General features: G+C 61.2%; 58 protein-coding genes and 1 pseudogene (1 of these 59 running past the window's edge). 26 read left to right on the top strand and 33 right to left on the bottom strand.

All coding sequences use genetic code 11. The annotated features are described in order from the left end of the window. Positions 1-792, top strand: partial view of an MATE family efflux transporter gene (locus tag BG841_RS06990; RefSeq protein WP_070056997.1) — the 3' portion only. 648 nt of this gene lie to the left of the window's left edge; the window shows 792 of its 1,440 coding nt (coding positions 649-1,440); its start codon lies off the left edge, out of view; the stop codon is at positions 790-792. Positions 793-837: 45 nt separating this feature from the next. Here the strand turns inward: BG841_RS06990 and BG841_RS06985 are convergent, their stop codons facing one another. After that, complete coding sequence (locus BG841_RS06985) at positions 838-1,266, bottom strand: CBS domain-containing protein (RefSeq protein WP_070056996.1); 429 nt, start codon at positions 1,264-1,266, stop codon at positions 838-840. A gap of 321 nt (positions 1,267-1,587) precedes the next feature. Between BG841_RS06985 and BG841_RS17040 the strand changes: the two genes are divergently transcribed. The 3 genes and pseudogenes from BG841_RS17040 to BG841_RS06970 all read left to right on the top strand — a co-directional run bounded on the left by BG841_RS17040 (position 1,588) and on the right by BG841_RS06970 (position 4,027). Further along, entirely contained in the window at positions 1,588-1,749 is a 162-nt protein-coding gene (locus BG841_RS17040) for a hypothetical protein (protein ID WP_158007600.1), read from the top strand. Positions 1,750-1,937: 188 nt separating this feature from the next. Continuing rightward, positions 1,938-3,283, top strand: a pseudogene (locus BG841_RS06975) (alanine/glycine:cation symporter family protein). 90 nt (positions 3,284-3,373) lie between these two features. After that, positions 3,374-4,027, top strand: coding sequence for a peroxiredoxin (locus tag BG841_RS06970; RefSeq protein WP_070056994.1), 654 nt, complete (start codon positions 3,374-3,376; stop codon positions 4,025-4,027). A 90-nt stretch (positions 4,028-4,117) separates the two neighbouring features. Here BG841_RS06970 and BG841_RS06965 read toward each other — a convergent pair whose 3' ends face one another. The 5 genes from BG841_RS06965 to BG841_RS06945 all read right to left on the bottom strand — a co-directional run bounded on the left by BG841_RS06965 (position 4,118) and on the right by BG841_RS06945 (position 8,991). Next, positions 4,118-4,900, bottom strand: a complete 783-nt coding sequence (locus BG841_RS06965; protein ID WP_070056993.1) for a MetQ/NlpA family ABC transporter substrate-binding protein — start codon at positions 4,898-4,900, stop codon at positions 4,118-4,120. 39 nt (positions 4,901-4,939) lie between these two features. Beyond that, positions 4,940-5,617, bottom strand: a complete 678-nt coding sequence (locus BG841_RS06960) for a methionine ABC transporter permease (RefSeq protein ID WP_228141617.1) — start codon at positions 5,615-5,617, stop codon at positions 4,940-4,942. Next, the gene (locus BG841_RS06955; RefSeq protein ID WP_070056992.1) at positions 5,617-6,624 is read right to left on the bottom strand and encodes a methionine ABC transporter ATP-binding protein; all 1,008 of its coding nucleotides are present in this window, start codon (positions 6,622-6,624) and stop codon (positions 5,617-5,619) included. Before BG841_RS06955 ends, BG841_RS06960 begins: the two co-directional genes overlap by 1 nt. Positions 6,625-6,762: 138 nt before the next feature. Beyond that, positions 6,763-7,377 (bottom strand): hypothetical protein, encoded by a 615-nt coding sequence (locus BG841_RS06950; RefSeq protein ID WP_070058725.1) that lies wholly within the window; start codon positions 7,375-7,377, stop codon positions 6,763-6,765. A 126-nt stretch (positions 7,378-7,503) separates the two neighbouring features. Beyond that, on the bottom strand, positions 7,504-8,991 hold the full coding sequence (locus BG841_RS06945; RefSeq protein WP_070056991.1) for an amidase: 1,488 nt from the start codon (positions 8,989-8,991) through the stop codon (positions 7,504-7,506). Positions 8,992-9,196: 205 nt separating this feature from the next. On the opposite strand from BG841_RS06945, the gene BG841_RS06940 reads away from it, so the two are divergent. Together BG841_RS06940 and BG841_RS06935 are read left to right on the top strand one after the other, a co-directional pair. Further along, entirely contained in the window at positions 9,197-10,300 is a 1,104-nt protein-coding gene (locus BG841_RS06940; protein WP_070056990.1) for a hypothetical protein, read from the top strand. A 33-nt stretch (positions 10,301-10,333) separates the two neighbouring features. Then, positions 10,334-11,101 carry a sulfite exporter TauE/SafE family protein gene (locus BG841_RS06935; RefSeq protein ID WP_070056989.1) on the top strand — a complete coding sequence of 256 codons (768 nt, stop codon included), beginning with the start codon at positions 10,334-10,336 and terminating at the stop codon, positions 11,099-11,101. Here BG841_RS06935 and BG841_RS17350 read toward each other — a convergent pair. Together BG841_RS17350 and BG841_RS17345 are read right to left on the bottom strand one after the other, a co-directional pair. Further along, entirely contained in the window at positions 11,081-12,286 is a 1,206-nt protein-coding gene (locus BG841_RS17350) for a diguanylate cyclase (protein WP_265733893.1), read from the bottom strand. The genes BG841_RS06935 and BG841_RS17350 overlap by 21 nt on opposite strands. Next, positions 12,225-13,439 carry a cache domain-containing protein gene (locus BG841_RS17345; protein ID WP_228141616.1) on the bottom strand — a complete coding sequence of 405 codons (1,215 nt, stop codon included), beginning with the start codon at positions 13,437-13,439 and terminating at the stop codon, positions 12,225-12,227. The genes BG841_RS17350 and BG841_RS17345 overlap by 62 nt, the downstream gene beginning before the upstream one ends. A gap of 243 nt (positions 13,440-13,682) precedes the next feature. Here BG841_RS17345 and BG841_RS06925 point away from each other — a divergent pair, with 243 nt between their 5' ends. Next, positions 13,683-14,201, top strand: coding sequence for an Hcp family type VI secretion system effector (locus BG841_RS06925; RefSeq protein ID WP_070056988.1), 519 nt, complete (start codon positions 13,683-13,685; stop codon positions 14,199-14,201). 142 nt (positions 14,202-14,343) lie between these two features. Continuing rightward, on the top strand, positions 14,344-15,072 hold the full coding sequence (locus BG841_RS06920) for a hypothetical protein (RefSeq protein ID WP_070056987.1): 729 nt from the start codon (positions 14,344-14,346) through the stop codon (positions 15,070-15,072). Here the strand turns inward: BG841_RS06920 and BG841_RS06915 are convergent. The 4 genes from BG841_RS06915 to BG841_RS06900 all read right to left on the bottom strand — a co-directional run bounded on the left by BG841_RS06915 (position 15,026) and on the right by BG841_RS06900 (position 19,880). After that, entirely contained in the window at positions 15,026-15,430 is a 405-nt protein-coding gene (locus tag BG841_RS06915; RefSeq protein WP_070056986.1) for an NINE protein, read from the bottom strand. The genes BG841_RS06920 and BG841_RS06915 overlap by 47 nt on opposite strands. Before the next feature lie 76 nt (positions 15,431-15,506). Further along, a complete protein-coding gene (locus BG841_RS06910; protein WP_070056985.1) occupies positions 15,507-16,286 on the bottom strand; it encodes a class II glutamine amidotransferase in 780 nt (259 codons plus the stop codon). A 70-nt stretch (positions 16,287-16,356) separates the two neighbouring features. Continuing rightward, positions 16,357-16,953 carry a 5'-deoxynucleotidase gene (gene yfbR, locus BG841_RS06905; RefSeq protein WP_070056984.1) on the bottom strand — a complete coding sequence of 199 codons (597 nt, stop codon included), beginning with the start codon at positions 16,951-16,953 and terminating at the stop codon, positions 16,357-16,359. A 38-nt stretch (positions 16,954-16,991) separates the two neighbouring features. Then, a complete protein-coding gene (locus BG841_RS06900; protein WP_083260206.1) occupies positions 16,992-19,880 on the bottom strand; it encodes a DUF748 domain-containing protein in 2,889 nt (962 codons plus the stop codon). Positions 19,881-20,018: 138 nt separating this feature from the next. On the opposite strand from BG841_RS06900, the gene pdxH reads away from it, so the two are divergent. The 4 genes from pdxH to BG841_RS06885 are packed head-to-tail and all read left to right on the top strand — an operon-like array spanning position 20,019 to position 21,976. Further along, positions 20,019-20,612: a pyridoxamine 5'-phosphate oxidase gene (gene pdxH, locus BG841_RS06895; RefSeq protein WP_228141615.1), complete on the top strand. Its 594-nt coding sequence runs from the start codon at positions 20,019-20,021 to the stop codon at positions 20,610-20,612. Beyond that, positions 20,588-20,653 carry a pyridoxine 5'-phosphate oxidase C-terminal domain-containing protein gene (locus tag BG841_RS17340; RefSeq protein ID WP_228141716.1) on the top strand — a complete coding sequence of 22 codons (66 nt, stop codon included), beginning with the start codon at positions 20,588-20,590 and terminating at the stop codon, positions 20,651-20,653. The genes pdxH and BG841_RS17340 overlap by 25 nt, the downstream gene beginning before the upstream one ends. Positions 20,654-20,660: 7 nt before the next feature. After that, positions 20,661-21,389, top strand: a complete 729-nt coding sequence (locus BG841_RS06890; protein WP_228141715.1) for a 4'-phosphopantetheinyl transferase family protein — start codon at positions 20,661-20,663, stop codon at positions 21,387-21,389. Then, on the top strand, positions 21,386-21,976 hold the full coding sequence (locus BG841_RS06885) for a DNA-3-methyladenine glycosylase I (RefSeq protein WP_070056981.1): 591 nt from the start codon (positions 21,386-21,388) through the stop codon (positions 21,974-21,976). Before BG841_RS06890 ends, BG841_RS06885 begins: the two co-directional genes overlap by 4 nt. Positions 21,977-21,998: 22 nt before the next feature. Here BG841_RS06885 and BG841_RS06880 read toward each other — a convergent pair whose 3' ends face one another. From BG841_RS06880 to BG841_RS06860, 5 genes are all read right to left on the bottom strand, one after another. Further along, positions 21,999-23,450, bottom strand: a complete 1,452-nt coding sequence (locus tag BG841_RS06880) for an aspartate kinase (RefSeq protein WP_070056980.1) — start codon at positions 23,448-23,450, stop codon at positions 21,999-22,001. A gap of 10 nt (positions 23,451-23,460) precedes the next feature. Then, positions 23,461-24,732: a diaminobutyrate--2-oxoglutarate transaminase gene (gene ectB / locus BG841_RS06875; protein WP_070056979.1), complete on the bottom strand. Its 1,272-nt coding sequence runs from the start codon at positions 24,730-24,732 to the stop codon at positions 23,461-23,463. A gap of 134 nt (positions 24,733-24,866) precedes the next feature. Further along, a complete protein-coding gene (ectA, locus tag BG841_RS06870; protein WP_070056978.1) occupies positions 24,867-25,397 on the bottom strand; it encodes a diaminobutyrate acetyltransferase in 531 nt (176 codons plus the stop codon). A 408-nt stretch (positions 25,398-25,805) separates the two neighbouring features. Next, complete coding sequence (locus tag BG841_RS06865) at positions 25,806-26,786, bottom strand: radical SAM protein (protein ID WP_070056977.1); 981 nt, start codon at positions 26,784-26,786, stop codon at positions 25,806-25,808. Between the two features lie 2 nt (positions 26,787-26,788). After that, a complete protein-coding gene (locus BG841_RS06860) occupies positions 26,789-28,984 on the bottom strand; it encodes an FAD-dependent oxidoreductase (protein WP_070056976.1) in 2,196 nt (731 codons plus the stop codon). Positions 28,985-29,153: 169 nt separating this feature from the next. Here BG841_RS06860 and BG841_RS17335 point away from each other — a divergent pair, with 169 nt between their 5' ends. Genes BG841_RS17335 through BG841_RS06850 form a run of 3 tightly spaced genes read left to right on the top strand, consistent with a single transcriptional unit; the run spans position 29,154 to position 30,023 of the window. Then, complete coding sequence (locus BG841_RS17335; RefSeq protein WP_228141614.1) at positions 29,154-29,537, top strand: RNA polymerase sigma factor; 384 nt, start codon at positions 29,154-29,156, stop codon at positions 29,535-29,537. Beyond that, positions 29,527-29,775 (top strand): RNA polymerase sigma factor, encoded by a 249-nt coding sequence (locus BG841_RS17330; protein WP_228141613.1) that lies wholly within the window; start codon positions 29,527-29,529, stop codon positions 29,773-29,775. Before BG841_RS17335 ends, BG841_RS17330 begins: the two co-directional genes overlap by 11 nt. Continuing rightward, complete coding sequence (locus BG841_RS06850) at positions 29,769-30,023, top strand: zf-HC2 domain-containing protein (protein WP_070056975.1); 255 nt, start codon at positions 29,769-29,771, stop codon at positions 30,021-30,023. The genes BG841_RS17330 and BG841_RS06850 overlap by 7 nt, the downstream gene beginning before the upstream one ends. Before the next feature lie 58 nt (positions 30,024-30,081). On the opposite strand, the gene BG841_RS06845 is transcribed toward BG841_RS06850, so the two are convergent. The 3 genes from BG841_RS06845 to BG841_RS06835 all read right to left on the bottom strand — a co-directional run bounded on the left by BG841_RS06845 (position 30,082) and on the right by BG841_RS06835 (position 32,395). Then, positions 30,082-30,819: a DUF6969 family protein gene (locus BG841_RS06845; RefSeq protein WP_070056974.1), complete on the bottom strand. Its 738-nt coding sequence runs from the start codon at positions 30,817-30,819 to the stop codon at positions 30,082-30,084. A 1-nt stretch (position 30,820) separates the two neighbouring features. Next, positions 30,821-31,636, bottom strand: coding sequence for a c-type cytochrome (locus BG841_RS17145; RefSeq protein WP_070056973.1), 816 nt, complete (start codon positions 31,634-31,636; stop codon positions 30,821-30,823). A 135-nt stretch (positions 31,637-31,771) separates the two neighbouring features. Then, positions 31,772-32,395, bottom strand: coding sequence for a YbhB/YbcL family Raf kinase inhibitor-like protein (locus BG841_RS06835; RefSeq protein ID WP_070056972.1), 624 nt, complete (start codon positions 32,393-32,395; stop codon positions 31,772-31,774). A 106-nt stretch (positions 32,396-32,501) separates the two neighbouring features. Between BG841_RS06835 and BG841_RS06830 the strand changes: the two genes are divergently transcribed. The 5 genes from BG841_RS06830 to BG841_RS06810 all read left to right on the top strand — a co-directional run bounded on the left by BG841_RS06830 (position 32,502) and on the right by BG841_RS06810 (position 37,649). Beyond that, on the top strand, positions 32,502-33,281 hold the full coding sequence (locus BG841_RS06830) for a YiiX/YebB-like N1pC/P60 family cysteine hydrolase (protein WP_322853364.1): 780 nt from the start codon (positions 32,502-32,504) through the stop codon (positions 33,279-33,281). A gap of 178 nt (positions 33,282-33,459) precedes the next feature. After that, on the top strand, positions 33,460-34,770 hold the full coding sequence (locus BG841_RS06825) for an NAD(P)/FAD-dependent oxidoreductase (RefSeq protein ID WP_070056971.1): 1,311 nt from the start codon (positions 33,460-33,462) through the stop codon (positions 34,768-34,770). A 70-nt stretch (positions 34,771-34,840) separates the two neighbouring features. Further along, a complete protein-coding gene (locus BG841_RS06820; RefSeq protein WP_070056970.1) occupies positions 34,841-36,565 on the top strand; it encodes a potassium/proton antiporter in 1,725 nt (574 codons plus the stop codon). A gap of 81 nt (positions 36,566-36,646) precedes the next feature. Continuing rightward, positions 36,647-37,189 (top strand): L,D-transpeptidase family protein, encoded by a 543-nt coding sequence (locus BG841_RS06815; protein ID WP_070056969.1) that lies wholly within the window; start codon positions 36,647-36,649, stop codon positions 37,187-37,189. A gap of 181 nt (positions 37,190-37,370) precedes the next feature. Then, complete coding sequence (locus BG841_RS06810; protein ID WP_070056968.1) at positions 37,371-37,649, top strand: Lpp/OprI family alanine-zipper lipoprotein; 279 nt, start codon at positions 37,371-37,373, stop codon at positions 37,647-37,649. 43 nt (positions 37,650-37,692) lie between these two features. Here BG841_RS06810 and BG841_RS06805 read toward each other — a convergent pair whose 3' ends face one another. From BG841_RS06805 to BG841_RS06790, 4 genes are all read right to left on the bottom strand, one after another. After that, the gene (locus tag BG841_RS06805; protein ID WP_070056967.1) at positions 37,693-38,490 is read right to left on the bottom strand and encodes a slipin family protein; all 798 of its coding nucleotides are present in this window, start codon (positions 38,488-38,490) and stop codon (positions 37,693-37,695) included. Then, entirely contained in the window at positions 38,487-39,923 is a 1,437-nt protein-coding gene (locus tag BG841_RS06800; protein WP_083260203.1) for an NfeD family protein, read from the bottom strand. Before BG841_RS06800 ends, BG841_RS06805 begins: the two co-directional genes overlap by 4 nt. 79 nt (positions 39,924-40,002) lie before the next feature. Next, a complete protein-coding gene (locus BG841_RS06795) occupies positions 40,003-40,965 on the bottom strand; it encodes a L,D-transpeptidase family protein (protein ID WP_228141714.1) in 963 nt (320 codons plus the stop codon). A 225-nt stretch (positions 40,966-41,190) separates the two neighbouring features. Beyond that, positions 41,191-41,616 (bottom strand): MarR family transcriptional regulator, encoded by a 426-nt coding sequence (locus tag BG841_RS06790; RefSeq protein WP_070056966.1) that lies wholly within the window; start codon positions 41,614-41,616, stop codon positions 41,191-41,193. Positions 41,617-41,902: 286 nt separating this feature from the next. Between BG841_RS06790 and BG841_RS06785 the strand changes: the two genes are divergently transcribed. After that, positions 41,903-42,808, top strand: a complete 906-nt coding sequence (locus BG841_RS06785; protein ID WP_070056965.1) for a WYL domain-containing protein — start codon at positions 41,903-41,905, stop codon at positions 42,806-42,808. A 16-nt stretch (positions 42,809-42,824) separates the two neighbouring features. Then, a complete protein-coding gene (locus tag BG841_RS06780) occupies positions 42,825-44,558 on the top strand; it encodes an ExeM/NucH family extracellular endonuclease (protein WP_070056964.1) in 1,734 nt (577 codons plus the stop codon). Positions 44,559-44,567: 9 nt separating this feature from the next. Here BG841_RS06780 and queE read toward each other — a convergent pair whose 3' ends face one another. The 3 genes from queE to BG841_RS06765 all read right to left on the bottom strand — a co-directional run bounded on the left by queE (position 44,568) and on the right by BG841_RS06765 (position 46,215). Further along, positions 44,568-45,230, bottom strand: coding sequence for a 7-carboxy-7-deazaguanine synthase (queE, locus tag BG841_RS06775; RefSeq protein WP_070056963.1), 663 nt, complete (start codon positions 45,228-45,230; stop codon positions 44,568-44,570). Beyond that, positions 45,230-45,892, bottom strand: coding sequence for a 7-cyano-7-deazaguanine synthase QueC (gene queC, locus BG841_RS06770; protein WP_070056962.1), 663 nt, complete (start codon positions 45,890-45,892; stop codon positions 45,230-45,232). The genes queE and queC overlap by 1 nt, the downstream gene beginning before the upstream one ends. Positions 45,893-45,984: 92 nt before the next feature. After that, positions 45,985-46,215, bottom strand: a complete 231-nt coding sequence (locus tag BG841_RS06765; protein WP_070056961.1) for a hypothetical protein — start codon at positions 46,213-46,215, stop codon at positions 45,985-45,987. A 608-nt stretch (positions 46,216-46,823) separates the two neighbouring features. Here BG841_RS06765 and BG841_RS06760 point away from each other — a divergent pair. After that, positions 46,824-47,099: a hypothetical protein gene (locus BG841_RS06760; RefSeq protein ID WP_070056960.1), complete on the top strand. Its 276-nt coding sequence runs from the start codon at positions 46,824-46,826 to the stop codon at positions 47,097-47,099. Positions 47,100-47,169: 70 nt separating this feature from the next. Here BG841_RS06760 and BG841_RS16445 read toward each other — a convergent pair whose 3' ends face one another. Continuing rightward, positions 47,170-47,412 carry a hypothetical protein gene (locus BG841_RS16445; protein ID WP_074454303.1) on the bottom strand — a complete coding sequence of 81 codons (243 nt, stop codon included), beginning with the start codon at positions 47,410-47,412 and terminating at the stop codon, positions 47,170-47,172. Between the two features lie 154 nt (positions 47,413-47,566). On the opposite strand from BG841_RS16445, the gene BG841_RS06755 reads away from it, so the two are divergent. Continuing rightward, positions 47,567-47,911 carry a hypothetical protein gene (locus tag BG841_RS06755; RefSeq protein WP_070056959.1) on the top strand — a complete coding sequence of 115 codons (345 nt, stop codon included), beginning with the start codon at positions 47,567-47,569 and terminating at the stop codon, positions 47,909-47,911. 18 nt (positions 47,912-47,929) lie between these two features. Here BG841_RS06755 and BG841_RS06750 read toward each other — a convergent pair whose 3' ends face one another. After that, on the bottom strand, positions 47,930-49,216 hold the full coding sequence (locus tag BG841_RS06750) for a serine hydrolase domain-containing protein (protein WP_070056958.1): 1,287 nt from the start codon (positions 49,214-49,216) through the stop codon (positions 47,930-47,932). 134 nt (positions 49,217-49,350) lie between these two features. On the opposite strand from BG841_RS06750, the gene BG841_RS06745 reads away from it, so the two are divergent. Continuing rightward, the gene (locus BG841_RS06745) at positions 49,351-50,448 is read left to right on the top strand and encodes a phospholipase A (RefSeq protein WP_070056957.1); all 1,098 of its coding nucleotides are present in this window, start codon (positions 49,351-49,353) and stop codon (positions 50,446-50,448) included. Positions 50,449-50,456: 8 nt separating this feature from the next. Next, positions 50,457-50,927, top strand: a complete 471-nt coding sequence (gene ybaK, locus BG841_RS06740) for a Cys-tRNA(Pro) deacylase (RefSeq protein ID WP_070056956.1) — start codon at positions 50,457-50,459, stop codon at positions 50,925-50,927. 95 nt (positions 50,928-51,022) lie between these two features. Here ybaK and BG841_RS06735 read toward each other — a convergent pair whose 3' ends face one another. From BG841_RS06735 to BG841_RS06720, 4 genes are all read right to left on the bottom strand, one after another. Beyond that, a complete protein-coding gene (locus tag BG841_RS06735) occupies positions 51,023-53,266 on the bottom strand; it encodes an NADP-dependent isocitrate dehydrogenase (RefSeq protein ID WP_070056955.1) in 2,244 nt (747 codons plus the stop codon). A 263-nt stretch (positions 53,267-53,529) separates the two neighbouring features. Beyond that, the gene (locus BG841_RS06730) at positions 53,530-54,309 is read right to left on the bottom strand and encodes a 3-hydroxybutyrate dehydrogenase (protein ID WP_070056954.1); all 780 of its coding nucleotides are present in this window, start codon (positions 54,307-54,309) and stop codon (positions 53,530-53,532) included. A gap of 70 nt (positions 54,310-54,379) precedes the next feature. After that, positions 54,380-55,750: a TRAP transporter large permease gene (locus BG841_RS06725; protein ID WP_070056953.1), complete on the bottom strand. Its 1,371-nt coding sequence runs from the start codon at positions 55,748-55,750 to the stop codon at positions 54,380-54,382. A 17-nt stretch (positions 55,751-55,767) separates the two neighbouring features. Continuing rightward, the gene (locus BG841_RS06720) at positions 55,768-56,331 is read right to left on the bottom strand and encodes a TRAP transporter small permease subunit (protein WP_141737070.1); all 564 of its coding nucleotides are present in this window, start codon (positions 56,329-56,331) and stop codon (positions 55,768-55,770) included. Positions 56,332-56,387: the final 56 nt, after the last annotated feature.

The following is a 56,387-nucleotide window of genomic DNA, read 5'->3' as shown; positions in this document are numbered from 1 at the left end:
ATAGCGGCCATCGGCCTGCTGATCTATCTGAATCGCAGCAGAGCGTTCCGGCGCTTCAACCTGCTGGCGGGGTGGCTGAAACCCGACCTGCCAACCATCCGCTATATCCTCCGGCTGGGTATCCCCATTGGCTTTACCATTTTTGTGGAAGCCAGCATGTTTTCGGTGATTGCGCTATTCCTGGCGCCCCTGGGACCGGTGGTGGTGGCCGGGCATCAGATCGCCCTGAACGTGGTTTCGGTGGTGTTCATGCTGCCCCTGAGTCTGGGTATGGCACTCACGTTGCGGGTGAGTTTTCTGGTAGGCGCGCGGGCACCGGCGAGCGCCAGACTCCTGTCCCGCAGCGCGCTCATCCTGGCTGCGGCCATCGCCCTGTTGTTTGCCAGCTTGCTGTTTATCTTCAAGGCGCCCATTGCCGCGCTCTATACCAGCGATCCTGCGGTGCAGGCGGTCACCCTGTCACTGTTGATGTACGCCGCCGTGTTCCAGATAGCCGACGTCATCCAGATCACCTGCATCAGTGCGTTGCGGGGTTATAAAGACACCCGCTGGCCCATGGCGATTATGCTGTTTTCATTCTGGGGACTCGGTTTACCAATGGGGCACACACTCACCTTCACCGACCTGGTCGTGCCCGCGATGGGCGCGGCGGGATTCTGGGTCGGAATAACCGCCGGGCTTGTTTCTGCGGGGGTACTTCTCGGGGTGCGGCTGTTTTTTCTTTTTGCCCGTGCAGCAGCCCATGCCCCCCGGTGCGCGCAATCCGCGGATCACGGCCGGGACCGATCGTAACGGCCACACCGGGGCTTGACCTCCGGCGTGGCCCACTGCCCCTTGTTACTCAGTGGAGGCAAAGCGCGGCATATCGATACCGCAGCCAGACTTCGCCAGTTGGGCAAGAATGGCCGTGCGGGTAATAATGCCGATCAGCCGGTCGTTCTCCACCACGGGGTACACCTTGGGCCGGCCTGCCCCGAGTCGCTGCGCCAGATCAACCATCGCGGTGTCGCCGGATACCAAAAGTGGCGCATCGAACATGACATCATCCACCACGGGCTCCCCTTCACAGTGATAATTGCTGACCAACAAGGCGTGAATGCAATCCTGTTCGGATACAAACCCCACCACCCGGAGCTGATCATTCACCACCGGCAAACCGGTCACGTGATGAGTGAGCAGTATTTTGACCACCTTGGTTAAAGGCGTACCGCAACGTATCGGTTGAATATGGCTCCACATCACATCGGAGACGGTCAATGAACGCATGTTAAGCACCCCCAGTTTGCAGATCTCAATGCCAAAACCAGCACTGCAGTCGGTAGCACGGCACGATTTTCGCGTCAGCCTACTTATTAACCATAGGCAAAATCATGGCAAACAGAAAGCGAAACGGGGCCTTTGTCCGTGCCCCTACTTATTGTTGCCTGCTGGTTACTTACTGTACAGTCAGACGACCATCAGGAAGGCTGTTCACCAGCCTTTCAGGCGCGGCGTTTTGCGTCGCTTTTTTTCTTCAAGCTCAGACGTTTACCGGGTTTGCTCCGGCAACACCCGAGGTGAGGCGTACCAGCTTTTTTGGAGGTTTTTATGCGTTTGAGTAATCTGATCGTGCGCCTTCGGCGCAAGCGCCTTGCGGCCAGCGGCCAAACCCGCGAACGGAACCACCCGGTCCGGCCGGTCCTCAGTCTTGAAGCCGTCAGCCGTGCGGCCCAGAGCCGCAGTCTGAAAGGTGGCATGCGCGGCCGCTGACAACGCCGGGGTGGGCTCCCCACCCCTGACTGAATGGCCAGCCACCCGTCCCGGGCTGGCCATTACCGATGTGATCCTGCGCACATTCCCCGAACAAACTGTTTACAGACGGTGCTTTCCCATTAGACTGGCGATCTACGATCTGCAGCACACATCTGCAGCGATAATAATAAAAGCCGGAGAACGTTATGACCGCATTCGAGTCCTTTGTTAGCTATATTAACGGGTTGGTTTGGGGCCCCCCCATGCTGGTAATGATACTCGGCGTCGGACTGTTTCTCAGTCTTGGCCTGAAGCTCATGCCCATCCTCAACCTCCGGGCGGGTTTCAAACTCATGTGGGAAGGCCGCACCGGGCTTGCCAAGGACGGTGAAATCCCCCATTCCAGGCGCTGATGACCGCCCTGTCTGCCACCGTTGGCACCGGTAACATTGCCGGTGTGGCCACGGCCATTTTCCTCGGCGGGCCGGGAGCCTTGTTCTGGATGTGGCTGACCGCGCTGGTGGGGATGGCCACCAAATACGCCGAAGCCGTGCTGGCCGTGCGTTTCCGCGAAGTCGACGAACGCGGGGCCCACGTGGGTGGGCCGATGTACTACATTCGCAACGGGTTGGGTAAAAAATGGGCCTGGCTCGGCGTGCTGTTTGCCATTTTTGCCGCCATTGCCGGTTTTGGCATCGGCAACACGGTGCAGGCCAACTCGGTCGCGGACGTGCTCGAGGCCAATTTCGGTATGCCCGCCTGGTTGACCGGCGTCATTCTGATGGTTCTGGTCGGCATGGTACTGATCGGTGGTATTCGGCGCATCGGCCAGGTGGCCAGTGCGTTGGTACCCTTCATGGCGATCTCCTACGTGCTGGCCGGTCTGGTCGTGCTGGCCATCAATGCGACCGCCATTCCGGAAGCCATCCGGCTGATTTTCACCCACGCGTTCAGCCCAATAGCAGCCCAGGGCGGCTTTGCCGGTGCGGCGGTGTGGGCAGCCCTGCGGTTTGGGGTGGCTCGTGGTATCTTTTCCAACGAAGCGGGTCTGGGCTCCGCGCCGATCGCCCACGCGGCGGCGCAAACCAACAACCCGATCAAACAGGGCATGGTGGCCATGCTGGGCACCTTTATTGACACCATCATCATCTGCTCCATCACCGGCCTGGTGATCATCACCTCCGGTGCCTGGACCTCCGGCGAGTCCGGCGCTGCCCTGACCTCCATGGCGTTCGCCCAGGGCGCGCCGGGTATCGGCAATTATGTGGTTGCTATTTCGCTGGCCATCTTTGCCTTTACCACTATGCTGGGCTGGTCGTTCTACGGGGAGCGCAGCGTGGAGTTTTTGTTCGGGGTGAAAGCGATCGTGCCCTACCGGGTGCTGTGGGTGCTTGTCATTCCGCTGGGTGCGACGGTTAATCTGGGCCTGATCTGGTTGATCGCGGACACCCTGAATGCCATGATGGCGTTACCGAACCTGATTGCCCTGGCCTTGCTCAGCCCTGTGGTCTTCAAGCTGACCCGGGAGTATTTTGAGAAGCAACGCGCCTAGCCCGGTGATCCGGATCACAAACCTTGCTTCTTGTCATGATCGGTCTTATGACTAACAAGTGTGCCGAATCATGCGAAAGGAGAAAACGGTATGAGCTTACGACTAGGTGACATCGCCCCGGACTTTGAACAACAGTCCAGTGACGGCCCCATCCGCTTTCACGAGTGGTTGGGAGACAGCTGGGGCGTGTTGTTTTCCCATCCGGCGGATTTCACTCCGGTTTGCACCACCGAACTGGGGCTGACGGCGAAACTGAAAGACGCCTTCGCAGAGCGCGACGTCAAGGCCATCGCCCTGAGCGTCGATTCCGTCGATTCCCATCTGGAGTGGATCAAGGACATCAACGAAACCCAAAACTGCGTGGTGAACTTTCCGATCATCGCCGACCCGGACCGCAAGGTGTCGGAACTGTACGGCATGATCCACCCGAAAGCCGACGACACGCATACGGTGCGCTCCCTGTTCGTGATCGACCCCAACAAGGTCATTCGGCTGATGATCACTTACCCGGCAAGCACCGGCCGTAATTTCAATGAAATTCTGCGGGTGATTGACTCCCTGCAACTGACGGACAATCACAAGGTGGCCACCCCGGGTAACTGGGAACGAGGCGAAGACGTTGTCATTGTGCCCTCATTGCAGGATGAGGAAGAAATCAAACAGCGGTTCCCGAAAGGCTACGACAAAGTGCGTCATTACCTGCGGATGACACCCGATCCAAAAACCAACTGGGGCGGCGAATAACCCGCCCTGTTTCTCAATAAACAGAAAAGCCGGTGAGAGCTTGGCTCCCACCGGCTTTTTTTTGACTGCCCGACGGTCGTCGGCAGGCCGTTAGAACGCAGGCACCACCGCGCCGTTGTACTTTTCGTCAATAAACGCTTTGACTTCATCGGAGGTCAGCGCGTTGGCCAGCTTTTGCATGGCGGCAGAGTTCTTATTGTCTTCGCGGGACACCAGGATGTTCACATAAGGAGACTCGGCGCCTTCAATCACCAGCGCGTCTTCCGCGGGGTTCAGGCCGGCTTCCAGGGCGTAGTTGGTGTTGATCAACGCCACCGCTACCTGGTCCAGTACCCGGGGCAAGGTAGCCGCTTCCAGCTCGTAGAACTTCAGGTTTTTGGGGTTGTCGGCCACATCCCGCGGTGTTGCGGTAATCTTGCTGCCATCCTTCAGGGTGATCACACCGGCTTGCTGCAGCAGCAACAAGGCCCGTCCACCGTTGGTGGGGTCGTTGGGAATGGCCACGGTTGCCCCATCTTCCAGCTCATCCAGCGATTTGATTTTGCTGGAGTAGGCACCGAAAGGCTCGACATGAACACCGACCACGCTGACCAGACTGGTACCGCGCCCGGCGTTAAACTCGGTCAGATACGGCAGGTGCTGGAAAAAATTGGCGTCCATGCGTTTCTGCGACACCTGAACATTCGGCTGTACGTAATCCGTAAACACCTTGATCTGCAAATCCACACCGTCTTCTTTCAGTGCCGGTTTTACAAACTCCAGCAGTTCGGCGTGGGGCACCGCCGTGGCCGCAATGCTCAGTTTGTCCGCCGCGTGCACGGACGAAAACGCGGTTACCGCCGCAGCTGCCAATAGAAAATTCTTGATTTTCATAACCTGACCTCACTCGTTTAGTTACTTTTTAGTCGTTGTTTACCGTCGGCTGAAATACAACACCAGACGATCGCCCACCATCTGCAGCAGCTGCACAAAAACCACCAGCAGAGCCACGGTGATTACCATCACATCGGTCTGGAACCGTTGATAGCCGAACCGGATGGCCAAATCCCCCAGGCCACCACCGCCCACCACGCCGGACATGGCCGCATAGGAAACCAGGGTGATGGCGGTGACCGTAATCGCCGCAATGATGCCCGGCAAAGCCTCTGGTAACAAGGCACCGGTGATGATCTGGCGAATACCCGCCCCCATGGCCTGGGTGGCTTCGATAATGCCCCGGTCGACCTCCCGCAAGGACGTCTCCACCAGACGGGCAAAGAAAGGCGCCCCGCCGGCCACCAGCGGCGGGATGGCGCCGGCCACCCCCAACGAGGTGCCGATCAGCATGACGGTCACCGGAATCATCACAATCAACAGGATTATGAACGGCACCGAACGTAAAACGTTAACAATGAACGACACAATCCCATAGACCAGGGGCTGCTCCAGCAACTGCCGTTTGGCGGTGAGAAACAGTAATATCCCCAGCGGCAGGCCGATCAGCACGCTGAACAGCAACGACAACCCGACCATCACCAGGGTATCCCAGCTGGCCCAGCCAATTTCAAGCCAGTCGACGTTGCTCAACAAACCGTCCATCAAGGTTTCCATCAGCGTACCACCTCCACATCTACGTCCGCGGCCTGAAAAGCAGTCATGGCCAGTGCCAGATCGCCGCCGATCAGCGACAGGGTTAACTGACCATAGGGTGTATCCTTAATGTGGTCGATGCGCCCTGACAAGATACTGAAATCAACCCCCGACTCCCGCGCCACCTTGCCCAGCAGGGGCTTGAAGGTGGCCTCACCGCGAAAGGTCAACCGCAAGATGCGACCCTGGGCGTGTTGCATGTCCTGCTGCATTTCCTCCCGGTCGATGTTTTCGCTCTCAAACACAAAATCCCGGGTGGTGGGGTGTTGCGGGTGCAGGAACACATCGCTGACCGCACCCATTTCCACCACCCGGCCCGCATCCATCACCGCCACCCGGTCACACACCCGGCGGACCACGTCCATTTCATGGGTGATCAACACAATGGTCAGCCCCAGTTCCCGGTTGAGGTCCGCCAACAACCGCAAAACCGACTGGGTGGTTTGCGGGTCCAGCGCACTGGTGGCCTCGTCGCACAGCAGAATGGTCGGCCGACAGGCCAGTGCCCGGGCGATGCCCACCCGCTGTTTCTGGCCACCGGACAACTGGGACGGGTATTTGTCGGCGTGTTCACTCAGCCCCACCCGTGCCAGCAGCTCACTGACCCGCTCACGAATGTCCGCGCGGGAATAGATGCCGGCCAGTTTCATCGGAAAAGCGATGTTGTCCGCGACGGTTTTCGAGGACAGCAGGTTGAAATGCTGAAAAATCATGCCGACCTTGCGGCGAAAGTCCCGCAGCTGGGTGCTGGTGTAGTCGGTGATGTTTTCGTTGTCGATGATTATCCGACCACCAGTGGGGCGTTCAAGAAGGTTTATCAGGCGCACCAGGGTGGATTTGCCAGCCCCGGAATGCCCCACAATGCCGAACACCTCGCCACTGTTGATGGTCATACTGGTGGCGTGCAACGCAGGTATGGCACGCTTGTCTACTTGGTATGACTTCTGGACCTGATCAAATTCAATCACCGGGCAACCTTGTAAATGCGGGAATAAAGCCGGTGATTATAAACCAATCTGCCGCTAAACCCGAACGCGCGGTATGGTGGTATGCCCGTATACCGGCGCCCCGGGAAGACGCAGTCAAGGGGGCCAACTGGCCCCGGGTCAGTGCAGGGCCCGTAATTGCCGTGGGTAGAGGGCGGCACTGACCTCCGGTTCGTCCAGCAAGGCCGCCAACTGCCGGTCCACGTCGGTTTCCCGGCCTTCTTCCGGCATGGGCTCAAACAAGGTTTTCAGCCAGCCGGTCAACACCGGGGCTTCGCCGGGTTCGTAGTCGCTCGACAAGGCGCCAATGCGACGGAACCCGATGATTCGCTGGTGTCGCGGATCACGAATTTGCTCGAAACCACGCCAGTAGATCCGGTCCCGGGTGTGCAACTGGACAAACAGGGTGTCAATCGGATGATCGGAATCCGCGTCGCGGTCGGCAAGGTCGGCCAACTCTTCGGCCGGGCTGCTTGCGTCGTCGCCGTCTTTTTTGCGGATGGTGGTCCACGCCGGGTACAGCACCGCCACCGCCTCCGCTTCTACATGTTCGCGAGCTGCTCGTAATATTAACGCCCAGCGGGCCTTGTCCGCTTCGGTTTCCAATGAATTGATGGGCAAGTCGTAGCTTTGTTCACTGGACAGTACGATCGCCATCATCGGAGCATCAAGCTCCCCCATGGCTTCTGCCTGTGCTACGGATACCAGTTCTTCGATTGCCATCGGTTGGTTCATCATGTGCTCGCCTCCACGATGCCATCAGGAACAGACCGGAGTTTTGCCAACTCCTCGCTTTACAGCATAGCCTGTTCCAACTGCAAAGATAAACGTCTGTCTGCGTGCGCCGGTGCGGGTTGCCGTTCAGACACCCTGCTCCAGACGCCGGTACTGGGCCCACCAGGGGCGTGCCTGTTCCAGCTGTGCCGCCAGTTGCAACAACACCGATTCGCCTCCGTGGGCGGCACCAAACTGCACCCCGACCGGCAGCCCCCCCGGGGTCCAGTGCAGCGGCACCGACATGGCAGGCGTACCGGTCAGGTTGGCCAGCTGGGTAAAGGGTGTCCGGGCGAGGCTGGTCAAAGCGATTTCGTCCACCAGCCCGCTTTGATGCACCAGCCGCCCGGCCCGCAGCAGCAGCATCAGCCGCGCGGCCAGTCGCAGGTGCGCCGGACTATCAAGCTGGCCGATACGGGCGGGCATCTGGGCGGTGGTCGGGCTGAGATACAGATCGAAACGCTTAAAAAAGTCTCCCAGCGCGCGGCCGAAGTCGTTCCACTGTTGCCGCCGGCGGACATAGTCCGGTACCGGCATGGATCGCCCCAGCAGCGCCAGCAGGCGCGTATCCAGCTCGAAATCGCGACGCCTGGCGCCCAGCTCGCGCCTGGCCCGCGCCACCGCCACCGCCACTTCGCCGAAATACAGTCCCAGATAGCACCGCGCCAGACTCATTCCGTCAATCTCCGGCTGGGCGTACTCCACCTCGTGTCCCAGGTCTGCCAGCAGGCGGGCCGTCTGTTCAACGGCGGCGATGCATTCGGGGGCCACTGCGGTGCCGTAAGGCGATGCGGTAAACACGCCGATCTTCAGCGGTTGCGGCGCCCGCTGCAGATCGGCAGTGTACGACCGCGCAGGGGGCGCAATGGTAAACGGATCACCCGCCGCCGCACCGGCCAGCGCATCCAGCATGGCGGCGCTGTCACGCACCGTGCGGGTGACGACGTGATCGGTGGAGGCGCCGCTCCAGTTTTCGGCGGCCAGCGGTCCCGCCGGCACCCGCCCGCGGGACGGTTTGAGGCCGAACAGACCGGTGTAGGCGGCGGGGATCCGAATCGACCCGCCACCGTCGTTGGCACCGGCCATGGGCACAATGCCGGCGGCCACGGCTGCAGCCGCGCCGCCACTGGAGCCACCCGGCGTCAGGTCGGTGTGCCAGGGGTTACGGCTCGGCCCCCACAGGGTGGATTCGGTGACCGCTTTCAAGCCGAACTCCGGGGTGGCGGTGCGCCCCAAAAACACCAGCCCCGCCGCGCGGCTGCGCCGCACAAACTCGGAATCCTGAGACGCAACGTAAGCGGCCATGCTGCGGCTGCCATAGGTACAGCGCACGCCGGCCTGTTCCTGTGCCAGGTCTTTGAGCAGCAGCGGCACACCGGCAAAGGGGGTACCGGCGGGATACGGTTGCACCAGGGCTTGTTCAAATTGGGGATGGCAAATGGCGTTCAGGGTTGCATTCACACTGTCCGCCCGGGCAATGGCGGCCGCACACACGGCCTCTGCGGTGACTTCGTCCCGGCGAATCAACTCCGCCAGCCCCACGGCATCGTAACGCAGGTATTCGGATTGTTTCATGGCAACGTCCGTAACGTCTGGCAAAGTGCTCTAAGAATCGTCCTTGCCAAGGATATCGAAACCCTCCAAATAAGAAAGTCAGGCCATGGACGCTGCCAGTTGCCAGTTGCCAGTTGCCAGTTGCCAGTTGCCAGTTGCCAGTTGCCAGTTGCCACCGATAGGATGCGCGTAAGAGGTCACTAATCAAGGACAAGGGCTGTCGCTTATGAGTACATGGATCCGGAGCTACCTGCTGGCCGCTTTGCTGTTAACCCAGCCCACCGCAGCCGCGGACCCGCAAGACCCGGCTGACGACTGGCAAGCCGTCATCCGCGCCGCGCCCTACTGGGTCAGTCAGGGGGTATACAGCAACATCGTCACCGTGCGGCGCTGGGTGCTGTTCGAATCCGGGTATTGTAGCGACACCGACCGTCACGTCCTGTTTGACCGCCGCGGCCAGTTTCTGGGGTATATCAGCAACGGCCCCACTTCCGAGGCCACCCAACACCGCCTGAACGACACCCGTAAAGCCATGGCGGCCAGTGGGCGAGCCAGCACCTGGGTCCGGGGTACCGCCAGCACCACCGGTTACCCGTTCGCGCTGGCATGCAACCAGCCCCACGTCGATCTGGCCGACGCCATGGCCCGCTATCTCGGCACCCTCCCCACGGAACGTTTGTGGGGCACCTGGGATGACCTGAGCTTTGCCGGTGCCCACAGCCCCGGTTCGCTGCATGAGGCCCTGACCTATGTGTACCAGACCCGCGCGCACCAGCAACGACTTGATCTGCCGCCCGAGTTGCCCCGGTATCTGGCCGGCCAGTTGATGATTGAAAGCGGCGGTCAGACCCGGGCCCATTCCGCCGCCAATGCCCGCGGTATCCTGCAGCTGTCCAGCGCGGCGCTGAGCGACTGTGGCATCGCCCCCGCCAATTACTGGCACCGTCTCGCCCAGATCGACTGTGCCCTGAAGCTGACCAACCAGAACGCCCGCAACCTGCGCCCGGCCTTTGAGCAACGCTTTGGCCATTTGCCCGCCGCCAAGCGTGACCGGTTGTTCACGCTGCTGCTGATCCAGGCGTACCACGGCGGTGCCGGACGGGTGGCGTCCCTGTTGCAGGATGACACCTTATCGCAGCCCGCCGTATACTTTGCCCGGCACCACCGCCGCTACACCGCCGGAGACATCGCCTTCGGCATGGTGTTCCACAATCAGGGCCGTGACCGCCTGGGGCTGGCCTCGTTGTATTATGTCGCCGATGTGCAACTGGCCACCGAAACCCTGTGCCAGACGCCCCGCCTGCGCAACGACGCCTTTTGTACGCTCTGACAGCCGGCCCTGAGCTCTGAATCCGGAGGCAATTTGGAATCCATTTTGATACCCGAGGGGCTGACCGCAGCATCGGCCCTCTTTCTGCTGCTGGCCTCGGTGGTCACCTCGATGATCACCGCCAGCCTGGGCGCAGGCGGGGGCGTGCTGTTATTGTTGCTGATGGCGCTATGGCTGCCGCCGGCGGCGATCATTCCGGTGCACGGGCTGATTCAACTGGGCTCCAACGCCGGCCGCACGGCGCTCACCTGGCAGCACATAGACTGGCGGGTGGTGGCCTGGTTTGCCCCGGGTGTGCTCATTGGCGCAGTTCTGGGCGCCTTGCTGCTGATTGAACTGCCGCCCTATCTGTTGCAGCTGACCATCGCCGGCTTCGTGCTGTATCTTTGCTGGGGGCCTCCGCTGCCATCGGCCGCACTGGGCACAGGCGGCATTTTGCTGGCCTCCACCGTGACCAGCTTCCTCAGCCTGTTTGTCGGCGCAACCGGGCCGCTGGTGGCCGCATTCATCAAGCAAATCCACCGGGAGCGTTTCACCACAGTCGCCACCTTCGCTACCGCGATGACCCTCCAGCATGCCCCTAAGGCGTTGATCTTCGGTCTGACCGGGTTCGTGTTTCACGAGTGGCTGGTGTTTATCGCCGCCATGATCGGGTTTGGTTTCGCCGGCACCTGGCTGGGGCTGCACCTGCTGAAAAAAATCAGCAATCAGAACTTCCTGCGGATATTCAACCTACTACTAACGCTGCTGGCACTCCGCCTGTTGTGGCAAGCCAGCCAGTCAGCGGGTTGGTGGGGATAGGGGCAGCGGCACCACCACCACACAGTTGCGGCCCCGCGCCTTGGCGGCGTACAACCCTTCGTCGGCCCGCGCGATGGTCGCTTTGGGGCCGGAGTCGTCCCCGGACAACTCGGTCAGACCGATGCTGCAGGTCACCCCGTAGCGCTCACCGTCCTGCTCCACCCGCAAGGCGGCAACATCGGCGCGGACCTGTTCCGCCAGCTGCTGCGCCCGCTCCAGACCGCAGGCGGGCAATACCACCGCAAACTCGTCTCCCCCCAGCCTGGCGACCGCATCGGTCTGCCGGACCGAACCGGTGAGCACGGCCGCCAGCCGGCGCAACAGTTCATCGCCGAGTAAATGCCCACCGCGATCGTTGACCGGTTTGAAGCCGTCAAGGTCCACCATCATCAACACCGTCGGCGCGGCGGATTGGCCGCACTCGGCCAGCTGTTGCCCCAATACCGCCCAGAACGCGCGCCGGTTCAACAGCCCGGTGAGGCTGTCGTGGGACGCTTCCCAGGTCAGGCGCTGCTCGTTGCGGCGCCGATCCCGGTCGTCCCGGAGTACAAACACCAGCCGTTCGTAATCCCCTTCACTGGGCAGGCGCAACATGGTCAGCTCCGATTCCAGCTGGCGACCGTCCCCGGTGCCGATCACCACATCGAGGCTGTCCACCCGGTCCCGGTCGAGGAAGTCCTCGAGACTCCAGGGCTGGTCATCGGAGGTGATGGCAACCACGTCCGCCAGCCTCGTCTGCCCGAACTGCAGTTCGACATTCAGGTAGGCGCAGACAGCCCGGTTGGCGTAGCGGATCACGCCGGCCCGGTCGGTCAGCACCACACCTTCCTGCAGCACGCCGAGGATGCTTTCCGCCCGCTGTTGCTCGGCTTTCAGCTGGGCTTTGACTTCCAGTTCGTGGGTAATGTTCCGGGCAACGGTAATGGTACCGAGTGTTTTGTCCGGGGATTCGATGGGCGCGGTCATCACATCCACCCAGATCAACCGGCCATCCTGCTGATGGGGGACCCGCAACTGGGTGCGGAATATCCGGCCCCGGTTCTGACTGTCCGCCCACCCCCGGGCGACCGCCTCCCGATCGCCGCTGAACACATACTCCAGCAGGTAGCGGTGGGTCACCTCGTCATAGCGCAAGCCGAACATCTGTTCGAACGCCGGGTTCACAAACTCGATACGGCCCAACACATCCGCCTGCACGATGGCGATGGGTGCACTTTGCGACAGGGAACGGAAAAAACGCTTCCCGGTCGGCCAGCGACTCAAGCACCTCGGTACGCTCGCTCATCACCGTGTTGAACACCTCCGCGACCTGGCGGATTTCACGGCCACCGCCCACGGCCACCGGTCGGCTGCTCAGCCCCTGGTGCCGGTCGGTAATCTGCCGGGCAAGGTCGCCCATGGGCCGCATCAAGCGTTTGAAGTTCCAGTAGGCCAGAGGGGCCAGCACCGCGATGACCGCCAACAGAATCCACAGCAGCACCCCGGTCAGCCGATGGGCGGGGGCAAACGCTTCCTGCACCGGCCAGACCACGCGCACAAACCAGGGCGCCTGCTGCATTTGCCGGATGGTCTCCAGCGTTGGCTGACCTTCGGCACACTCGCGGAACCGGGTCACCTCGCGTCCACTCAGGGCATCAGCCAGACCCGCCGACTCCGCATCCACAGGCTGCATCACCCGGTCCGCCTCAAGACCGTGTGCCAGGGTCATGCCGGTGCGCGTGCCAATGGTGACATAGCCCCTTTGTCCCAGTCGGAGCCCGCTGATCTCGCCCATGAAATTGTCCTGATCCAGAAGGATGGCACCGCCGAGCACACCGATCGGCCGTTGCTGATCATCCAACAGGGGCGCGGTCATCATCACCACCGGTCGGTTGTCCGGATAGGCGGCATACGGCGCGGAAATTTGGGGCCCGGGCTGGCGCAGGGTGTCCTGAAAATAGGTACGGTGGGCCGCGCTGAAGCCGGCTACCGACACATCGAGGGGGCGCTCGCCGACGATGACGCCACGGGCATCAAACACGTACACACCGTCGAATAAATGCTGCAGGGCCAGCTGCCGGTCAATCAGCTGTTGTGCCCGAGCGGGCAAGGTAGGGGTCGCCAGGGAGAAGCTCCGGGCGATGTCGTTGAGCAGCGCCAACCGCTGCGACAGTTTGGCGTCCAGGTCCTCGGCAATGAACCCCGCCACGCGCTCGATCTGGGCGCGCGCCTGGGACTCGAGCGCTTGCCGGCTCACCAGACTGTTGATGGTGGCCACCGCCACAGCAGTGATCACGACGGCCACAATGACGAGGGCGACGGCGCGGTTAACCAGACTATCAAACCAATGGCGCAACATCAGGGCCGTAAACCTTCTCTGGTTCCTGTCATCGGGTAGGGGCAACTTCTGGCCCGGATCGCAAGTTTTCGCTCGCGCGTTTCAACGGTTTGCCCCACTGTACCGCTCTGTCAGCCGCTGAATAGGTGCAGTTGATTGATTTAACAAACATTTGACGTTCCGGCATGGCCTTTGCCTCACCCCTTGGGCCCGGGGAGCCAAGCCCCGAGGACACCGATACCCATACCCGTCACGGAGCAGACTATGCCAACCCCTTGTTATATAAGCATCGAAGGAAAAACCCAGGGTCAGATCACCGCAGGCGCCTTCACCTCCGACTCGGTCGGCAACATTTATGTGGAAGGCCATGAGGATGAAATTCTGGTGCAGGAATTCAGCCACGTGGTGACCGTACCAACGGACCCCCAGTCGGGGCAGCCATCCGGACAGCGTGTCCACAAACCGTTCAAGTTTACCTCAGCATTGAACAAAGCCACACCACTGATGTACAACGCGCTGGCATCCGGCGAAATGCTGCCCAAAGTTACGCTGAAATGGTACCGCACCTCGGTGGAAGGCAAGCAGGAGCATTTTTTCTCGACGATCCTCGAAGATGCCACCATCATCGACATCCACTGCACCATGCCCCACTGCCAGGACGCCGCCAACGCAGACTTCACCCAGTTGGTGACCGTCGCCCTGTCCTACCGCAAGGTGACCTGGGAGCACACAGTAGCGGGCACCTCTGGTGCCGATGACTGGCGTGCGCCCTTCGAAGCCTGAGCTACCCTGAGTGGGCTACCGGGCATTGCCGCCGCGGTCAGCCCACGCCCCTGCCTGACCGCAGATCTTCTGGCAAACCCGCATCGGCAGGGTTACCCTTACCAGCACCCATACACCGGCAAGAGACTCGCCCGCCATCACCATGACCCTACCCAACGAACACGCGCTCAGTCTGGGCGCTTTGATGTGTGAGGTTACCCGGGAGACGCTCTGGCAACCCGCCGCGGACTGGATCCACCGTCGCGCTGCGAACAGCCGGCTGCGCTGCCGGGTCGGTTCCGGCCAGGCAACCTACCACCGTTTCGACCCCCGCAACCACGAGCATCTGATTACCTACGGCGTGCGCATGATTGCCGACAAAAGCTGCGCCACCACGGCGGTGAGGTGGCTGTCCAGCCGGGAAATCCGTCAGCGGGGTTACTTTGACGGCGAACTGTCGTGGCGCAACCTGCTGGCACACACCTGCTGTCATGAGTTTGCCCACCTGTTGCAGCAAGTCGCCGGCCAGCGCTTGCGAGGGTCGGTGCACAACCGGTATTTTTACCAGATTCTGGACGAGTTGCACGCCAGCGGTGCGGCAGCCGCGGTGCGTGCCCGGCTCACCCGACGCGCCGCAGACACGGGGGTGGCGCTGACCGACACGGTGTTTCAACCGGTGGTGCGCGAAGCCCCGGCCGTACACTGGCAAGTGGGTGACCCGGTGACCTTTGGCCAGCCGCCCCGTCTGCATCGTGGTCACATCATCCGGGTGAACCGCAAAACCTGCACCGTCGCCGGCACCGGCGCTGGCCAAGGTGTGCGCTACCGGGTGCCCTTTGCCCTGCTCAGAACATGCGCGTCTCGGCGTTCTTCAGGGACACCTGATCATTAAGGGTCCAGAAATCGTACAGCACACCGAGCAGAAAGAAACCACCGGTCAGCAGATAAATAACCCCGGTGATCCATTTGCCCATGTACATGCGATGCACGCCGAAGATGCCCAGAAAGGTCAACAACACCCAGGCGATGTTGTAACTGAGGGCCCCGTATCGAAAGCGCAGATCGGCCTCACGGTCCATCCCCGGAATCAGGAACAAATCGATGATCCAGCCGATCAGGAACAAACCGAACGTAAAAAACCAGATGGTACCGGTGACCGGTTTGCCGTAATAAAACCGGTGCGCCCCCAGAAATCCGAAGATCCATAACAAATAACCCAGCAGCTTGCTGTGCGTACTGGTGATCGACATGGGCCACCTCCTGTAGCGATTCCAATCATTATCAAAACGTGAATCCGGGCCTCGTGGCAAGCCGCGCCGCCGCTGGTTACAGGCTGACCCGACCCCGCTGCACCACTTCACCGGCCGTCCACAGCCGCCACTCCCCGGGCTGATAAATATCCCAACGTTCGTCACTGGTGAGCGGTTCAGTGACCACCACGCTGACCACGTCGTTTGGCGTGGTTTCGGCGGCGAAATCCACGGTGAGGTCCGCGTCCTTCAGGCGCGCCGGTCCGAAGGGCGCGCGCCGGGTGATGCTCGCCATTTTGGTGGTGCAGAAGGTGAACAGCCAGTCGCCATTGCTCAACAGCAGATTAAACACCCCCTGGCGGGCATAACCTTCCGCCTGACGCACCAGTAACCCGATCAGGGTGTCCCGGCTGCTGTCCCGGTCACAATGCTGTCGTAACCGGTTGAGCATGTCACAGAACAGCGCTTCGCTGTCGGTATCCCCCACCGGTTCGTAATAACCGGGCGGTGCCGAAAAACCCTGCAACTGGCCATTGTGGGCGAAGGTCCAGTAGCGCCCCCACAGCTCCCGCATAAACGGATGGGTATTGGCCAGGGTCACCGCCCCCACATTGGCCTGGCGGATGTGGCAGATGGCCACTTCGCTTTTGATGGGGTGCGACTGCACCACTTCAGCAATGCGGGAGCTGGCACTGGCGCTGGGCTCATGAAACGCCCGCACCCCTTTGCCCTCATAGAAGGCAATCCCCCAGCCGTCGCCGTGGGGGCCGGTATCCCCCCCGCGGCGGGTGAGCCCGGTAAAACTGAAACACAAGTCGGTGGGGGTGTTGGCACTCATGGCCAGCAATTCACACATCGATCCTCAACCTCCGCAGCTGCAACAGCCATCCAGCATAGCGGATACCCGGCCATTGCGGAAAATCGGTTTATTCCAGCAGGTGATCCAGCGGGCGCTGGTAACTGGGTGCGAACACCTCCAGGAAGTAGAGGACTTCCGGCAACGCCTCCTGCTGCAGCCGGGTCAGGATCTGCCGCTCGGCGGGCACAAATTCCGTGTTGCCGGCGCGGATCTCCGCCTGGCACTTGAGCCAGGCGGACAACCGGTCGGCGGCTTTGATGAGTTCTTTCTCCTGAGGCGCCAGGGCGGCTTGTTGCACGTAGGGGGCAAACTCACCGCACAAGGTTTCGGGTAGCAGCGCCAGCAATTCGGCTTCCGCCTTGTGTTCGATATCCCCGAACGCCTCCCGCATGACCTTTGAGTGATACTTGACCGGGGTGGGCATGTCACCGGTAATCACTTCCGTGGCGTCGTGGTAGAGCGCGGCGGCGGCAACGCGGTCGGCATTGACGGTCCCGGCAAAGTGGCGGTTACGGATGATCGCCAGCGCGTGGGCCAGGGTGGCCACTTCCCAGGAATGGGTGGCGACGTTCTCTTCAATGGCGTTGCGCATCAGGCTCCAGCGCTTGATCCAGCGCAACCGGGCCACGTAGGCAAAAAAATGACTCACCGGGTGTCCGGCCATACAGGCTTCCTTCTGGTTGTGTTTTCGGATAATGGTGGTTAACGCACGTCCAGACTGAATTCGACCGCGACCCGGTCGGGGGCCGGCGCGCGGGCGTCCAGGGCCGGGTTTAACACAAACACCTGTTCGGCGGACACCCCATACTCGTTGATCAGAGTGCGCTGCAGCCAGTGGGCACGCTCCCGGGCAAGCTTGCCCATAGCTTCCGCGGGTAAGCTCATCTCTGCGGTCAAGGTCTTGACCAGCGCGCGTTCGCGCTCCCCGGTTGCGGCGGGTAAGCCCGCGGTGTCGCCGTTTACCTGCTCCAGCCGCTGCACCCGCTGGTCTGCCGGGATGCCGGCAATGCCCAGTTGCCGGTACAAACGCTGGCGTTTCAGCGCCAGCCCATCGGCCTCAGGCGACGCTGCGCCGCGAATGTTGAGCACCAGATCGTCACGGGTGTTCAGGGCGTCCGACAATACCGCCAGTTTGCGGGTCTCATCCGCCGACAAACGGTTTTCGCCGGCCACAAAACCCACGCTGTTCAACTCGTCGGCGGACAATCCGCCCAGCTCCACGATGGATCCCAGCATACTGAACGGCGAACTGGCGGCTTTGACCAGCAGATTCACAAAGGCCCGTGTCACCATACGACTTACGCGAAATTCGGGGTCATCGAGATTGCCCGCTACGGGCAGATCCACCTGGATCACCCCCGCCTGATTTCTCAGCAGCGCCAGGCCCAGCTTGATCGGCGCATTCACGGCCTGCTCACTGGCCACCGGGTGGCCGAGGGTGAACCGCTCCAGGGTCACCTGATTGCCGGCCTCCAGACGCTGGCCGGTAATCGTATAATCCATCCCCAGATCCAATTTGCCGCTGTCGATTGTATAGCCGAGGTAGCGACCGGCGTAGGGGCTGAATCCGGGCAGGGAAACATTCGTGAGGGCGAGCTCCAGCGTGCTTTCCCCGTCGCCGCCCAAAGTGCCCAGACGGCCATCCATCTGCAAGCGGCCGGCCTCTCCCACCCGACCGCTCATGGCCAGACTGCCCTGTTGGGGTTTGACGTTACTCAGTCCGGTAACGCTGCCGGTTAACTCGTGCACGCGGGTCGAAAACACCGGCGACAGGGTGGTGTCGGTGTAATTCAACGCACCGTTTTGCAGATTGATCTGGCCGATGCGAAACACCATGGGGTCTGCTGTCTCGGCCGGCGGGAGAGTGGCGGCCTGCGGGGATGCGGCCACCGCAGGGGTGGCCCGCGGAATCCGTGCGACGTTGTGTGCACCGTCGGACAACCGGACGACCTCGGCCCGGGGCCCCGTCAGGGTGACCGTGCCAATCTCCAGGCGGGCGGGCGCCAGATTGTATTCGATCGGCTCGAGCTGCAGGGACTGCCAGGCCAGCAGGGGGGTCTGCTCACCCTGGAGAGTCACTGCCAGATCGCTGATCTCGCTGCGGCCACTGAAGGTGCCGGTCAGTCCTTTGGGCTGGCCGTCCAGATCCAGGTTACCGTCCAGGGTCAGCAGCCCCCGGGTCACGCCCAAGCGCGCGCGCTGCTGCAGGTAGGGCTCAAACGGCGTCAGGGCGACCTGGCTCAGGGACAGTCCCGCTTCCAGGGTAAACGGCTGCGGGGTCAGTTGCCCCTGCATTTGCAGCTGACCGCCCGCGCCCAGGCCGGCCTCGATCCGATAGGTCACGGGTTCATCCAGGCGGTGGCCAAGTTGACCGGCGCTTGCGTTCAGATTCTCGAACAGCAGCGTCACCGGGGATGCCGGCTGCTCATCCCGCCAGCGAATCCGGCTGTTCGCAAGTTCCAGCGTGCCAATTGACCAGTCCAGACCATCACCGCCCGGGGGCGCACCAGGGTCATCCGTGCCCTTGGCCGGGGTCGGCGCTTCGCCCACCGGCGCGATCGGGGCCAGCAGGTTGATGCCGCCGTCGGTCTGCCTCACCAGGTTTGCGTCAAGCCCGTCCAGGGCGATCGATTCCACCTTGAGCTGACGTTCCTGCAGCCCGAAGGTGATCTGCTCTGCCGTCAGGGCCGAGATGGCCAGCACCGGCAGCGAGGCCCGGGCGTCGGGCTGCGCCACCTGCAGATCGGCCAGCGACAGCTGGCCGTTGCGGGTTACCAAGGACAGGCGGTCGCCAAGCAGCAGTTCGTAATCGGTACTGGCAGTGACTACCCCGGAGCTCAGGGTGTAGGGCAGGTAGGTCTGCGCAAAATGCGCGATGGTGGCATGGCTCACCCGGCTGACCTGCAACCGGCCGGCCGAGTACAGCGGCCAGAGTTGCAGGGACCCTTGCCACTGCAGGCTTTGCTCGCCCAGCTGCGCCGAGAGCGCATAATGGCTGTCGTTGCCCTCACCCCCCTGGGCAAATGTGGCGATGTTACTGACCGTCAGATTGATCGGCTGCAGCCGGAAACTGGCTTCTTCTGGCCGACTGAAATCCCGCAGCAGCATGTTACCGTCGCGGATCGCCAATTCATCCACATAAACCCGCGGCCGCCCGGCCGCCGTGTCGGTGGCTCCGTCCGTCCGCGCGGGGGGCGGATTATGAACCCTCCAGTCCCGGGCCAGATTCAGCCCCTGGTCTGCAAGCAGATCAAGGCGCACAAACGGCTGTTCCAGCTCAATAGTGCCCAGGCCCACCACCCCCCGCAGCAACTGCAGCAGGTCCAGATTGACGTACAGGCGGTCGAAGTGCAGGACCGGCTCCTCGTTGGCGTCCGTCGCCGCCAGCCCGGATACTTCCACCGACATGGCGTAGGGATTGAACGCCACCTGGTCAAGGGTGGCGTGCCAGCCCAGATGAGTCCGGATCCGCTCCGGCAAGGTCTGTTGCAGCCACCAGGGCACCAATAGAAAACCGGCCAGAGTATAGAGAAGCAACAACAGCAGCAGCCAGAACCATGGCCGCCGATATACCGGTTTCCTGGATGACACTTGCGCTCTCGTTGGTTCTACCACGCCTTGTTTCCTTCTTGATCCCGTCCGTTTGTTACAGTTCCAATGATCCGCTAATCCTGAAAGAATAGACAATTGTGCGCCGAAAAGATGTTTTTCCAGCAACAGGATACCCCCATGGATATACGTGACATGCGTCGCGATTTTGAGAGCAGTGGTCTGAATCGGTCCGATCTGGCAGACAACCCGGTGGTCCAGTTCGAACACTGGTATGAGCAGGCCCGCAACACCCAGTTGCCCGAACCCAATGCCATGTCGCTGGCCACCGCCGGCGGTGATGGCATGCCGGATCTGCGCACCGTGTTGCTGAAGTATTTCGACGATGCCGGCTTTGTGTTCTACACCAACTACGAAAGCCGCAAAGCCCGGGAGCTCGATGAAAATCCGCAAGCGGCGCTGCTGTTTCCCTGGGTGGCGTTGAGTCGTCAGGTGATCATTCAGGGACGGACCGAGAAAGTCAGCCGGCTTGATTCCTTGCGTTACTTTGCCTCACGGCCCCGGGGCAGCCAGATTGGTGCCTGGGTGTCCGAACAGAGCAAGGTCATCCGGTCCCGTGAGTTGCTGGAGCAGAAAATTGCTGCAGCCAAACGCAAATTCGGGAAGGGTGAGATTCCCCTCCCCGACTTCTGGGGGGGTATCGGGTGGTGCCCCATCGCATCGAGTTCTGGCAGGGGCGCCCCGACCGGGTGCACGACCGGTTTGAATACCTGAGGCAGGACGATGGCTGGACCATTCAGCGCCTGCAGCCCTGACCCTGTCATCTGGCTGGCCCACCCGGGTACACCGCCGCTGACTCTGCCGGCGCCCTGGCTGAGCGATGCCGAACAAGCCATCGCGGCCAGCGCCGGCCCGGCCCGCCAACGGGAGTTTTTGCACAGCCGCTGGCTGCTGCGCCAGGCCCTGGCCCAGGTGTCCGGACAGGCGGCGGTGCGCTGTCAGCCGGTGCCGGGACGCCCCACCGCGTCCTTGATGCCACCGGGCTGGCACCTGTCCCTCAGCCACTGCCGCCAACTCGCGGCCTGTGCGACCGGCATGCAGGAAGTGGGCGTCGACATCGAACCCTTATCCCGCCGCAGTCACTGGCAGGGTATTGTGCGCCGCTGGTTTACCCCCAGGGAACAGGACTGGCTGCTGGCAGCGCCCCCCGAACATGCCCACCAACAGTTCCTGACCGTGTGGACGCTGAAAGAAGCCTGGCTGAAAGCCACCGGGCGCGGCATTGCCAACAATCTGCAGACACTGGAAGTGGCCGCCGATCTGCAATTGCGCGGTGACGCCGCCAGTGCGGGCTGGCACGCCGCGGTGGGCACCGCAGCGGGCTTCATGATCGCCCTGGTGTACCGGGCCGAGGCGCCGCACACGCCCCGCTGCGCGTGGCTGGAACCACCAGCCGATACTTCTGCGGTGGAAGTCATGCCCACCAGTGCCGCCCGGGACGCGGCGGTGAGCTGGCTGATCACCACCAGCATTGCTACGGAGGCCAGATGACCGGCCAGGCCCGCTGCCACTGGTGTGGTACCGACCCACTCTACGTGGCCTATCACGATCAGGTGTGGGGGCGGCCCGAATACGACGACCGCACCCTGTTTGAAAAACTCTGTCTGGATGGTCAACAGGCCGGGCTCAGCTGGATCACCATTCTGAAAAAGCAACACAACTACCAGCAGGCCTACGACCAGTTTGACCCGGAACGCATCGCCGGCTACGGCGAAGAAAAAATTGCCGAACTGTTGCAAAACAGCGGCATCGTTCGCAATCGGCTGAAAATTGAGTCTATCATCCGCAATGCCCGGAGTTACCTGCAGCTGCAGCAACAGGGCCAGTCATTCAGCGATTTTATCTGGGCTTTTGTGGACGGTGAGCCGGTGCAGAATCGCTGGCAAACCCAGGCGGAGGTGCCGGTGTACACCCCCGCAGCGGAAGCGCTGTCACGGGCGCTGAAACAGAAGGGCTTCAATTTCGTAGGGCCAACCATCGTCTATGCCTTCATGCAGGCGGTCGGAATGGTCAACGACCATCTGTTGAGTTGCCCGGCGCACCAGCCGTGCGCCGCCGAGGCGGCCCGGGGCCGGTAACCCGGTTACCGGCCCGAAGGGCTTAGACCGCTTGCGCCGCCACAATCGCGTATTCGTGATTGTGGGGTTCGATCAACGCCTCGTGCAAGGCGCTTACCGCCTTGGCGTAGTCGCGCTCGGCCACCACAAACTGCATATCCACCTGCCGCATGCTCTGATGAATCGCCAACACGCTGATCTCGTCCTTCGCCAGCGCCTGCACGCTGCGGGCGAGAATGCCCGGCACCTGCATGTCGCTGCCTATCGCAGACACCAGGGCCACCTTGCGGGTGTTGACCTCGCCGTTGGGAAACGCTTCCTGCAGGGCGTTGACCACCCGTTTGACGTGCTTGAGGGTGCTGTCCACATAATGGGTGATGGTGTTGGCGTTGGTGTCCTTGGAGATAAAACGCACCTTGAACCGGCTAAGTACGTCCAGAATGCGCCGATCCGGGCCCGGCTCCCCCTGCATGTCCTGATCGAACACCTCAATGGCAAACACCCCGTTGTTGCCGGCGATTATTTCGACCTGAGGCTTTTCACTGACGTAATCCCGGGTGATCAGGGTGCCGGTGTGGTCCGGTTCAAAGGTATTCATCACCCGCAGCGGGATGCCATTTTGACGCAGGCCTTTGGCCGCCCGCGGGTGTATGGCCTCCATCCCCAGATTGGCCAGCTGGTCGGCGACATCGTAATTGGTCCGTCCCAGCGGCACGACTTTGTCCGCCCCCACCATGTTGGGGTCGGCGGAACTGAGATGATACTCCTTGTGGATCACCGCTTCGACGGCCTCGGTGATCACCGCCACACGACTGAAGGTCATCTCGCTGTAGCCACGATCAAACGTGCGCATCAGCCCCTCTTTACACTGGGCGTAGCCAGTCACGATGGGCAGCTCACGACTCAGGTCAACGGCGTCGAACGCCTTTTTGAGCTTCTCATCCAGGGGCAGCAGCTCACTGTCCCGCCAGCCGGTCAGATCCACAAACCGGGCGTTAATGCCTTCCTGCTGTAGCTTGAGCGCGGTATTGAAGGCACTGTGGGCCTCGCCGATCCCGGCGAGCATTTCCCGCACCGTCAGCAAATGCTCTTCCAGCTGAAACTGGCCGTAGGAACACAGCCGCTGCAAATCAAGGAGGCAACCGCGAACGCCTTCGATGCGATCGGTAATGAACTGATCCGCCTGCTGTTTAAGCATTTCGTCTTCAAACAGGGTGGCGTTGATGTCGGTCAGGAGCTGAATCAGTTTGGTGAGGTCGTCGCCCCAGGCCCAGTCAGACTCCGCATCCGCGAACAGGGCGTAAACGCCCGGCTCGCCGGTTTTCTTGTGCTCCAGCAACTCGTCGGTCACGCCGCCGTAGGCGGACACCACGAATATACGCCGGTACAGGTCTTCACTGCTGCGGCCACCCAGAATGATGTTGTCGCGGACCGCCTCGTACTGACTCATTGAGGTGCCGCCGATTTTCTCTACGGTGTGTAATAGGCTGGTCATGGTCGGTTCCTTATGAGGCCTTACTCAGACGGCCGTGCAACACTTCCTCGAAGGCTTCCGCCAGCAGCCCGGCACCCTTGCGCAGGTCGTCTTCGCTGGTGGTGAGCGGCATCAGGCACTTGATCACCTCTTCCTCCGGGCCGCTGGTCTCGATGATCAGCCCCTTATCAAAGGCAACGCGGGCGATGTCACCGGCCAACTCGGCCTTACGGCAACTGATACCGCGCATCAAGCCGCGGCCTTTGACGTAAAAGTCGTCGGCCCCGTATCGGTCACAGATCGCCTGCAGGGCGTCGCCCAGCACCCGGCTCTTGGCCTTGATCTCCTGCTCGAAGGCCGCATCTTTCCAGTAGGTCTTTAGAGCGGCCGCTGCGGTGATGAACGCCATGTTGTTGCCCCGGAAGGTACCGTTGTGCTCGCCCGGTCCCCAGATATCCAGCTCAGGCTTGAACAACACCAGCGCCATGGGCAGACCGTACCCGCTCAAGGACTTGGATACCGTCACAATGTCCGGTTTGATGCCCGCGTATTCAAAGCTGAAGAATTCACCGGTGCGGCCGTTGCCTGCCTGAATGTCATCCACAATCAGCAGCATGTCGTGCTTCGCACACAAGGCTTGCAGATTTTTCAGCCACTCGGCGCTGGCCGCATTCAGACCGCCCTCGCCTTGCACCGCCTCGACAATGACCGCCGCCGGCAGGTCCACCCCGGACGAATTGTCCGACAGCATTTTGTCCATCAGCTCCAGCGAGTTGACGCCGTCGCCCAGATAGCCGTCATACGGCATGAAGGTCACACTGCCCAGGGCCACCCCCGCGCCACCCCGGTGGTGCTTGTTACCGGTTGCGGCCACCGCACCCAGCGACACCCCGTGAAAGCCGTTGGTGAACGAGATGATGCCGTCCCGTCCCTTGACCTTGCGCGCCAGTTTCAACGCGGCTTCCACACAGTTGGTGCCGGTCGGTCCGGTGAACTGGATTTTGTAATCCAGACCCCGGGGATCAAGGATGTGGGTCTTGTAAGCCTCAATAAAATCGTGCTTGGCCGTGGTGAACAGGTCCAGCCCCTGGCTGATGCCGTCGCTCTCGATGTACGTGAGCAGGGCTTTTTTGAACACCTCGTTATTGTGGCCGTAGTTCAGGGAGCCCGCCCCGGCAAGAAAATCCAGATACTCTTTGCCGTCTTCGGTGTACAGGTGCGCGTTTTTGGCGCGGTTGAAAATGACCGGGAACGCTCGGGAATACACCCGGACTTGGGATTCAGTCGTTTTAAAAACTTCCATTGTCTTACCTCTTAGCATGTCAGGTTCGAGGGATACGCGGCGGATGACCGGTATGGGTCGCGATCAATCTGCCGCACTTGGTTTAAAGCCTTGTGACAACCCGTCCTCGCAAGGACTGTCGGCCTGCGAATAGCTTATGGGCCGGATGCAGCAGCCGGTCGGGTAAAGGGGCCGATGCGCAGCAGGTATTCGGAGTCGTGCTGGCCACCAAAATGCGCGTTTTTTTCAAAATGTTCCGCGTAGCTCAATTCGGCCCCCATGTCGGCGGCGAATGACCGGAACAACGCCCAGGACGCGTCGTTGTCCCGCGTAATGGTGGTTTCCAGGTGGGTCACACCGGCGCAATGCTTGCGGGCCACGATGGCCTTCAGCATGCGCTTGGCCAGACCTTGCCCACGCCCCCGGCGGTGCACCGCCACTTGCCAGATGAACAGGGTGTGCGGCTGTTGGGGAGGAATGTATCCGGAGATAAAGCCGACCAGGTCGCCGTTCATCTCCGCAGCCACGCCGGTGTCGGCGAAATGGCTGCACTGCAACAGATTGCAGTAGATGGAATTGGGGTCCAGCGGGGGGCATGCGGCCACCAGCTGATGCAACTGCAGACCATCATCCCGGTGCGGTTTACGCAGGGTGATGGCGGTGGTATTCGATCCTTCGGGTGCCATGTAATTATGTTTTCTTCGCTAGGATTCAGGGCTGAATTATATAGACCTCAAAGCATAACTCAAGACGACACCCACAGAGCCACCGCACTCACAGGCTTTTTATCGATCAATATCAACAAGATAAGCCGACTATAAATAAATTTTAACGAAAACCCCGAGCGCCATCCCTTAGACCCCAAACTTTAGCCTTCGAATCATTACCCTGCGCACGAATGCGCCCCGGGGCCGGTCTCCCATCCCGAAAACGGGTACGGGCCGTCGTGGTTCCCGATGCGGTGAGGCGGCGCTCCGGACCCTATAGACCGGCCTCCAGCAGGCCCTGCGCCAGGATGGCCAGCGGGTAAAGCCGCAGTACAGCCCCCCCTGAAACAGACCGGCTTCGGTGACGGCCACGGTCGATGCGCTTCGTTAGCCGGGGGCTGAGCAGCTGGCACCAAAGCGGTAACAGGCGAAACAGCGATGGTGACGCAGCATGATGCGCGGCGTCATGCTTTCGGTGAGCGTGCCGCCAAGATCATAGTCGGGGTCGTCGTCCACCAGGGTACAGGCGTAAACCCGCACCCGGTCGCCCTTTTTCACCAGCATGCGGGTGTAGGTGCACATGAAGTGGGCTCGACTCTCCGGCGTCGGGTATTGCTCCATACAGGTTTCGGTTATTTCCGGACTGCCATCGTCGGAGCCGGGCACCCCCAAATCGGGAAAGGCGGTGAACGCCAGATCCTCGGGGATGCCCCACTGACGGAAAATGGCCCGGTAGCCCGCCTCCACGCGGGCCGGCACTTCGCCGACGTCGGTCTGGCGGGCGATGGACACCCGGAATCCCTGCTCGTGCAGCCAGCGAATGCCTTCCAGAGCCTTGTTGAAACTGCCGGCCCCCCGGTCTTTGTCGTGGCGCGCCGCATCGGGAAAATCCAGGCTGACGCGGAAATGGATCGGGTGAGGGTTGCGCAGCAACGGCAGCAACTGATGCCTGCGCTTCAACAAGGGGTCGGTGGCGTTGGTGAGAACAAAACAGGGCCGCTGCCGGCTGGCGTAATCCAACAGGTGCACGAAATCGCGGATCACGAACGGCTCGCCACCGGTGAACGAAAACTGTTCCACGCCCATGTCCAGCGCTTCCTGGATGAACGGCTGGGCATCCTTGAGGGTCATCCCCGGAATGCGGCCATCCCCGGGGTGGGAGCCTTCCAGACAGAACGGACACGACAGGTTGCAGGCGGTACCGGTGTGAATCCATAATTCCCGCAACCGCCGGGCATCGATGTACCCCCGGGGCTGGCCGTCGCGGGTATGGGTCCAGCTATCGCTGGCGCGGGGTGCAATGATTTCGATCGCCGGTATCTTACGCGTCGGGCTGTCACCCGACAGGTCACCCGTAACAGTCGTCATAGTTACTCCAGATTCCAGGATGTTTTAGTCGCCGAGGTCGCTTTGGTATTGCCACGACGCCAGCGGTGCAGTTTTTCCAGCAGGGCCAGCACCCCCGCCGGGGCGTGGGCACGGCGCCATTCCCCGGCCAGGGATTTGGCCGCTTCGTTCCAGGTGGGGTACGGATGGATGGTGCCGAGGATCTTGTTCAACCCCAGGCCGTGCTTCATCGCCAGCGTAAACTCTGACAGAATTTCACCGGCCTGCGCACCGACCACCACGGCACCGAGAATCCGGTCTTTGCCCGGTGGTGTCAGCACTTTGATGAACCCGCAATCTTCGCTCTCGGCAATGGCCCGATCCAGATCGCCCAGCTCATAACGGGTGACGCTGTAGGCGATGTTGCGGGCTTGCGCTTCGGTTTCACTCAAGCCGACCCGCGCGACTTCCGGCGAGGTAAAGGTCACCCAGGGCATCACCCGATAATCCACCCGGAAGCGCTTGAACTGGCCAAACAAGCCGTTGACCGCCGCGTACCAGGCCTGATGGGAAGCCGCATGGGTGAATTGATAGGGGCCGGCCACGTCACCACAGGCAAACACGTTGGGGAAGCCGATGCTCAGATCCTCCTCGACCACCACGGTGCCGTTGCGGCCCGGCTCGATGGCCAGCGCTTCCAGATTCAGATGCTCGGTGTTACCGGCACGGCCGACCGCCACCAGCACCTCATCAAAGGGTATCCGCACCTGCTCGCCCTGATGGGTACAGTAAAGTACCTTGTCGCCGTTCTCGATATGAAACGAGTCGGCGCTGTGGTTCAGCCGTACATCAATGCCGTCGTCGCGGAACCGCTGCAGGATGAAATCCGCCACCTCGGGGTCCTCTTTCGCGAGGATCCGTCCGCTGCGCACCACCATCACCACCTGCGACCCGAGCCGCACAAACGCATGGGCCAGTTCGGAGCCGATCGGACCGCCCCCCAGCACCAGCAGCCGCCGGGGCTGGGTTTCCAGAGCCCACAGATTCTCCGAGGTCAGCGGCTGCATCGCCGCCAGACCGGGAATCGGTGGCATCACCGGGCGCCCGCCACTGGCAATGATGATGCTGCGGCCGGTGATGCGCTGGCGCTGGCCGTCGGGGTCACGCACTTCCACTTCCCAGGGGGAGATAAAGCGTGCCTCACCCTTGAGGCAATCCACCCCCAGGTTGCGATACCGCTCCACCGAATCGTGAGGCTCCACCTGGGCAATCACCCGTTTCACCCGCCCCATGATCCGGGCGAAGGAGCCCTTCACCGGCACCGACTCTAGACCGTACCGTTGCGCGTGACGCAGGGTGTCGGCCACCTTGGCGCTCTTTATCAGGGCCTTGGAGGGCACGCAGCCGGTATTCAGACAGTCCCCGCCCATCTGGTGTTTCTCGATCAGCACCACCTTGGCCTTCACGGCGGCGGCAATATAGGCCGAGACCAGCCCCGCCGAGCCGCCGCCGATCACCACCAGGTTGTAGTCAAAGGCCGCTGGTTTGGTGAAGTTGCGGTACAGCCGCCGCCGGCGGATGCCCCCCATAACCGCTTTGGCGATCAGCGGGAACAGCCCCAGCAGGGCAAACGCCAGCAGAACGTCTGCCGACACTATGTCAGCCAGCGACTGGATCTGCGCCAGTTGGGTGCCGGCGTTGACGTACACAAACGTGCCCGGCAGCATGGCCGCCCAGCTCACCAGCGCGTAGGTACGCAACCTCATCCCCGTCAACCCCATGGAGAGATTGATCAGGAAAAACGGAAACACGGGCACCAGTCGCAGGGTCGCCAGGTAAAAGGCACCGTCCCTGGCAATGCCGCGATCCATGCGCGCGATGGTGTCGGCGTAGCGTTTGCGCAACAGATCCCGAAGCAAAAAACGGGCCGCCAAAAAGGCCAGGGTGGCGCCGGCGGTGGACGCCAGCGACACCGTTAACAGACCCAGGGCGTTGCCGAAAAAGGCCCCGCCTGCCAGGGTCATCACTACCGCGCCCGGCAAGGACAGCGCGGTCACCAGCACGTAAATCAGCGCAAACCCGGCCACCGCCGTGGCGGTATTCTCGGCAATCCATTGCGCCAACTCCCGGTGGTGACGCTGCAGGTTATCCAGGGTCAACAGCTCATGTCCGTCGAAGCCGATGAACAGGGCCACCAATCCCGCGATCAGCGCCACCAACAACCACTTTTTTGTACTCATAATGCGTTCCAGGTCCGGTTAAGTCCCGCGTCCTCTGACTGATGGACACGGGGCTGGGTTCCTTGTTACACAGCGGCCGCCGTTTTTTTTCAGTAACCGCTCAGAAAGTCGGAACTTTCGTAAAAAAAACTGGACTCAATGCTACCCAATACTGCCGAGGATAGACGGTATGGACCCGGTAATGCATCAATCGGATGACATGGAACTCGTCAGCCTGCTCAAACTGGGCGACGCCCAGGCGTTTCAGCACACGGTTCGCCAGTACACCCCGGGGATGCTCGCCGTAGCCCGGTATTATCTGGATCCCAGCAGCGCCGAGGATGTGGTGCAGGACTGCTGGGTGAGTGTGGTCAGTGCCGTCAAAACCTTTGAAGGCCGCTCCAGCCTCAAAACCTGGCTGCATCGCATCGTGGCCAATCGGGCCAAAAACCAGCTCCGCAAAGCCCGGCGTGAGGTGCCAACCGATTTCGGTGACGCTCTGGATCCCGAGCTTGCAAACCGCTTTAAAGCCAACGGACGCTGGCGCACCCCCCCCCAGCCTGGTGGCCCATGATTCGGCCGAACGTCTGCTGGAAAACGGTGCTCTGCAGGATTGCCTCGACAAACACCTGTCCGCTTTGCCGGAAAACCAGCGCTCGGCGCTCATTCTGTACGAAGCGCACCAACACAAATCCAATGATGTCTGTAACATTCTGGCGGTCAGTGCCTCTAATCTGCGAGTACTGCTGCACCGTGGGCGGCAGAAGATTTTATTGATGGTGGAGAAATTTCAGGAGACCGGGGAATGTTAATGTGCCGAGATCTCGCCCGCAGCGCGAGCGACTACGTCGAAGGCCAGCTTGGCCGGGCCGACACTGTCGCCATCAAAATGCACCTGTTGATGTGCCGTCACTGTCGCCGGTTTGTGAGCAACTTGCGCGCCAGCATCGCCCTGTTGCGCCACCACAGCCACCTCAGCGCACAGGGGGTGGACCCGCACTATTTGCAGCGGCTGGACAGTGCCATCGAACGGGAGCTCCAGGCCCGGGAAGACCCCTAGGGTGCCGACCCTTCACCCCCCGCAGCTGCTTGCCCGGGCTCTCAGGCGCTCAGCGGGCTCACGACTCAGCCAGGCGCGACACTGACCCGCGACGCGCCAGCTCGGTCTCCAGACTCGCCTGCCAGGCGTCGGTATCCACCAGCAGCGAACCGGTGGTTTCCAGAGTACGATCCTCCAGCACTTCCGTCAGCGGCCGATCGGCGTGGGCCGCAATCACTGCCTCCCGGTGGCGAATCAGCGCCTCTATCTGCGGGCGGTAACAGCGCACCATCGCGGTCAACCACCGGTTTACCGGCCAGCTGGGGGAGGCGTGATCCACTTTAAATGCGTCCAGCAGGGCAATCACCGCGTCGGCGGCGAACCAGCTTTCGTCGGTAACCCAGCGGTTGACGGCAAACAACTCGACCGGAAATCCCCAGGCATCCATGGCAATCGCCACCAGATGGGCGACCCGGGCGTCCCCGGCGGGCCCGGCCAGTGGTGCAAGCCCGGCGGGTATGGCAGCGTCGCGCACAAACAGGTGAAAATGACCGTGCTCATCGTGATCGTCGCGGTGGGCGTGGTAATAATACTGCGAGTGAAACTCGCGGTCGTAGACATCGTCTTTGGGGTAGTGGTCCATCTGGTAAAACGGCCCCTGCCCCTTGAGCACCTCACCCACGATGTTCAGACCGGCCTTTGCCAGCACCCGGTAACACTCGCGCATCTCCGCAATGGCCTCGAGGCTGGCCCGCAGGCGACGCTCGGTCAGCGCCTCCGGGCCAACAACCGCGATTTCAGGCAGGGCATTCTTCATGTCACCGGGTTACCTCCTGCTGCACCTGTTCCATGTACGCGGTCAACGCCGCCAGCTCCATGCTGTCCCAGGCAAAGGGCTGCGCGGCCATCGGCTGTACCATGCACACCTGAATCATTTCATCCAGATGCACCTGCTCCATACCGAAAATGTCCCTGGCCATGGCCACCGTGTGAGGGTAAGCCTCGGCAAAGGTGGCCTTATAGCCGGCGCCCTCCATATGGCAGGTGGCGCACGCCAGCCCATTGCTGCTCAGACTGGTGTCGGCGAACAGTTGCTCGCCCCGTTGCAACAGGGCGTCCGGGTCACCGCTGTACGCCTGATAGTTGTCCGGACGGGTCACCCGCTTGGCCGCACAAGGGTTGGGCTGGGCGGCGCACTGGCCCTTGGCGGCACAGGGGTTGCAGCCTCCTTTGGTGGCACAGGGGTTGGTGGCACAAGGGTTCTTGCTGGCGCAAGGATTTTTGCTGGCACACGGATTTTTCAGCGCACAGGGATTGGGCTGGGCAGCGCACTGACCTTTGGCTGCACACGGGTTACCGCCCGCCGCGCAGGGGTTCTTGGTGGCGCACGGATTTTTCACCGCGCAGGGATGTTTCACTTTGGCCGGGCTGCAGGCAGCCTTGCATTGGGCTTTACACTGGGCGCTGGCACGACACTGGCCCTTGCAGGGCGAACACGGGTTACAGGGCGCAGCCAGCGCGCCCCCACTGCCCAGCAGCGCGGTCATCACGGCGGCAGACCACCAGCCGGTGTGATGATGCCGTTGCGTGTGGCCGGCCTTGATGGCCAGCCGTAAGGGATGGATAGTAGCCATGATCGTTCTCCACGGTTCGAGTTGTTGTGGTCGCCACAAAATACCTGGCGCTACCTTTCTCAGACACCCGAAACCACTATCCATTACACCTTGCGGCGCAAGTAATGAGCACCGCAGCCAATCCGGGCCCGCCGGTCAGCGCAAATCCGGGTTCAGCGTGTAGGTGCCGGTAACCCTGGCACTGGCCAGCACGTGACCTTGCATGGCTTTCCGCACGGCGGCGCCATCAAACTCACCGCTCAGTCCCAGACTGTCAACGTCCAAAGCGTACACTTCAAAATGGTAGTGGTGCATGAGTTCATCGTTCCAGGGTGGGCACGGGCCGTCATAACCGGCGTAGGTACCCGCCATATCCGGATTACCGGCGAGGAACTGAGTGAAATTGTTGATGCCGCGTACTCCCACCGGGCCGCCTTCCTGAGGCTTGCCCTTGGGGGTAACCCCGTCGCTGTCCTCACCTTCCGGGATGCGGCGCACACTGGCCGGAATGTCGATCAGCAGCCAGTGAAAAAAGTCGACCCGCGGGAGGGTTTTCGACACCACCCGTCCTTCTTTGTTGACATCGTCCGCAACGCTGGGCACATCGGGGTCAAACATCATGACCACAAAACTTTGGGTGCCAGCCGGTACCTGATCCCAGCTCACTTCGGGGTTTCTGTTGGGGCCGAAGCTCATACGATCGGCTTCGTTGTACACACCGAAAGCATACCGTTCGGGTACCGGCTGGCCGTCTTGAATGCCGCTAACGCTGATTTTCACGGGTCACTCCTCATAACCTATGCTGCTACAACACACTGGGGTGTAATAATGGGTTTGCTGTACAGTCTAGAGTAGCAGAATCACGAACTTTGAGGGTATGAACATTATGCGTAAGTGGTTGTCTCAGTGGCTGGCCTCGTTTCTGACCAAGCGCATTGCCACAACGTCCGCGCAGACGGTCAATTTCGATCTGCTGAAAGACACCCTGCAACCCGGCGATGTGCTGCTGGTCGAGGGTGATACCCGCGTCAGTGTGGCCATCAAGTACCTGACCCAGTCCACCTGGTCGCACGCCGCGCTCTACGTGGGCAACCGGATACCCGAGTTCTCCGGACAGGTCAGCGGCGAGCATATGCTGATCGAAGCGGATCTGGAGGAAGGCATCCGCGCCGTGCCGCTGAGTTTTTACCGCAACCTCCACACCCGCATCTGCCGCCCGGTCGGGCTCGACCGCGACGCCCTCGCCGAGGTCGTCCGATATGCGATCAACCGGCTCGGGCAACAATACGATATGCGCAACGTGTTTGATCTGCTGCGCTATCTGTTGCCCACCCCCCCGGTACCGACGCGCTTTCGCCGCCGCATGCTTGTGCTCGGCAGCGGCGACCCCACGCGCGCCATCTGTTCAACCCTGATCGCCCAGGCGTTCCAGCAGGTCCACTACCCGATACTGCCGGATATTGAGCTGCTGCCGTCTGACGACCCCAACTGTGTGGCGTGCAAAAAAGAGATCTATCACATCCGCGCGCACTTTCTGTTTGTGCCCCGGGATTTTGACGCCTCGCCCTATTTCCAGATCATCAAACCCACCCTGGAAGCCGGATTCGATTACCGCACCATTCCCTGGGCGCCCGCCAGCCAAAGACCTCCCCTGATTGCCGGCTGACCCCGGATTCGGTGCTCCCTTCCGAAGAACGACAATAAAGCGGTGCCGCCGCCGGGATTGCGTTGTCCCGATTCCCCCGGGGCGGTAGCATAGTGCGGCCGCAAAGGAAACAGTGAAGAAAGCCAAGCGTTCTGGCAGGCAGAATGTTTGGCTGTCTTTACTTACTGGGCCTTGAATCATGGAACATCAGCACCATATTGTTGTTGTCGGCGGTGGTGCCGGCGGTCTCGAGCTGGTTACCCGGCTGGGAAAAACCCTGGGCAAAAAACGCAAAGCCCGCATCACTCTCATTGATGCGGTCCTCACCCATGTCTGGAAGCCCCTGCTGCACGAAGTGGCTGCCGGCTCCCTGGACGTTGGCACCAATGAGGTGAATTACCGCGCTCACGCCCGCCAGCACCACTTCGAATTCCGCATGGGGCGGATGGGCGGCATCGACCGCAAGCAGAAAACCATCACCCTGCTGCCGATTCACGACGCGGACGGCAGCGAAGTCGTACCGGAGCGCCGGGTGGAATACGACACCCTGGTGATCGCGGTGGGTAGCAAAGCCAATGACTTTGGCACCCCGGGTGCCCAGCAGCACTGCCTGTTTCTCGACAGCCTCGAACAGGCGCGCAGGTTTCATAAACTGATGCTGAACGCGTTTCAGCGTAAAAACTACGACGCCCGCGAGGGCCGGCCCCACGACCTGCCCATTACCATCATTGGCGCAGGCGCTACCGGGGTGGAGCTGGCCGCCGAGTTGCGGCTGGCGTCGCGGGAACTGCCCATCTACGGCATGAGTCACCTGCGCCCCGAAGACGTCAGCATCACCGTGATCGAAGCCGCCGACCGCATCCTGCCGGCGTTGCCGGATCGCCTGTCGACGGCGGCAACCCGCGAATTACAGCGCCAACAGGTGCAGGTGCTCACCGGGCAGCCGGTGAGTGAAATCAAACCCGACAGCATTGTGATGAAAGACGGCACCCAGCGGCCATCGGCGATGACCATCTGGGCGGCAGGCATCAAGGCACCGGCGTTTCTGACCGACCTGGACGGTCTCGAAACCAACCGGGGCAACCAGCTGGTGGTGGATCAGTATCTGCAAACCACCCGGGATACGGATATATTTGCGTTCGGCGATTGCGCCGCCTGCCCCCAGCCGGGCTCGGACCGTCCGGTACCGCCGCGGGCCCAGGCGGCGCATCAGCAGGCCACCGCCCTGGCGAAAACGCTGCTGCACCGCCTGGCGGACAAACAACCGGTCGCCTTTGTTTACAAAGACCACGGGTCGCTGATCAATTTCAGTCACTACACCGCCGTGGGTAACCTGATGGGCAATCTGTCGCGCCGCAGTATGTATATCGAAGGCAAGATTGCGCGGCTGTTCTACGTATCCCTGTATCGCATGCATCAGGTCACTCTGCATGGGGTGCTGCGGGCCGGCATCATCTGGCTGCTGGACAAGGTGAACCGGGCCATGCACCCCCGTCTGAAATTGCACTGACCCGCGGCTCGGCCTGCCCGCGGTACAGGACGCCCGCGGGGCGCTTCACACATTTGTTACAGGAGACACCATGGATCCAATCCTTATGCTGATTGGTGCCCTGATGCTGGTCATCAGCATCATCTTGAGCCCGCTGTCCAGCAGGCTGGGTATGCCCGTTCTGTTGATCTTTCTGGCCGTCGGCATGCTTGCGGGGGAAGACGGCCCCGGGGGCGTGGTGTTTGATGATTTTCAGCTGGCGTTTTTGATCGGCAACCTGGCGCTGGCGGTCATTCTGCTGGACGGTGGCATGCGTACCCGCGCCGCTACCTTCCGCGTGGGCCTGCGGCCGGCGTTATTGCTGGCCACCATCGGGGTGTTCATCACCGCTATTGGTGCCGCGCTGGTGGCTTACTGGGTGTTTGAGCTGCACTGGATGACCGCTTTGCTGGTGGGGGCCATCATTTCCTCAACCGATGCCGCCGCGGTGTTTTCGTTACTGCAGGGCCGGGGGCTTAACCTGAACGAGCGGGTCAGTGCCACTCTGGAAATCGAGTCGGGCAGCAACGACCCCATGGCCATTTTTCTGACGGTGATGCTGGTGACGCTGATCAGTGATGAGCAGCTGACCCAGGGCTGGGAAGGCCTGCTGATGCTGGTCAAACAGTTTGGCATCGGCAGCGTCATGGGGGTTGCAGGCGGCCTGCTGATTGTCAGCGTCACCAACCGGATGCGCCTCATGCCGGCCATGTACCCGTTGCTGGTAGCGGCCGCCGGTATGGCGCTGTTTGCGGCCACCAACAGCATCGAGGGCAGTGGCTTCCTCGCCATTTATCTGGCCGGCGTGGTCATTGGCAACCGGCCGGTGCGCATGATGCCGATGATTCTGCAGGTACACGACGGTCTGGCCTGGCTGGCCCAGCTGTCGCTGTTCCTGATTCTGGGTCTGCTGATCACCCCTTCCGAAATGATCCCGGTGGCCGGCGGTGCCCTGGTGCTGTCGCTGGCGATGATCTTTGTGATCCGCCCGGTGGCGGTGCTGACCACCATCTGGCCCTTCGGATTCAACCGCCGCGAGCTGTTCTTCATCTGCTGGGTCGGGCTCCGGGGCGCGGTGCCGATTGTCCTTGCGCTCTTCCCGATCATGGCCGGTCTTCCGGAAGCCCAGCTGTTGTTCCACATTGCTTTTTTTGTGGTGCTGGTGTCGCTGCTGGTGCAGGGCACCTCGCTGGCCCCCCTGGCCCGCAAACTCAAGCTGGAAGTCCCCGCGGGCGATGAACCCGACCTGCGCCTGCCACTGAACGTACCCAACGCCGGCGACCATGAACTCATGCTGTTCCCCTTGCGCGGCCCGCAATGGCAGGAGCCCACCCCCCTCAGTGAGCTGCGGCTGCCGGCGAACACCGCCATCGCGGGGGTATTCCGGGACTCTCACTGCCACGCCCCCGTGCCGCAACTGGCGGTGACCAGCGGCGACGTGCTGGCGGTGTTTGCCACCCCCTCCCTGCTGACCGAACTGGGCAAATCCCTCAGCGGTCGTCAGATCCCCCAGCACCTGGCGGAACGCCGCTTCTTTGGTGACTTTGTGCTGCACGGCGATGCCCTGTTGAGTGATCTGGAGCAGGTGTACGGCATTCAGCTCGACGGCACCCTGCCATCGGAGCTGTCACTGGCACAATGCTTTGCCAAACTGACCAAAGGCCACCCGGTGGTGGGTGACCAGGTGGAGCTGGATCAGGTGACCCTGGTCGCCCGGGCGACGGATGCGGACCGGGTCACCAAGGTGGGCCTGAAAATGATCGGTGAGGAAAACTGACCGGTTTCCGGCCGAGCTGGCGTCGCGGTGACCGCGGTCTATGCTAGTAAACGCCACCAACTGATTAATTTTTGGTAAGTTATGATTGTGCGTTTGTTCCCGATTCTTACCCTGCTGGCTATCTTGATCGTATTGGCCCTGCCCGCAGCCGAGCGCGCATCGGCCTCGGAACTGACCGTCGGTGCGCTGGATTCTTATCCGCCCATCAATCAGGTACTGGTGCGCAAGGAAGAACGTCGCCTGTACCTGCTGGCCGGGGACCAGGTGGTGAAAAGTTACCGGATTTCACTGGGGGATAACCCGGTGGGCCACAAACTTTCCGAGGGCGACGCCCGCACGCCTGAGGGTGATTACATCCTTAACTGGCGGAATGCCAACAGCCGGTTTTACAAATCCATTCACATTTCCTACCCGAATCATGAGGATCGTGCGCTGGCCCGGGCCTGGGGACTGAATCCGGGCGGCAGCATCATGATCCACGGCCTGCCCAACGACGCCGGCGACCTGGCGTTCGCATACGCCGGACTGGACTGGACCGACGGCTGCATTGCGGTTAATAATGACGAGATGGATGAAATCTGGCGGCTGGTGGCCGACGGCACTCCTATCCAAATTTTGCCCTGATTATTAAGCTATTGTCATGCCGATAAAAATATGGCTATAGTGAGTTAACATATCCGCCAATAGTGTTTTACACTGTTTTACGAATCCGGTGGTTATCGCCGTAATCGGCCTGTAAGACTGGATGTTAACTAAGTAACTTCTGGATCTTTGGAAGTAAGATTATTAATAAGGAGAATGCCTAATGCGCAAGTTAACAATTGCAGGGTTTGCACTGGCCACAGCATTGACTGCTGGTTGTGCGTCAACTGACGAAAACGGTATGGATGCAATGGCCACTGCCAATTCTGCCGAGCAGACGGCCAGCAACGCCATGAACACGGCGAACAACGCTGCCAGCACCGCACGTTCTGCGCAGCAGACTGCCGAGCAGGCGCTGGCTGCGGCCAAAGAAGCTCAGCGTTCCGCTGACGAAGCAAACGAGCGCGCCCGCCGCATGCTCGAGCGTGCCAGCCAGAAGTAATTCTGCGCATGCTGAACAAGCCGGTCATTTCGACCGGCTTTTTTTATGCCTGTGAATCTTGCTGGTCCTCTGGCGGTCCCGCTGCCGCCGGTCCGGGCGCCGCAAAGGTCTGGATCAGGTCCATGGGTAACGGAAACACGATGGTAGACGTGTTGTTGGTGCTCATGTCCGCCAACGTCTGCAGATAGCGTAATTGCATGGCGCCGAAGTTTTTTGACATGACTTCTGCCGCCTCCACCAACTTTACGGACGCCTGTAACTCACCCTCCGCGTGGATCACCTTGGCCCGGCGCTCCCGCTCGGCTTCCGCCTGTCGGGCAATAGCACGGATCATGCTCTCATTCAGATCCACGTGCTTGATCTCCACATTGGAGACTTTGATCCCCCAGTCTTCCGTCTGGGCATCGAGAATTTCCTGAATGTCCGCATTCAGACGGTCGCGTTCCGACAACATTTCATCGAGATCGTGCTTCCCCAGCACCGACCTTAGCGTGGTCTGCGCCAGCTGACTGGTGGCCGTGCCGTAATTTTCCACCCGGATGATGGCCCGCTCGGGGTCCACCACCCGGTAATACAGCACCGCATTCACCCGCACCGTCACGTTATCCCTGGAAATCACATCCTGACCGGGAACGTCCAGGGTGATCACCCGCAAATCCACCCGGGTCAGCTGTTGGATACCCGGGATGATAATGATCAGACCGGGGCCCTTCACCCCCTGAAAACGACCGAGAAAAAACACCACGCCGCGCTGATACTCCGGCAGGATACGGATGGCGGAGCCCAGAATCAGTAACAGCACCACCAGCGGTGCGATATAGGGAACAAGCTGACCAATCATAACGCCTCCTTGTGGCGATGATCGAGGGTGACCCCCACGGTCAGCCCCTCAACGCGAACCACGGTGACCGAATCTCCGGCGGCGACCGGCTGCGGACACACCGCCCGCCAGCGCTCGCTGCTCAGCCATACATACCCTGCATAGCCCTCGTCGACCGGCACAAAATCCTCCAGTGCCTTTGCAACGCTGCCGGGGAGCTGGTCCACCCCACTGACCGGCACCCGCCGGCGAACCCCCACCAGCCGGGTGACGGTCCACAGCATGAAACCGGCGGCCACCAGCGCGGTGCCGCCGATGACCGGCAGCGATACCGCCCGGTGGCTGCCATCCATCAGGATGATGGAGCCCAGCACAAAGGCAATGAGCCCGCCAATCCCGAGCATGCCGAAGCTGGGCGCAAACGCCTCGCCAACAATCAACGCCAGCCCCAGCAACACCAGCGCCAGACCGGCGTAATTGACCGACAGGACCTGAAAGGCAAACAGCGCCAGTAACAGGCAAATCGCCCCCACGACCCCCGGCACCACCGACCCCGGGTTGGCCAACTCAAACACTATGCCGTAAAAGCCGATGATGAGGAGGAAGTAGGCAACATTGGGATGGGTAATCACCGACAGCAGGCGGGTGCGCCAGTCGGCGTCCAGGTAACGGAGTTCCAGGTCAGCCGTCGCCAACTGGCGGTCACCATTGAACATGGTTACGGTCCGGCCATCGAGCTGGGCCAGTAAATCCATCAAATCTACCGCCACTATATCGATCACATTCTGCTCGAGGGCCTCCCGGGCTCCCAGGTTCACCGCCTCGCGCACCGCACGCTCGGCCCAATCGGCGTTGCGGTTGTGGTGGTCGGCGAGCTCACGGATGTAACTGACGGCGTCTTCGAGCACTTTGCGCTCCATCGCCGAACCACCCTCACGCTTTTCCGGTGCATCGCCAGCCTCGCCGCCGGGTTCTGCGGGCGGCTGGTCGCTGGAATCGTCAGAACCGGGGATGCCCCCCAGCTGCACCGGGGTCGCCGAGCCCAAATGGGTCGCGGGCGCCATGGCGGCGACGTGACTGCCATACATCAGATAGGTGCCGGCACTGGCCGCGCGGGCCCCGGAGGGTGACACATAGGTCACTACAGGAACGGCGGAAGCAAGGAAGTCTTTGATAATGCCGCGCATGGATTCCATCAATCCGCCGGGCGTATCGAGTTGCAATATAATCAGTTCAGCGCCCTCATCCTGAGCGCGCCGCAGACTGCGGGAAATATAATCGAGGGTGGCCGGACCAATGGCGCCGTCCACATTGAGGACAAACCCGAAAGCGCCGGTGCGTTCCTGGGACACAGCCTGACCCGGTGGTCCGGCAGACCACACCAGACCAAACACCAATGCCACCAACCACACCAACCCCCCAAACCGCAGGATCGGTGGTTGTCCCTTGCGCACACGGCCTCCCCGGGGCACGGGTCACCCCTAAACTGTACTCACTGCCGGCACTCGCTGACTTACGTACTTACACTCTAGCTCAAAACCACAGCTTCAGGGTATCGCTTGCACCACTGTCCGCACCCCGGGACCGGGCACGAGCCGATGGTTCAGCGGCGACCCGGGCAAGCCGCTCACCAATCATGCGGGGAATACCATCCGCCTGTTCCACCGCCGATTCGATTGCACCCCGCTGCAGCTCGACATCGGGCATCTCCTGACGCAGGGTATCCAGTCGCGCGGTTACGGCCTCCCACAGAGCCTCCCGATCGGCGTCGGTATACTGTTCCGCGGCGCGATGCACTTCCAGCCAGACCTCATGACCTTTCATCCCGATCTTAACCGGCTGATCGACCACCTGCACGGTCGCACCCCGATCCACTTCGTAAACAAACCGGGAAATGTCTTCGTTATACATGCGGAAGCAGCCGTGGGATACCTGCGTACCCACGCCAAACTGCTTGTTGGTGCCATGAATCAGATAGCCGGGCTCACTCAGCATGATGGCGTAGGGGCCCAATGGATTCCCGGGGCCTGGCGGAATCATTCTGGGCAGATACTCACCGTCCTTTTTGGCTTGCGCCAGTATGCTTTCCGGGGGGTACCAGGCCGGTGATTCCAGCTTCATGGTCACCTGGGCATCGGTCAGGGGCGAGGGGTTGTCCGCAGTGCCCACGCCGACCGGATACACCAACACGCCCTTGTCGGTGAAATAGTACAGGCGGTATTCCGCCAGATTGATCACAATGCCGCTGCGCCGGGCTTCCGGCATCACATAGTGCCGGGGCAGGGTAATGGCGGTGCCTTCACCCGGCAGCCACGGATCCACGTCCGGATTGGCTTTCACCAGTTCAAGGTAACCCAGGCTGTGGGTCGCCCCCAGCGCGGCAAAGGTGTCTTCATACCGTGAGGTTATGACCGTCAGACTTCCGGCAAGATCACCACTCAGCGGCAACACCCGCTCTGCGTCTTTGGTCGCGGCCCGGACGCCCATCGTCATCATCGACGCCAGCAGCGCCAGCAGCACCATCCTTCCCCCACGCCGTGCTTGGTTACACCACATACCATCCCTTTCCATCAGTTTGATCCGCCCGGTGCGATGCACATCGCTGCCCGTGTCAGGTTCATAAGCCGCCAGCATACCCAAGCTTGTCACCGCAAGCATCCTGCGGGTGTTCCCCCGGCGGGCAGCAGGTACGACCGTAAGAAGCGGGATTCTATCCCCGATCTAGCGTTGCCGGTTGCCGTTTTCCATAATTTTATTTAACACCCCCAGCGCAGACGCCAGCTCGTCATCGCTGACGCCGGCCAACATCTCATCCCGCAGCCCGGCCGCCCGGGCATTCAGATCTTCCATAAACGCCTCACCGGTGGCGGTCAGATGGAGCCGGCGGGCGCGGCGGTCATGCTGGCACGGGCGGCGTTCGATCAGATGCTGCGCTTCCAGACTGTCCAGCAATCGCACCAGGGTGGGGTTCTCAATAGCCATCAGACTGGCCAGTTCGCGCTGGGTAAGCCCCTGACCGCCGAGTTGCAGATACACCATGGTAGTCCAGCGAGCCTGCGTCACCCCCAGGTCTTTCAGCCGCTCGTCCAGAAGCTTGCGCCATCGACGAGTGACCCGGGCCACAGCAAACGGAAACTGGTCTCTCATATCTGAGCACTCCACGTGACATCGGTTCATAATTGACTAAAAATACCACCTTAAGCACCTACTAGCATGCTAACCGTTCGAATAGGAACAAATGCAGACCCGATCTGCTAATCCGCAAATACCGAAGGTTGCCCCCGACTGCGAACTTATGCGCTTAAACTACAAGGAGTTACGGCGTTTAACATTAAGGTGCCGTAACCCAGAGGGCGAGCAGATACTGCTAACATGCTAGGCTTGCCAGGGATAGAATGATGTTTGTGTTCGCCAACTCAATGAGCCCATCGTTATGAAGAAATCGGACTGGCCCATTCGCTGGGATCTTCTGCTCCGCTACCGGTTGATCGAAATCATTGCCTTGTGGGAAGGCCGGTTAACCACCAACCACATTTGTCACGGTTTTGGCATTGGCAGACAGCAGGCCTCCAAGGACATCAATACCTACCTGCGCGAGTTGGCGCCGGACAACCTGGAGTACGACCGGCATTTGAAAGGGTATGTACCCAGCGCCCGGTTTACGCCGGTGGTAACCAAAGGCCAGTCGGCAGAGTACCTCGATTTGCTGGCCCGGCATGACACCCTCAGTCAGACTTTTGAATCCCTGCACATCAGTTTGCCGCAGTCGACGGTGTTGCACGCCAGTCGCCCGCTGGGACAACCCGCGGTGGTGCGGACCGTGGTCGCCGCTGCCCGGCAAAAGAAACCCCTGGAACTGGAGTACGTCAGTCTGACCGCACCGGACCCGGTGCGACTGGTGATCGAACCCCATAGTCTGGTGTTCAGCCACCATCGCTGGCTTGCCCGGGGCTGGTGCCGTGAACAACAAGGGTTCGGTAATTTCAATCTGAACCACATTCGTGGCCTGCCCAAAATCATCAACCAGCGCTTTACTGCGCAGCCGGCGCAGGACGACGCCTGGAACGGGTTTGAAACCCTGACCCTGCGACCGGACCCACGCCTCAGTGCCGCCCAACAGGCCATAGTGGCCCAGGATTACGGGATGGTGAACAAACAGCTGCGCATCCGTTCCCGCAAGGCTCTGGTCGACGATGCCCTGCAGCAACTGGGCATACACGGCACGGCCGTACACCCCGACCCGCTGGTGCAACAGATTCAGCTCAGCGAGCGGGACGCCAACAACCACGCGCAAAACACCCCCCGTCCACCCCATTCGCTGGAAACGGGCACCGGCTGAACAGCCCCCACGAACCATGCGCACAGTTTCACTGCTCGCGGTTACGCTGGGGTGGTTACTGCTGCCGACAGCGGCGGGCGCCACGGCCTGCGGCGACCCGGCCAGCCCGATCGCCCGTATTCAGGGCAGCGGCCCCAGCTCTCCCAAGACCGGCCAGCAGGTGACGGTCGAAGGCATCATCACCCTGGACACCCGCTACCCCGGGGGTTTCAACGGTTTCTTCGTGCAACAGGCGGACGCCGACACGGATCACAACCCTGCGACCTCTGAAGCGTTGTTTGTGTACACCCGCAACACCGCGGGCAAGGCGGGCGACCGGGTCCGGATTACCGGTACGGCGACCGAATTTCACGGCCTGACCCAACTTCACCGGGTCACCCGGATAACCGCCTGTGGGCCCGGGGTCCTGCCCGCCCCGCTCACGATACCCTGGCCCCCCGGGCGGGGTGCCGAGGCGGTGGAGGGCATGCTGGTCACCATTCAACACCCGATGGTGGTGGTCGAGCACCACAACCTGCTGCGCTACGGCGAGCTCACCCTGGCCGCAGACGATCAGCGGGTGCCCACCCAGTGGTTGCTGCCGGGACCTGAGTCCTTTGCCCTGGAGCACCGCCAGACACAGCAACGCCTGCTTCTGGATGACGGCTACAGCCGCAGGTTCCCCCCCACGATCAGCTACCTGCCCGCCCCTCTGGGCCCGCGGCGCACGCTGCGCACCGGAACCCTTACCCACGGTCTGACCGGCATCATTGACTACCGTTTCGGCCACTGGCGTCTGCAACCCGTCACTGCGCCCCGGTTCGAGACGACCAATCCGCGCCGTCCCGCACCTGCACGCGGGGCCGACGTCACCCTGCGGGTCACGGCCATGAATCTGCAAAATTATTTCAATGGTGATGGCCGGGGGGGCGGCTTCCCCACCCCTCGTGGTGCCCGCACCCCGGACGAGGCCGACACCCAGCGCAGGCGGCTGGCCGCCGCCTTGAGGGCCACCAACAGCGACATCATTACCGTCACCGAACTGGAAAACGACGGCCCGGACGAGTTCAGTGCCCTGGCGGCGCTGGCCCGCGAGCTGGGGCCGGACTGGCGCTACGTACAAGACAACAACCCCGGCGAGGACGCCATTCGTGGCGCCATCCTCTATCGCCACGGGCGCACCCGGCCGGTAGGCCCCGCCGCCTACCCGACGCGGTCCGAATACCCGCATCCGGCACGCCCGCCTCTGGCGCAAAGTTTCAGTCTGGCAGATGGCGGCTCGGTGCGGGTGGTGGTCACCCATTTCAAATCCAAAAATTGTCGCGGTGCCCGTGGCAGGGAGCGGGACCAGCGCGATGGCCAAAGCTGCTTCGCCCACCGCCGCACCCAGTCGGCCCGGGCGTTGGCGCGCTGGCTGGAGGAGTTGCCGGCCGCCACCGGGTCACGGGGTACGCTGCTCACCGGCGACCTTAACAGTTACGCCCGGGAAGCGCCGCTGAAGGTGCTGGCCCGGGCCGGCTACACCGATCTGGTGCGTCACTTTTCCGGTCTGGACAACCACAGTTTTCGCTACCGGGGCCGGCGCGGCACCCTGGATTACAGTCTGGCCAGTCAGGAATTATTGCCCTATGTAAGTCACAGCGAGATCTGGGCGATCAACGCTGACGAGCCGGCAGCGCTTGGCTACCGGCACGGAGGTCAGCACCAGACCGCACCGTCCCCCTGGCGTTCTTCCGACCACGATCCGGTGATTACCGATCTGACCTTCTGAGGCTGAGCACTAATCGATGCCGATGATTTTGTGCATTTGCAGGGTAAGCCGCCATTGCGGATGGGCGAGGCAATACTCCGTGGCTTTACGGGTATTGCTCTGCTTGACCGGATCCTCGCCCTGGTCCGGCACAGAGGGGGAGGCCATGGGGGACAAAAAGTAATGGCGTGCGGCGATGCCGGTAAACCGCTCGGGCATCGCCAGAGGCTGCGGATACACCAGCTTGAGCTCGTCGCACTGCTCGATCACCACTTCAGCGGCCGCCTTGGGACTGACGCACAGCCAGTCAATGCCCGCCGGTGCCGGCAAGGTGCCGTTGGTTTCCACACCCACTTCAAACCCACGGGCATGCAACGCGGCAATCAGGGGTTCGTCCAGTTGCAACAGGGGCTCGCCGCCGGTGCACACCACATAGGGCCGTCCGCCAGGGGAACTGGCTGGCCAGAGTGCCCGGAGATGCTCGGCCAGCGCCTCTGCGGAGGCAAACCGGCCGCCGTTCTGGCCATCGGTGCCCACAAAGTCGGTATCACAAAAGTTGCACACCGCGGTGGCCCGGTCCCGCTCGCGCCCGGTCCACAGGTTACACTTGCTGAAGCGGCAGAACACCGCGGCCCGACCGGCCTGCGCTCCTTCCCCCTGGAGGGTGTAAAAGGCTTCTTTTACCCGGTACATCACGCCTGCTCTTCGTAAGCCAGAGGGTCTGTTAATCCGTGCGCGGCAAAGGCTTGGAGCCGCTCCACGCAGGAACCGCATTGCCCGCAGGCTTTTTCCCGGCCGTTGTAACAGGTCCAGGTTTGACCGTAGTCGAGTCCAAGTTCCAGCCCGGTGGCGAGAATCGCCGCTTTGTCCGCGCGCATGAACGGTGCCTCTATGGCTACTGGCTCATAGTTGGCCACACGGCAGACCGCATCCATTTTCTCGATGAACTCGGGACGGCAATCCGGGTAAATGGCGTGATCACCGCCGTGGGCACCGTACCAGACCGACCGGGCGCCTATGGTGACCGCGTAGCCGGTCGCCAGGGACAACAAAATCATGTTGCGGTTGGGCACCACCGTCGATTTCATGGTCTCTTCTTCATAGGATCCTGCCGGTATCGCGCCTTCACCCGTCAGGGACGACCCCGCCATAACGGCGTTCATCGCAGTAATATCAATGACCTGATGGGGAATACCCAACGCACGGCACACCTGGCGGGCACTGTCGAGCTCACGAACATGCCGTTGGCCGTAGTCAAAGGACAAGGCGTGAACCGGGTGCCCCTTTGAGCGGGCAAGATGAAGCAAGGTGAAGGAGTCCATGCCTCCGGAGTAAATGACAACCACTGTATCCATGACTACCGCCTTAAGCTGAGCACGCCGTGTATCGAGGCCGTATTGTACCAGCGGCTCTCCACAATGGGAGCGCCGCTGTACGCGCCCGGTGTTTACCGCTGCAGCATCCGGCTCACAGCAAGCTCCAGCACTTTGCGCGTGGTGTTCAGCGTCCAGTAACTCAGCAGTGCCATCAGCCCGGCCGCAATAACCGTAAACCCGAATTCGTCGCCGACAGTCTGGTGCCGGCCCAGTGCCAGATAAACCACCAGTGCCACCACCAGCAGCGCTTGTACTACCAGATACACACGAAATTTTTTCGCCAATCCGGATCTCTCAGACATACTCTTAGCGTTTAACCTCTCATGGGGTTGCAATGAACTACAAGTGGTCAAATTATCGCCAATTGCGCACAAGTTTGCTGTAGGCAGTAGCCGCTAAGGGGTTTCCGAGACGAAAAAAAACGCAACCTCGCGGCTGCGTCAAAAAAAGGAGAGATCCAAGCAGTGTCTTGCTATCTGTAGCTAAGAGACTGTGGATAGCACAACGTAATAACAAGTGACGGGAAGAATTATCGTGATCCGGGCGCTGCGCGTCTGTAAGGGATTGCCGCAGACACACTGCTTGCCCCGCGGTGTGATGGGTACTAGTTCCGACTTGAAAACTCTCCGGGAACCGATAGACTGCCTAATGAACCGAATCTCCTGCCGTTCAGGCAGGTTAACCGCCGGAGAAAAACACACAGCGATGCCTACAGCCAAATCCCTATCAACTGTATACAAGCGCGCATGCAACTGCATCCAGCAGTCTGTCTGCGTGATGGTCATGGCAAGCTAACGGCTTTCGGTTTCGCCCGGGAGCCTGCGAGCGACCGGGTCAGCTTCTCGACGACGAGCCCCGGTCCTGCAGATTCCGGGGTTTTTTGCAGCCGCAAAACGTCAAGGAGAACATCATGAAGAGACAACCAGGCGTAAGACATGGTAATCAGCCAGCCCGCCAGCAGCGCACCGGTCCGCTCAAGCGTCCGGGCAAGCTGCCCTTGCTGGACGCGATCTGCAAACGACTCAATCAGCGGGTTAACATGGACGACGAGCAACGCGTGTTGGGTTTATACGAGCGTGGCTGGATCTTTAACGGCGTGCTGGCCAGCATGAGCGAGGCAGAATCCCGCTATGTGCGGGCCCTGGCTTCCCGGTACGATTCCTGGATTGCCCGTCAGGTTGCCTGACACACGTCTTGAGAATACAGCAGCCCGGCCGGCCAGCGGGACCGGCCGGGGTTAATCCCGCCCCGCCCCTTCAGATTGACCGTTGTAAGCCCCAGCTCTGGATCAAGCCTTTCTTACGATCGATCATGCGTTGGTATGTTGCAATCATGATGGGCGCGTGAGGAGCCGGGGTGCGCTCCAGGTCCGCAATCCGGGCCTCCAGACGGGCTACTTCAGCGCTGATGCGCTGATAGACATGCACCCGCACACTCTCATGCTGATCGAGTCTGACGCAATTTTCCAATTCAGGTGAGGGGAAGGAAGGACTGTCCATACTCGATCTCATCCGTTGAGTCTGTCCATGGGGCCGGTAGAAAATCCACTTCAAACCGGTATAGCAAGCAGCGTATCATTTCTATGCTTATAGCCTAAAATTTTAACAACACTGTGCCACTTTATCTGTCCGGACACAATCAGGAGTAGTTGCCATGAGCCCAACCTCTGTCGCCGACACGCTGCGGGAGTATCTGTCGTTTCTGGAACTGCTGGATGACGCCTACTGGGAGGCGGGCCACATCACCCATAAGGATATGATTTACGACATCATCAGCATCTTCAACCAGGAAGTGGCGGAGCTGAACAAATTGAGTGTGCAGGATCATCACTATCCCTACGAGGTGATCACTGAAGGCATTCGCCGCGTGGTGCCCAAGCTCGAGAGGCTGGACGAGCTGCGCCACGAAGTCATCCAGCGCACCCAGACGCTGACGGATTTTCGCGATATTCTGTCGTCCGTCCTGGGGATTGTCGAAACCCAGCTCGAAGTGATCTAGCGCCGGGCTCCTCGCTGCTCAGTCCGCCGCCAGGGGATGCCGGTGGTCCGGCACAGCGGGAAACTCGCGCGCGACGGTGTACACAAACCGCACCAGTGCGGGCAGGTGGTGGCCGACAATCGGCAACCCGCTGTTCAGGAGGGTCACACTGATATCCCGCGCTGCATCGGCCCAGCACAGTTTGTTGATCAGTCCCGCGTGCCCGAACGCAGCGCCGCTGTGGGGACCCCAGACACCGAGCGGGTTACCCCCCAGCATCATCCCGGCACTGAAGCGCACTGGCAGGGCGGTGGTGCGATCGATCTGCCAGGACCCGCAGGGCCGGATCAGACGCCGCACCGTTGCCTCACTGCATACCCGGGTTCCCTGCCAGTGCCCGCCATTCAGCAGCATCTGATAGAAGCGTCCCATTTCCTCCGCCGTGCCGCACAGGTTGCCGGAGGGAATCACCGCCGCCTGGAAGCGGGGGTTGTTGACCACCCGTTCAATCGTGGTGATGTCGCCACCCAAGGCACGCCTGAGAATCCACGACACCGGGAAGCGGGGCCGTGGGCCGGTGGCGTAACTCGGTGGCAATTGCGACAGGTGCTCAGCGGGGAGGCCGTAGGTGAACCAGCGCATCCCCAGAGGCTGGCGCAGATGGGTGTCGAGAAAAGCCTCAATACTCCCTCCGGTCACCTGTTCCAGCACGCGCTGCATCACAAACCCGCCCGTCAGGGCATGGTAGGCCACCCGGGAACCCTCCACGTCCACCGGCTGGGCCGCACACAACAACCGCCACATGTCCTCCGCGTCCCACAGCACCTCGGACGGGGTGTGCTTGGGCAGGAGCGGAATCCCGCCGCGATGGGCAAGCATCTGGTGCAGGGTGATGGCGTGCTTGCCGCGGGCGGCAAACTCCGGACAATAATAAGCAATGGGTTCGGAGAGATCGATCAGGCCTTGTTCCACCAGCAGGTGTATCAGGAACGCCGTCACCGCCTTGGACGCCGAAAAGTAACAAAACGGCGTGTCGGTGGTCAGCGGTGTTCCGGGGGCGTCGGGCGGATCGTCGGGGCCGTTGCCCGAGGCGTGGCCAATGGCCCGGTGCAGGATCTGTTCCCCCCTGTGGCGGATCGACAGCTGGATGCCCGGGTGCACACCGGTGCGGTAGAGCCGTTCAACAGCCCGCCAGACAGCCGCAACAGACTGCTCACTGACCCCCACGGCCCCCGGATTTTCGGAGCCGGTCGCACACCAGGTCACCCGGCTGAGGTCCTGGGGTATGGCACTGGTGTGCAACGCACGGCGGACAAGCTGGCTCATTGGTGCCTCCCGGTGTCATCTTGGTTTGCTTGATCCGCAGGGCGGCGGTGTGCGGATTACGCGGCTGTCCTACCCCGATAATCGGCAACATGTTAGCCTTTTGCAAACCCGAGCCTGACCCGACAGGAATCGCCATGATGGTTTCCAGCCCGTTATTGACCGCGCTCACCCTGGCGGTTGCGCTACTGGTCCTGACCCACCCCGCGCTGGCGGGGGAGTCGCCGCCGGTAGTGACGGTTGACGAGTGTGCCCTGATCGGCAACGGTGTCAAACGCCTGGCCTGCTTCGATGCGGTGGTCAACACCAGAGAGCGGGTCAACCAGGCAAGTGAGCAGGAAATAGAAGCGGTCGAACAACGCACCACGCTGCTCGCGCCCGCCAGAGACGGCGACGGCGGTGAGGTTATTGCAGGGACCGGTATCGCCGAGGCGCTGGTGAGCCGTCATTTGGCCACCGAGAAAGCCTTCATGTCGTTTGCCGGCGGCTTTCTGCCCTACAAACAGAGTTACCTGCTGCCCTACACACGCTCGTTCAGGCCCAACCAGACCCCCTCCACCCCCACGCTGGGGGACACCGACTACAAGTACGGTGTGGATGAGGACGAAGCCAAATTCCAGATCAGCTTCAAACTGCCCCTGCTGACCGGGCTGTTCGACGACAAAACCACGCTGTGGTTCGGCTACACGCAACTGTCGTTCTGGCAGTTGTACAACACCGCAGAGTCCGCTCCCTTTCGCGAAACCAATTACGAGCCGGAAATTTTTGCCCGCTACGATGCCGGTCTTAATATCGGCCCGGGCCGCATTGATACCGTCGCCATCGGTTTTAACCATCAGTCCAACGGTCGCACCGAGCCCCAATCCCGCAGCTGGAACCGGATAACCGGTACGCTGGTTTACGGGGTGGACAACTGGCTGTTCATGGTCAGCCCGTGGTACCGCCTGCCCGAGGGCTCCGACGATAACAACCCGGATATCGACCGGTACTTGGGCTACGGTGATTTTCTGGCGGTGTATAAAATCGATGAGGACCAGTCGGCATCGCTGAAGCTGCGCAATAACCTGCGTCACTCAGACAATAAAACCTCCCTGGAAATCGGCTACAGCTTTCCCATCGGTGATACCCTCAAGGGCTACGTGCAGTATTTCAACGGTTATGGCGAAAGCCTGGTGGATTACAATCACCGCAGTCACCGTCTGGGATTCGGCATCATGCTCCACGACTGGTTATAGAGGCCCTTATGACCCCTGCCATCCTCGCCGCCCGCAAGGCCGGTATCGACCATCAGGTCCATGCCTATGAGCACGATCCTTCCTGTGCTTCCTTCGGTCTGGAAGCCGTCGAGAAGATGGGGGTGGACCCCGCGCGGGTCTTCAAGACTCTGATTGTGGCGGTGGACAGCAAGGAACTGGTGGTGGCGGTATTGCCGGTGGGCGCGCACCTGAGCATGAAGCTGATTGCCAAAGCGGCCGGCGGCAAGAAAGCCGCCATGGCGGACAAAGCGGCGGCACAGCGGGCCACCGGCTACCTGTTGGGTGGGGTCAGCCCGCTCGGGCAAAAGAAGCGTTTGCGGACCTTTATCGACGCCTCTGCGGAAGCACTGGCATCTGTGTATGTCAGCGCCGGCCAACGGGGGCTGGAGATCGAACTGGCGCCAGCGGACCTGCAGCGGCTTACTTCCGCGACCTGGGCGGCGCTGCAGCAAAACTGATGGTTCGCGGCCACAGCCCGCCCCAATGACACACAAAAAAGCCCGGAAGACGGTCGGTCTCCGGGCTTTCGATTCACAGCACGCAGGTGCTCAGGTTACTTCACCTGATTGCGGGCTTCTTCCAACAACTTGTTGAGCGTCGCGCTCGGCTGCATGACCGCCGCCACTTTATCTGCCGGTGGGTGGTAATAACCACCGATATCCGCCGGATGACCCTGAATTACGGTCATTTCCTCCAGGATAACGTCCTTGTGCTCTTCCAGCTGCTTGGACAGCTTGGCGAAGAACGCCTTGAGCTCCTGATCGTCGTCCTGCTGGGCCAGCGCTTCGGCCCAGTAACGGGCCAGGTGGAAGTGGCTGCCACGGTTGTCCAGCTCACCGGTATTGCGGGACGGCGACTGGTTGTTTTCCAGCAGACGCTCGGTGGCCTGGTCCAGGGTCTGCCCCAACAGCCGGGCACGCTGGTTGCTTTCTTTGGCACCCAGCTCGTCCAGGGAGACGGCCACGGCGAGGAACTCACCCAGGGAATCCCAGCGCAGGTGGTTTTCCTGCACCAGCTGCTGGACGTGCTTGGGGGCGGATCCACCGGCACCGGTTTCGTACAGGCCGCCACCGTTCAACAGCGGTACGATGGACAACATTTTCGCACTGGTGCCCAGTTCCAGTATCGGGAACAGGTCGGTCAGGTAGTCACGCAGCACGTTGCCGGTCACCGAAATCGTATCCAGACCACGGATCAGACGCTCCATGGTCCAGCGGATCGCACGCACCGGTGACATCTGGCGGATATCCAGACCGTCGGTGTCGTGGTCTTTCAGGTAGGTGTTGACCTTCTTGATCAGCTCGGCGTCGTGGGGGCGCTCGTCATCCAGCCAGAATACCGCCGGCATGCCGGTCGCACGGGCACGGTTGACCGCCAGTTTGACCCAGTCACGGATCGGCAGGTCTTTGGTCTGGCAGGCCCGCCAGATATCCCCTTGCTCGACCTTGTGCTCGGTGAGCACCTTACCGTCGGCGTCCACGATGCGCACAATACCGTCTTCGGCAATCTCAAAGGTCTTGTCGTGGGAGCCGTACTCTTCCGCCTTCTGGGCCATCAGACCGACGTTGGGCACGGTACCCATGGTGGTCGGGTCAAAGGCGCCGTGGGTCTTACAGAAGTTGATCACTTCCTGGTAGATGGTGGCGTAGGTGCTCTCCGGCATTACCGCTTTGGTGTCTTTCAGCTTGCCGTCACGGGCCCACATCTTGCCCGAATTACGAATCATCGCCGGCATGGAAGCGTCCACAATCACGTCACTGGGGACGTGCAGGTTGGTGATGCCCTTGACGGAATCCACCATGGCAATTTCCGGACGGTGCTCGTAGATGGCGTGCAGGTCTTCCTGGATCTGCTCCTGCTTGGATTCCGGCAGGCTCTTGATCTTTTCCATGACGCTGGACAGACCGTTGTTCGGGTTGACGCCGATCTCTTCGAACAGATCACCGTACTTGTCGAACAGATCTTTGTAGAAAATCTTCACCGCATGACCGAACACAATCGGGTGGGAGATTTTCATCATCGTCGCTTTCACGTGCAACGAGAACATCACCCCGGTGTTCTGGCAGTCTTCCAGCTCGCGCTCGAAAAACGCACGCAGGGCCTTGCAGCTCATGAACATGCCATCGAGGACTTCGCCTTCCTGCAACGGCAGGTCGGATTTCAGCACCGTCTGCTCGCCTTTGGCGTTCTCGAAAACGATGCGCGCGTTGGTGGCCTTGTCGATGGTGACCGATTGCTCGTTGGAGTAGAAGTCGCCACCCCGCATGTGGGCTACGTGGGTCCGCGACGCCGGGCTCCACTCACCCATGGAGTGGGGGTACTTGCGGGCAAACGCCTTGACTGCAGCGGGAGCACGGCGGTCGGAGTTGCCTTCACGGAGCACCGGGTTTACCGCGCTGCCCAGAACTTTGGAGTAACGCGCGTGGGCGTCCTTTTCTTCATCGCTTTCCGGATCTTCCAGATACTCCGGCAGGTCGTATCCCTGGGACTGCAGCTCCTTGATGGCGGCGCGCAACTGGGGAATGGACGCACTGATATTGGGAAGCTTGATGATGTTGGCGTTGGGGTCTTTGGTGTATTCACCCAGTTCGGTCAGAGCGTCCGGTACCCGCTGGTCTTCGTTCAACCGGTCCGGGAATTGGGCCAGTATGCGGGCTGCGAGAGAAATATCGCTGGTTTCGAATTCAATGCCGGCAGGTTTGGCGTAGGTTTCGAGGATAGGCAACAAAGAGCGGGTAGCAAGTGCGGGCGCTTCATCGGTGAGTGTATAAATAATCTTGGATTTTGACACAGTCATTTTCGTCCTCTGGCTAAATAGGTGAGGTTCAGGACGGTCAAAACGTGCCCCGGCGTCTTGTGAACACCAGATTCACGCTATGACAGAGTAGGAACAGTTAATAAGCGTATAACGATACCAGTTTCCACCAGTAATTGATTGAGATATTAGTATAAGAACCTACTCTGTGGGGTTCCGGCGCGGCGCTATCGCGCTTATGACGTACTTTTCGTAACATTCGCCCAGGCCGGCCGGTGCCGTCCTGGGCGGGGTGGATAGAGCCCCTACTGCATGTGCCAGCCGTTGGTCACCAGCAGGGACTGACCGGTCAGGGCGGCGGAGGGAAACGCCGCCAGATGCAGCGCCATCTCCGCCACATCCTCCACGGTGGTGAACTGACCGTTGACGGTGTTTTTGAGCATGATTTTGGAGATGACCTCGTCCTCGGAAATGCCCAGCTCCTGCGCCTGCTCGGGAATCTGCTTCTCCACCAGCGGCGTGCGCACGAACCCGGGGCAAATGATGTTGCTGCGGACGCCGTGTTCCGCGCCCTCTTTGGCCACCGCCCGGCACAACCCGAGCATGCCGTGCTTGGCGGCCACGTAGGGTGACTTCAGCGGCGAGGCCTCCACAGAGTGCACCGACCCCATATACAGCATGGTGCCGCTGTTGCGGGCGTACATATGGGGCAGCACCGCCCGGGTCACCAGAAAGGCCCCGTTCAGGTGCACATCCACCACCCGCTGCCAATCGGCGTAGGCCAGTTTATGCACCGGATCGATGTGCTGGATACCCGCATTGGCCAAGGCTATGTCCACCTGACCCCAGGCCTCAACCATGGCACCGACACCGGCGTCCACCGCATCTTCGTCGGTTACGTCCATCGCCAGCGCCATGGCGGTGCCGTTCGCGGCCGTTATCGCGTCCGCAGTGTCTTGCGCACTCGCCAGATCAAGGTCAGCGACCGCCACTCGGGCACCCTCGCGGGCAAACAATTCTGCAATGGCGCGACCGATACCCCGTCCGCCACCGGTGATAAGCACAGTCTGATCTCTGAGTTTCATGTTGATCTCCTAACTCCCTGTCTGAAAATATTATTGGGATACACATCGCTTTGCACTTATTCGCAGCGGATCAGGGCCCGCCATAAACCTCATTGGGCAACCAGGTTGCCAGGGGTTGAAACCAGAATACCAGTGTCAGCGCCAAAACCTGCAACGCTATAAACGGGGCGACCCCCAGATAGATGTCGCGGGTGGCGATTTCCGGCGGGCACACCCCCTTGATGTAGAACAGGGCAAACCCCACCGGCGGCGTCAGGAACGAGGTTTGCAGGCAAATGGCGAACATGATGGCAAACCACACCGGCTCAACACCCAGGGAAAATACCACCGGCGCGACCAGCGGCAGAATGATCAGCGTGATTTCCACCCAGTCCAGAAAGAAGCCGAGCAGAAAGGTGATGAACAGGATGGTCAGCAGTATACCGGCCTGTCCGAAGGGCAAGCCGGTGATGGCGGCACGCACCACGTCATCGCCCCCCAATCCCCGCAGAACCGCCGCAAACACCGTCGCGCCGATGAAAATACCGAATATAAACGCCGTCGTGCGGCTGGTCTGATAGAGCGATTGCTTCAGCACCGCCACATCCAGCCGGCGGCTGAGGGCCGCCATCAGCAGGGCACCGGCGGCCCCCACGGCCGAGGCCTCGGTAGTGGTGGCGATGCCCAGAAAAATGGACCCCAGCACCGAAACGATCAGTGCCATGGGCGGCACCACCGCCCAGAACACATCGAGCAGTGCCCGGGCAGTCAGCGGTGCGCGGTTTTTCGGAGCCGGCGCCCAGTCGTTCTTGAGCCAGGACACCAGCAGAATGTACACAATGTACATGCCCGCCAGCATGACCCCGGGAATCAACGCGCCCATGAACAACTTGCCCACCGACGCATCCGGTGTACCCAGCCGGTCGGCCATGAGCACCAGCATGATGCTGGGGGGTACCAGAATACCCAGCGTGCCTACGGAACAGGCCGTACCCACCGCCAGTGACTTGTTGTAGTGGGCCTGCATCATCGGCCCGAGGGACAGCATACCCAGCAGCACCACCGAGGCCCCGACAATACCGGTGGAGGCCGCCAGCAGCACCCCGACGATGACCACGGTCACCCCATAGCCACCCCGCAACGGGCCTAGCACCCGCACCAGACTGTGCATGAGTTTTTCCGCAATGCCGGAACGGTCGAGCATGATGCCCATAAAGATGAACAGGGGCAGGGCGACCATCAGTTCATTGGCAACAATGCCGTAAATACGTGCATCGAGCACGCCGATGGTGCCCTGCCAGGTAAACCAGAGGTCCGCGTGAAAGTGTTCAACGAGCAGGTGGCCGATGCCCCCAAAGACCAGGCCGACACCGGCGAGCGACCAGGCCACCGGGAAGCCGGACAACAGCAGCCCCATAAAACTGGCAAACATGGCAACAACGAGTAATTCTTCCAGACCCATGACAGTGTGCCTCGTGCTCAGGATTGGGATTGACCGCGGCCGTCAGCCGGTGGCTGAACCGCACGCGGGAAACGGAATAACAGGGTGCAGCAGCGCAGGGCCCGGGAGCAGAGGGCGATGGCCACCAGCAACAACCCCAGAGGCAGAATCCCCTTGAAAATAAAACGATACGGCAGGCCACTGGGCGCCTGGGAGTGCTCGTTATACAACCAGGCCGTGTAGGTGTAAGGCACCAGCACGGCAATCATCAAATAGAGGATGGGCAACGCCAGGAAAACGATGCCCAGCAGATCGATACTGGCTTGCACCTTGAGGGGGAATTTTTCGCGCAACACGTCCACGCGCACGTGGTCATCATGCACCACCGCAAACCCCAGGGTCAGCATCATCGCAGCACCAAACAAGTGCCACGACAACTCTTCCAGGGCGATGGAGCCCGCCGCCAGAACAAACCGGCTGAACACATTGGTCAATACGACCACCAGCACGGCGAGCCACAACCAGGAACAGAGGCGGCCTATGGCCTCCACGATCCGGTCCAGCCACAGCGACAGGCGGTTATCCGGCAACGGTTCCGCCACAGTCGGACTTACCGGTACCTCGGGGGTAGGGTGTGTATTGGTCACAGCAACCTCGG

Origin of the sequence: Marinobacter sp. X15-166B (assembly GCF_001752365.1) — a bacterium.
Classification (GTDB): domain Bacteria; phylum Pseudomonadota; class Gammaproteobacteria; order Pseudomonadales; family Oleiphilaceae; genus Marinobacter.
Note: the sequence above shows the minus strand (reverse complement) of the source record. Positions and strands in the feature narration are given on the sequence as shown.

Coding starts and splice junctions, on each gene's coding strand:
- BG841_RS06985 (WP_070056996.1), bottom strand. CDS start 1,266: ATGCGTTCATTGACCGTCTCCGATGTGATGTGGAGCCATATTCAACCG.
- BG841_RS17040 (WP_158007600.1), top strand. CDS start 1,588: ATGCGTTTGAGTAATCTGATCGTGCGCCTTCGGCGCAAGCGCCTTGCG.
- BG841_RS06970 (WP_070056994.1), top strand. CDS start 3,374: ATGAGCTTACGACTAGGTGACATCGCCCCGGACTTTGAACAACAGTCC.
- BG841_RS06965 (WP_070056993.1), bottom strand. CDS start 4,900: ATGAAAATCAAGAATTTTCTATTGGCAGCTGCGGCGGTAACCGCGTTT.
- BG841_RS06960 (WP_228141617.1), bottom strand. CDS start 5,617: ATGGAAACCTTGATGGACGGTTTGTTGAGCAACGTCGACTGGCTTGAA.
- BG841_RS06950 (WP_070058725.1), bottom strand. CDS start 7,377: ATGAACCAACCGATGGCAATCGAAGAACTGGTATCCGTAGCACAGGCA.
- BG841_RS06945 (WP_070056991.1), bottom strand. CDS start 8,991: ATGAAACAATCCGAATACCTGCGTTACGATGCCGTGGGGCTGGCGGAG.
- BG841_RS06940 (WP_070056990.1), top strand. CDS start 9,197: ATGAGTACATGGATCCGGAGCTACCTGCTGGCCGCTTTGCTGTTAACC.
- BG841_RS17345 (WP_228141616.1), bottom strand. CDS start 13,439: ATGTTGCGCCATTGGTTTGATAGTCTGGTTAACCGCGCCGTCGCCCTC.
- BG841_RS06925 (WP_070056988.1), top strand. CDS start 13,683: ATGCCAACCCCTTGTTATATAAGCATCGAAGGAAAAACCCAGGGTCAG.
- BG841_RS06920 (WP_070056987.1), top strand. CDS start 14,344: ATGACCCTACCCAACGAACACGCGCTCAGTCTGGGCGCTTTGATGTGT.
- BG841_RS06915 (WP_070056986.1), bottom strand. CDS start 15,430: ATGTCGATCACCAGTACGCACAGCAAGCTGCTGGGTTATTTGTTATGG.
- BG841_RS06910 (WP_070056985.1), bottom strand. CDS start 16,286: ATGTGTGAATTGCTGGCCATGAGTGCCAACACCCCCACCGACTTGTGT.
- yfbR (WP_070056984.1), bottom strand. CDS start 16,953: ATGGCCGGACACCCGGTGAGTCATTTTTTTGCCTACGTGGCCCGGTTG.
- pdxH (WP_228141615.1), top strand. CDS start 20,019: ATGGATATACGTGACATGCGTCGCGATTTTGAGAGCAGTGGTCTGAAT.
- BG841_RS06885 (WP_070056981.1), top strand. CDS start 21,386: ATGACCGGCCAGGCCCGCTGCCACTGGTGTGGTACCGACCCACTCTAC.
- BG841_RS06880 (WP_070056980.1), bottom strand. CDS start 23,450: ATGACCAGCCTATTACACACCGTAGAGAAAATCGGCGGCACCTCAATG.
- ectB (WP_070056979.1), bottom strand. CDS start 24,732: ATGGAAGTTTTTAAAACGACTGAATCCCAAGTCCGGGTGTATTCCCGA.
- ectA (WP_070056978.1), bottom strand. CDS start 25,397: ATGGCACCCGAAGGATCGAATACCACCGCCATCACCCTGCGTAAACCG.
- BG841_RS06865 (WP_070056977.1), bottom strand. CDS start 26,786: ATGACGACTGTTACGGGTGACCTGTCGGGTGACAGCCCGACGCGTAAG.
- BG841_RS06860 (WP_070056976.1), bottom strand. CDS start 28,984: ATGAGTACAAAAAAGTGGTTGTTGGTGGCGCTGATCGCGGGATTGGTG.
- BG841_RS17335 (WP_228141614.1), top strand. CDS start 29,154: ATGGACCCGGTAATGCATCAATCGGATGACATGGAACTCGTCAGCCTG.
- BG841_RS06850 (WP_070056975.1), top strand. CDS start 29,769: ATGTTAATGTGCCGAGATCTCGCCCGCAGCGCGAGCGACTACGTCGAA.
- BG841_RS06845 (WP_070056974.1), bottom strand. CDS start 30,819: ATGAAGAATGCCCTGCCTGAAATCGCGGTTGTTGGCCCGGAGGCGCTG.
- BG841_RS17145 (WP_070056973.1), bottom strand. CDS start 31,636: ATGGCTACTATCCATCCCTTACGGCTGGCCATCAAGGCCGGCCACACG.
- BG841_RS06830 (WP_322853364.1), top strand. CDS start 32,502: ATGCGTAAGTGGTTGTCTCAGTGGCTGGCCTCGTTTCTGACCAAGCGC.
- BG841_RS06825 (WP_070056971.1), top strand. CDS start 33,460: ATGGAACATCAGCACCATATTGTTGTTGTCGGCGGTGGTGCCGGCGGT.
- BG841_RS06820 (WP_070056970.1), top strand. CDS start 34,841: ATGGATCCAATCCTTATGCTGATTGGTGCCCTGATGCTGGTCATCAGC.
- BG841_RS06815 (WP_070056969.1), top strand. CDS start 36,647: ATGATTGTGCGTTTGTTCCCGATTCTTACCCTGCTGGCTATCTTGATC.
- BG841_RS06810 (WP_070056968.1), top strand. CDS start 37,371: ATGCGCAAGTTAACAATTGCAGGGTTTGCACTGGCCACAGCATTGACT.
- BG841_RS06805 (WP_070056967.1), bottom strand. CDS start 38,490: ATGATTGGTCAGCTTGTTCCCTATATCGCACCGCTGGTGGTGCTGTTA.
- BG841_RS06795 (WP_228141714.1), bottom strand. CDS start 40,965: ATGATGACGATGGGCGTCCGGGCCGCGACCAAAGACGCAGAGCGGGTG.
- BG841_RS06790 (WP_070056966.1), bottom strand. CDS start 41,616: ATGAGAGACCAGTTTCCGTTTGCTGTGGCCCGGGTCACTCGTCGATGG.
- BG841_RS06785 (WP_070056965.1), top strand. CDS start 41,903: ATGAAGAAATCGGACTGGCCCATTCGCTGGGATCTTCTGCTCCGCTAC.
- BG841_RS06780 (WP_070056964.1), top strand. CDS start 42,825: ATGCGCACAGTTTCACTGCTCGCGGTTACGCTGGGGTGGTTACTGCTG.
- queE (WP_070056963.1), bottom strand. CDS start 45,230: ATGTACCGGGTAAAAGAAGCCTTTTACACCCTCCAGGGGGAAGGAGCG.
- queC (WP_070056962.1), bottom strand. CDS start 45,892: ATGGATACAGTGGTTGTCATTTACTCCGGAGGCATGGACTCCTTCACC.
- BG841_RS06765 (WP_070056961.1), bottom strand. CDS start 46,215: ATGTCTGAGAGATCCGGATTGGCGAAAAAATTTCGTGTGTATCTGGTA.
- BG841_RS06760 (WP_070056960.1), top strand. CDS start 46,824: ATGAAGAGACAACCAGGCGTAAGACATGGTAATCAGCCAGCCCGCCAG.
- BG841_RS16445 (WP_074454303.1), bottom strand. CDS start 47,412: ATGGACAGTCCTTCCTTCCCCTCACCTGAATTGGAAAATTGCGTCAGA.
- BG841_RS06755 (WP_070056959.1), top strand. CDS start 47,567: ATGAGCCCAACCTCTGTCGCCGACACGCTGCGGGAGTATCTGTCGTTT.
- BG841_RS06750 (WP_070056958.1), bottom strand. CDS start 49,216: ATGAGCCAGCTTGTCCGCCGTGCGTTGCACACCAGTGCCATACCCCAG.
- BG841_RS06745 (WP_070056957.1), top strand. CDS start 49,351: ATGATGGTTTCCAGCCCGTTATTGACCGCGCTCACCCTGGCGGTTGCG.
- ybaK (WP_070056956.1), top strand. CDS start 50,457: ATGACCCCTGCCATCCTCGCCGCCCGCAAGGCCGGTATCGACCATCAG.
- BG841_RS06735 (WP_070056955.1), bottom strand. CDS start 53,266: ATGACTGTGTCAAAATCCAAGATTATTTATACACTCACCGATGAAGCG.
- BG841_RS06730 (WP_070056954.1), bottom strand. CDS start 54,309: ATGAAACTCAGAGATCAGACTGTGCTTATCACCGGTGGCGGACGGGGT.
- BG841_RS06725 (WP_070056953.1), bottom strand. CDS start 55,750: ATGGGTCTGGAAGAATTACTCGTTGTTGCCATGTTTGCCAGTTTTATG.